General features: G+C 42.6%; 43 protein-coding genes, 1 pseudogene and 1 riboswitch. Of the genes and pseudogenes, 26 read left to right on the top strand and 18 right to left on the bottom strand.

Annotated features, from left to right (window positions below; genetic code table 11):
- Nucleotides 1–38: 38 nt before the first annotated feature.
- Complete coding sequence (locus G4407_RS13515) at nucleotides 39–737, bottom strand: CHASE domain-containing protein (protein ID WP_173689280.1); 699 nt, start codon at nucleotides 735–737, stop codon at nucleotides 39–41.
- Nucleotides 738–918: 181 nt separating this feature from the next.
- Nucleotides 919–994: riboswitch (cyclic di-GMP riboswitch) on the top strand.
- On the opposite strand from G4407_RS13515, the pseudogene G4407_RS17040 reads away from it, so the two are divergent.
- Nucleotides 969–1067: pseudogene (locus tag G4407_RS17040) on the top strand (ATPase); the annotation flags it as partial. It overlaps the preceding riboswitch by 26 nt.
- Before the next feature lie 22 nt (nucleotides 1068–1089).
- Here the strand turns inward: G4407_RS17040 and G4407_RS13505 are convergent.
- Nucleotides 1090–1848, bottom strand: coding sequence for a GntR family transcriptional regulator (locus G4407_RS13505; protein WP_173689279.1), 759 nt, complete (start codon nucleotides 1846–1848; stop codon nucleotides 1090–1092).
- Between the two features lie 417 nt (nucleotides 1849–2265).
- On the opposite strand from G4407_RS13505, the gene G4407_RS13495 reads away from it, so the two are divergent.
- The 5 genes from G4407_RS13495 to G4407_RS13475 all read left to right on the top strand — a co-directional run bounded on the left by G4407_RS13495 (nucleotide 2266) and on the right by G4407_RS13475 (nucleotide 6111).
- Complete coding sequence (locus G4407_RS13495; RefSeq protein ID WP_173689278.1) at nucleotides 2266–3027, top strand: creatininase family protein; 762 nt, start codon at nucleotides 2266–2268, stop codon at nucleotides 3025–3027.
- Nucleotides 3028–3039: 12 nt separating this feature from the next.
- The gene (locus G4407_RS13490) at nucleotides 3040–4116 is read left to right on the top strand and encodes a M42 family metallopeptidase (protein ID WP_008371255.1); all 1077 of its coding nucleotides are present in this window, start codon (nucleotides 3040–3042) and stop codon (nucleotides 4114–4116) included.
- Nucleotides 4117–4359, top strand: coding sequence for a helix-turn-helix domain-containing protein (locus G4407_RS17185; RefSeq protein ID WP_173689285.1), 243 nt, complete (start codon nucleotides 4117–4119; stop codon nucleotides 4357–4359).
- Nucleotides 4360–4595: 236 nt separating this feature from the next.
- Nucleotides 4596–5213: a hypothetical protein gene (locus tag G4407_RS13480; protein ID WP_173689277.1), complete on the top strand. Its 618-nt coding sequence runs from the start codon at nucleotides 4596–4598 to the stop codon at nucleotides 5211–5213.
- Nucleotides 5200–6111 (top strand): nucleotidyl transferase AbiEii/AbiGii toxin family protein, encoded by a 912-nt coding sequence (locus tag G4407_RS13475; protein WP_173689276.1) that lies wholly within the window; start codon nucleotides 5200–5202, stop codon nucleotides 6109–6111. Before G4407_RS13480 ends, G4407_RS13475 begins: the two co-directional genes overlap by 14 nt.
- Before the next feature lie 189 nt (nucleotides 6112–6300).
- On the opposite strand, the gene G4407_RS13470 is transcribed toward G4407_RS13475, so the two are convergent.
- The 3 genes from G4407_RS13470 to G4407_RS13460 are packed head-to-tail and all read right to left on the bottom strand — an operon-like array spanning nucleotide 6301 to nucleotide 8298.
- Complete coding sequence (locus G4407_RS13470) at nucleotides 6301–7245, bottom strand: TlpA disulfide reductase family protein (protein ID WP_173689275.1); 945 nt, start codon at nucleotides 7243–7245, stop codon at nucleotides 6301–6303.
- 32 nt (nucleotides 7246–7277) lie between these two features.
- Nucleotides 7278–8165 (bottom strand): 4Fe-4S binding protein, encoded by an 888-nt coding sequence (locus G4407_RS13465; RefSeq protein WP_173689274.1) that lies wholly within the window; start codon nucleotides 8163–8165, stop codon nucleotides 7278–7280.
- Complete coding sequence (locus G4407_RS13460) at nucleotides 8158–8298, bottom strand: CD1871A family CXXC motif-containing protein (RefSeq protein ID WP_055155946.1); 141 nt, start codon at nucleotides 8296–8298, stop codon at nucleotides 8158–8160. The genes G4407_RS13465 and G4407_RS13460 overlap by 8 nt, the downstream gene beginning before the upstream one ends.
- A 77-nt stretch (nucleotides 8299–8375) precedes the next feature.
- On the opposite strand from G4407_RS13460, the gene G4407_RS13455 reads away from it, so the two are divergent.
- The 3 genes from G4407_RS13455 to G4407_RS13445 all read left to right on the top strand — a co-directional run bounded on the left by G4407_RS13455 (nucleotide 8376) and on the right by G4407_RS13445 (nucleotide 11341).
- Entirely contained in the window at nucleotides 8376–9116 is a 741-nt protein-coding gene (locus G4407_RS13455) for a response regulator transcription factor (protein WP_173689273.1), read from the top strand.
- A complete protein-coding gene (locus G4407_RS13450) occupies nucleotides 9113–10300 on the top strand; it encodes a sensor histidine kinase (RefSeq protein ID WP_173689272.1) in 1188 nt (395 codons plus the stop codon). Before G4407_RS13455 ends, G4407_RS13450 begins: the two co-directional genes overlap by 4 nt.
- Before the next feature lie 162 nt (nucleotides 10301–10462).
- Nucleotides 10463–11341, top strand: coding sequence for a YitT family protein (locus G4407_RS13445; protein WP_173689271.1), 879 nt, complete (start codon nucleotides 10463–10465; stop codon nucleotides 11339–11341).
- A gap of 46 nt (nucleotides 11342–11387) precedes the next feature.
- Here G4407_RS13445 and G4407_RS13440 read toward each other — a convergent pair whose 3' ends face one another.
- Nucleotides 11388–12731 (bottom strand): D-serine ammonia-lyase, encoded by a 1344-nt coding sequence (locus tag G4407_RS13440; protein WP_330586089.1) that lies wholly within the window; start codon nucleotides 12729–12731, stop codon nucleotides 11388–11390.
- Nucleotides 12732–12867: 136 nt separating this feature from the next.
- On the opposite strand from G4407_RS13440, the gene bilS reads away from it, so the two are divergent.
- On the top strand, nucleotides 12868–13371 hold the full coding sequence (gene bilS / locus G4407_RS13435) for a flavodoxin family protein BilS (RefSeq protein ID WP_022220512.1): 504 nt from the start codon (nucleotides 12868–12870) through the stop codon (nucleotides 13369–13371).
- 56 nt (nucleotides 13372–13427) lie between these two features.
- On the opposite strand, the gene glsA is transcribed toward bilS, so the two are convergent.
- Nucleotides 13428–14375: a glutaminase A gene (glsA, locus tag G4407_RS13430; protein WP_243259253.1), complete on the bottom strand. Its 948-nt coding sequence runs from the start codon at nucleotides 14373–14375 to the stop codon at nucleotides 13428–13430.
- Between the two features lie 234 nt (nucleotides 14376–14609).
- Entirely contained in the window at nucleotides 14610–15458 is an 849-nt protein-coding gene (locus G4407_RS13425) for a LysR family transcriptional regulator (protein ID WP_173689270.1), read from the bottom strand.
- A 265-nt stretch (nucleotides 15459–15723) separates the two neighbouring features.
- Here G4407_RS13425 and G4407_RS13420 point away from each other — a divergent pair, with 265 nt between their 5' ends.
- From G4407_RS13420 to G4407_RS13405, 4 genes are all read left to right on the top strand, one after another.
- Nucleotides 15724–17472 (top strand): ABC transporter ATP-binding protein, encoded by a 1749-nt coding sequence (locus tag G4407_RS13420; protein WP_173689269.1) that lies wholly within the window; start codon nucleotides 15724–15726, stop codon nucleotides 17470–17472.
- A 2-nt stretch (nucleotides 17473–17474) separates the two neighbouring features.
- The gene (locus G4407_RS13415) at nucleotides 17475–19205 is read left to right on the top strand and encodes an ABC transporter ATP-binding protein (RefSeq protein WP_243868850.1); all 1731 of its coding nucleotides are present in this window, start codon (nucleotides 17475–17477) and stop codon (nucleotides 19203–19205) included.
- 401 nt (nucleotides 19206–19606) lie between these two features.
- Nucleotides 19607–20245, top strand: a complete 639-nt coding sequence (locus G4407_RS13410; RefSeq protein ID WP_330586088.1) for a type II secretion system protein — start codon at nucleotides 19607–19609, stop codon at nucleotides 20243–20245.
- 196 nt (nucleotides 20246–20441) lie between these two features.
- Nucleotides 20442–21677 (top strand): MFS transporter, encoded by a 1236-nt coding sequence (locus G4407_RS13405; RefSeq protein ID WP_173689267.1) that lies wholly within the window; start codon nucleotides 20442–20444, stop codon nucleotides 21675–21677.
- A gap of 107 nt (nucleotides 21678–21784) precedes the next feature.
- Here G4407_RS13405 and G4407_RS13400 read toward each other — a convergent pair whose 3' ends face one another.
- Nucleotides 21785–22681 (bottom strand): LysR family transcriptional regulator, encoded by an 897-nt coding sequence (locus tag G4407_RS13400; protein WP_173689266.1) that lies wholly within the window; start codon nucleotides 22679–22681, stop codon nucleotides 21785–21787.
- Nucleotides 22682–22924: 243 nt separating this feature from the next.
- Here G4407_RS13400 and speB point away from each other — a divergent pair, with 243 nt between their 5' ends.
- The 5 genes from speB (at nucleotide 22925) to G4407_RS13375 (ending at nucleotide 30248) form a co-directional block, all read left to right on the top strand.
- Complete coding sequence (gene speB / locus G4407_RS13395) at nucleotides 22925–23875, top strand: agmatinase (protein WP_173689265.1); 951 nt, start codon at nucleotides 22925–22927, stop codon at nucleotides 23873–23875.
- Between the two features lie 103 nt (nucleotides 23876–23978).
- On the top strand, nucleotides 23979–25460 hold the full coding sequence (locus G4407_RS13390; RefSeq protein ID WP_243868849.1) for a YjiH family protein: 1482 nt from the start codon (nucleotides 23979–23981) through the stop codon (nucleotides 25458–25460).
- A gap of 76 nt (nucleotides 25461–25536) precedes the next feature.
- Entirely contained in the window at nucleotides 25537–26586 is a 1050-nt protein-coding gene (locus G4407_RS13385) for a LacI family DNA-binding transcriptional regulator (RefSeq protein ID WP_173689264.1), read from the top strand.
- 174 nt (nucleotides 26587–26760) lie between these two features.
- Complete coding sequence (locus tag G4407_RS13380; RefSeq protein ID WP_173689263.1) at nucleotides 26761–28713, top strand: PTS beta-glucoside transporter subunit IIBCA; 1953 nt, start codon at nucleotides 26761–26763, stop codon at nucleotides 28711–28713.
- Between the two features lie 110 nt (nucleotides 28714–28823).
- Nucleotides 28824–30248, top strand: a complete 1425-nt coding sequence (locus G4407_RS13375) for a glycoside hydrolase family 32 protein (RefSeq protein WP_173689262.1) — start codon at nucleotides 28824–28826, stop codon at nucleotides 30246–30248.
- Between the two features lie 141 nt (nucleotides 30249–30389).
- On the opposite strand, the gene G4407_RS13370 is transcribed toward G4407_RS13375, so the two are convergent.
- Nucleotides 30390–31988, bottom strand: coding sequence for an AAA-like domain-containing protein (locus tag G4407_RS13370; protein WP_173689261.1), 1599 nt, complete (start codon nucleotides 31986–31988; stop codon nucleotides 30390–30392).
- A gap of 165 nt (nucleotides 31989–32153) precedes the next feature.
- On the opposite strand from G4407_RS13370, the gene G4407_RS13365 reads away from it, so the two are divergent.
- Entirely contained in the window at nucleotides 32154–32648 is a 495-nt protein-coding gene (locus tag G4407_RS13365; protein WP_173689260.1) for a GNAT family N-acetyltransferase, read from the top strand.
- A gap of 128 nt (nucleotides 32649–32776) precedes the next feature.
- On the opposite strand, the gene G4407_RS13360 is transcribed toward G4407_RS13365, so the two are convergent.
- Nucleotides 32777–32968, bottom strand: a complete 192-nt coding sequence (locus G4407_RS13360) for a hypothetical protein (RefSeq protein ID WP_173689259.1) — start codon at nucleotides 32966–32968, stop codon at nucleotides 32777–32779.
- Nucleotides 32969–33178: 210 nt separating this feature from the next.
- Here G4407_RS13360 and G4407_RS13355 point away from each other — a divergent pair, with 210 nt between their 5' ends.
- The 4 genes from G4407_RS13355 to G4407_RS13340 all read left to right on the top strand — a co-directional run bounded on the left by G4407_RS13355 (nucleotide 33179) and on the right by G4407_RS13340 (nucleotide 36537).
- On the top strand, nucleotides 33179–33961 hold the full coding sequence (locus tag G4407_RS13355) for an HD domain-containing protein (protein WP_173689258.1): 783 nt from the start codon (nucleotides 33179–33181) through the stop codon (nucleotides 33959–33961).
- A 283-nt stretch (nucleotides 33962–34244) separates the two neighbouring features.
- On the top strand, nucleotides 34245–34637 hold the full coding sequence (locus G4407_RS13350) for a GntR family transcriptional regulator (protein WP_055248714.1): 393 nt from the start codon (nucleotides 34245–34247) through the stop codon (nucleotides 34635–34637).
- Nucleotides 34634–36049, top strand: a complete 1416-nt coding sequence (locus G4407_RS13345; protein ID WP_055248716.1) for a hypothetical protein — start codon at nucleotides 34634–34636, stop codon at nucleotides 36047–36049. The genes G4407_RS13350 and G4407_RS13345 overlap by 4 nt, the downstream gene beginning before the upstream one ends.
- Nucleotides 36050–36189: 140 nt before the next feature.
- Nucleotides 36190–36537 carry an Hpt domain-containing protein gene (locus tag G4407_RS13340; RefSeq protein ID WP_055248717.1) on the top strand — a complete coding sequence of 116 codons (348 nt, stop codon included), beginning with the start codon at nucleotides 36190–36192 and terminating at the stop codon, nucleotides 36535–36537.
- 66 nt (nucleotides 36538–36603) lie between these two features.
- On the opposite strand, the gene G4407_RS13335 is transcribed toward G4407_RS13340, so the two are convergent.
- From G4407_RS13335 to G4407_RS13305, 7 genes are read right to left on the bottom strand one after another with little or no spacing between them, the layout of a single operon-like run.
- The gene (locus G4407_RS13335; protein ID WP_055248719.1) at nucleotides 36604–37659 is read right to left on the bottom strand and encodes a type IV pilus twitching motility protein PilT; all 1056 of its coding nucleotides are present in this window, start codon (nucleotides 37657–37659) and stop codon (nucleotides 36604–36606) included.
- A gap of 19 nt (nucleotides 37660–37678) precedes the next feature.
- Nucleotides 37679–38131, bottom strand: coding sequence for a hypothetical protein (locus tag G4407_RS13330; RefSeq protein ID WP_055248721.1), 453 nt, complete (start codon nucleotides 38129–38131; stop codon nucleotides 37679–37681).
- Nucleotides 38132–38135: 4 nt separating this feature from the next.
- Nucleotides 38136–38534 (bottom strand): hypothetical protein, encoded by a 399-nt coding sequence (locus G4407_RS13325; protein ID WP_055248723.1) that lies wholly within the window; start codon nucleotides 38532–38534, stop codon nucleotides 38136–38138.
- Nucleotides 38535–38548: 14 nt separating this feature from the next.
- Nucleotides 38549–39037 (bottom strand): DUF4860 domain-containing protein, encoded by a 489-nt coding sequence (locus G4407_RS13320; RefSeq protein WP_055248725.1) that lies wholly within the window; start codon nucleotides 39035–39037, stop codon nucleotides 38549–38551.
- A 12-nt stretch (nucleotides 39038–39049) separates the two neighbouring features.
- Nucleotides 39050–39388 carry a hypothetical protein gene (locus G4407_RS13315; protein ID WP_055248727.1) on the bottom strand — a complete coding sequence of 113 codons (339 nt, stop codon included), beginning with the start codon at nucleotides 39386–39388 and terminating at the stop codon, nucleotides 39050–39052.
- A 12-nt stretch (nucleotides 39389–39400) separates the two neighbouring features.
- A complete protein-coding gene (locus G4407_RS13310; RefSeq protein WP_055248730.1) occupies nucleotides 39401–40453 on the bottom strand; it encodes a type II secretion system F family protein in 1053 nt (350 codons plus the stop codon).
- Nucleotides 40454–40511: 58 nt separating this feature from the next.
- Nucleotides 40512–41483, bottom strand: a complete 972-nt coding sequence (locus G4407_RS13305) for a transglutaminase-like domain-containing protein (RefSeq protein ID WP_242860819.1) — start codon at nucleotides 41481–41483, stop codon at nucleotides 40512–40514.
- Nucleotides 41484–41672: 189 nt separating this feature from the next.
- Between G4407_RS13305 and G4407_RS13300 the strand changes: the two genes are divergently transcribed.
- Nucleotides 41673–42917, top strand: a complete 1245-nt coding sequence (locus G4407_RS13300; protein WP_055248732.1) for a BTAD domain-containing putative transcriptional regulator — start codon at nucleotides 41673–41675, stop codon at nucleotides 42915–42917.
- 47 nt (nucleotides 42918–42964) lie between these two features.
- Entirely contained in the window at nucleotides 42965–43396 is a 432-nt protein-coding gene (locus G4407_RS13295; RefSeq protein ID WP_055248734.1) for a hypothetical protein, read from the top strand.
- Nucleotides 43397–43693: the final 297 nt, after the last annotated feature.

Below are 43693 nucleotides of genomic sequence, written 5' to 3'. Positions count from 1 at the left end.
TAGTATACAGGTAAATCCACGTTGCTACAAATGTGAGGTCACTTCATATTATCTATTGTAAAAGTATAAGAAACAGGATGGTTTATTTGATCATCCGACTGATAAACCACTTTATAAGTGTCACTCCAGGGAGTAACTGTTTTTAAAATTCTATATTCATATCCAAAATCTGAAAGTGCATGGATCGAGTCTGAAAAAATGTCCGGAATACGCAGGATAACGATAGTAAATCCCCAGAAATACTCTTGATCATTTTTATCTTTCAGGTAGACTGGATTGCGGACGGCAATTCCATATCCGCCCTGTTTCAATTTGAAGGGACCTTGTGTAATGATTGTATGGTTGTCTCTAGCATAACAGGAAATCTTTCCACGGTCTTTATCATGGATCAGATCAATCTTACCTGCCTCATTTCCAGCAGCCGGATAAATATCGGTTACAACACCATTAGGAGCAAGTTGTATGCTTTCAATAGAATCAGATATAAGATTTCCGGCAATCGTTTCAAAATGATAGATGTCACCATCTTCACTTATTAAGATCTGCTTCAAAGCATCCGTAATCTCAATTCCAGCTGTAATTTCATTCTTTATGCGTTCACCATAGGTGACTACATTTAATTGTGCTGTTATGTGTCTCTGCTCTTTTTCATGGGTGTCTGTTTTGTATACAATTAAACTAACAAGGCATATGCCCAGTAAAAAACCGATAAGAGGCACAAGTGTTTTCTTTTTCACCTGGTTCACCTCATTTTATCCATGGGATTTTTTATAATGAAGCATTATATCACAAAAGTTGAAAGACAGAATAAGTTTTCCGAAAAAAACAACAAGTTTTTTACGTTAAAGCGATAATGCTTTTTCTTCTATGCAAAGAAATATGGGCGTAAAATAAAATTAGTTTTCAAATAAAAAATAATAAGTGAAATGGCAAATCAGACGAAAGTCTGAGACGCAAAGCTAAAGGGCCTGTTAAATGGCAGCAAGAAACCTTGGAGAAATGATGAAGGATTTGTCATCATGGGAATGAAGTATTTCCTTTTGAATGCAGATAGTTTAGAGTTCTGACATCTGTTATTAATGAAACAGATCAAAAACCCTGTTCTTTCATGAGTGAAAGTCTGTATACACGTCTGCCGGTTTCTTCATAATGCTGGTCCAGAAGAGCACAGGTTGCCTGGATATCGTTAATCCGGATGGCCTCCAACAGGCATTGGTGTGTCCATACTGCAGTGCCTCCGTTATGAGCGGTACTTGGATCCGGTGTGTTTGGTTCTAAGCATTTGACATTCTGAAGCGTTTCAGCATCTCCGCTTAACAGTCCAAAGCGATTGGCATTCTGAACCGAGAGGAACATGGCACCATTCAGTGGACTCAGCAACTCCCACATTTTGGTCAGTCGGTTAAGCTGGGCTGAGCGAATGATCTGCAGGTGGAATTTCTCATCTGCACGAACAGCCTTCATAGTATTACCTTCGAGAATAGCCTTTCGAAATTCTTCAATGCTGGCTTCCATTATCATGAGACTATAGTCACTGAGGAGGCAGTTGCTTTTCTGGATCGCCAGTTTTTCAAGGCTGCCGCGCAGAAAAAAGACTTCATAAGCGTCTTGTGGAGAAAGCAGTGCGACTGTACATCCTTTATTAGGACAGTAATCGACTAAACCTTCGACAGCAAGCTGTCGGAGCGCTTCGCGCACAGGACCTCGGCTGAGCCCGAATTTCCGGGCAATTTCAGCCTCTACCAGTTTTTCCTGAGGCTGAAGGATCCCATTGATGATCTGCTCCCGCAGAGATTCAAGAACAATTTCTGATGTAGTAGTATTTGATGTTTTTCGTTGTTTCTGCATATTTACCTCATAAATTTTCAGAATAAGTATCCGGTTTCAATAGGTGCGCTTGGTTCGTAGTAGAACATACCGCCAATTTTTCGCATGTTCCATTTCCTTACTAATTTAGTAGAAACGACTACACGGATGTCTTTTGTCCGTTAGCTAAAAACTTATTATAATTATAGTAGATTGTTAACTAAAACGAAAGCATTTTTTATGCTGTTAACATTAAGTTGAAATTGTTGACAATCATATTTGCCTGGACTATACTTGGGTTATCAAGCGTAGCTCAAAAATTCTGCATTGTCATAAAAAAAGTAAATCCTAAAGGGGAATAGGAGGCAACGCAGTAATTGATGGATGTCGGACTGTCTGGTTTCCGAATAGTCCGATTTTCAGCAGAGAAGAATAATTATAGTAGGAAGGAGAGAACTTATGAGACTTACAAATTTGACCTGGCCGAAAGCTCAAGAATATTTTGAAAAAAACGATATGGTACTTATTTCTATCGGAAGTATTGAGTGTCACGGCCGTCACATGCCACTAGGAACCGATACACTGATTCCGGAGCATTTGCTGGAGAAAATTGAGAAGAAGAGTGATGTTTTGATTGCTCCGACCATTCCATATGGTTCCTGCCAGTGTTTAGCTCCATATCCGGGTACAATTGATATTGACAATGAGGTACTCTATCAGTTTTGTCGCCAGATTTTTCTGAGTCTGTATCGTCACGGCGCAAGAAAATTCGTTTTTCTGAACGGACATGGCGGAAACATCAAGATGATTGAACGCCTTGGCATGGAATTCGAAGATAAGGGCTGTCTGGTGGCTATGCTTAACTGGTGGCTGATGGCATGGGATATGAACCCGGCGTGGAAAGGCGGCCACGGCGGTGGTGAGGAAACAGCTGCGATTCTTGGAATTGATCCGTCTTTAGTTGATAAGAGTGAGATAGGTGGTGAACTCCAGTTTAAGCACCTGTCTGATAATCTGAAGACAACCGGTTTCCGTTCTGTTGAGTTCAAGGGAGTTAACGTTGATATTATACGCAATACTCCGCATGTAACAGACAGCGGCTGGATCGGACCGGATCATCCGAGTACCGCTACAGAAGAGTGGGGCAAGGAGATGCTTGAGACCACAGCAAACTATATTGTTGATTTCATGGAAGAATTCAAGAACGTAAAACTTTCATAGAGAGGTGTCAGAATGGATAAAAAAACAACGCTGGAAATGATTGCAGCAATTTCAAATGCAAACGGTACATCCGGTTTCGAAGATGAAGTGGTTGCAGCGATTCGTCCTTACGCAGAAGGACTCGGAGAAATTACTGAAGATCGCATGCGCAACCTGTATATCCGCCGTAAAGAAAATAACGGCAAACGTCCGGTTGTTCAGCTTGACGCACATAGTGATGAGGTTGGGTTTATGGTGCAGGCTATCTGCCCAAACGGAACTCTCCGCATCATTCAGATCGGAGGTTGGGTTAACCACAATATTCCGGCTCATAAAGTCTTGGTTCGCAACCGGTTCGGAGAATATATTCCGGGGCTTACTGCCAGCAAGCCTCCGCATTTCATGACAGAGCAGGAGCGTAAAGCACCTCTGGATATGAAAGATATCACGGTAGATGTTGGCGCTGTTTCTAAAGAAGAGGCGGTTGAAAAGTTCGGCATTCGTATCGGTGAACCCGTAGTGCCGGATGTGACATTTACATATTCAGAAACCACAGATCTGATGGTTGGCAAGAGCTTTGACTGCCGTCTGGGATGTGCGGCAATTCTTAAGACTATGCATACCCTGGCTGGTCAGGAGCTGAATGTGGATATTGTTGGCGCTTGTGCAGCACAGGAAGAAGTTGGTGTACGCGGTGCCACCGTGACAGCACAGGTAATCAAGCCGGATATCGCAATTGTTTTTGAAGGCTGCCCGGCAGATGATACCTGCGTTGAGTCGTATATGGTTCAGACAGCTATCAAGCGAGGACCGATGCTGCGTCACATTGATGCCCGCATGATCACCAATCCGCATTATCAAAGATATGCACTGGATCTGGCAGAAAAGCTTGGTATTCCGGTTCAAGATGCAGTTCGTAGTGCCGGCTCAACCAATGGTGCAGCTATACATCTGACTGAAAAAGCAGTTCCGGTCATCGTTATCGGAGTTCCGGTCCGCTATGCACATACACATTACGGAATTTCAGCTTATAGCGACTTTGATAACGCTGTTAAGCTGGCATGCGAAATTCTTAAAAGACTTGACGAAGAGCAGGTTATGAGTTTTTAAATACAGTATGTAAAAGAAACAGAGCATTTTCGAAACATACTAACAGAGAATTGTATTGCTAAGCTTGAATGTTACCTGAATCATAAACAAAGCATTCGGAAAACTTCAGAGCTAATGGGGGGGCACTCTCGGTCAGTGTCATACCGTTTGCAAAAAATAGTAGAGCTGACGGGGATGGATTTTGAAAATATAGCAGAGATGCTATCCGTTCGAAATAGAATTGTAATATTAAGAATATTGTAATAATTGTAAAAAAACGAATCACGTAATGGATGTGGTTCGTTTTTTATATATTGGCTATAACTGGTACACTTCAAACAAAAATGGAAAAAGCATACAAAAACCATCACTTGCACAGGATATCATTCAGCTGTTTTTATTATAGCTCAGAATAGATGAATGAATCGCATTTGACAAGTGCATAATATATAGTATAATAAAAATGAAATATATAATTTCAAATATGTGAGGTAAAGCGTATGCTATATGACTATATATTAAAAAATTACGAAAAAGATGAGCCAATCTTTTTGTATGAGCTTCCAGGCGATTCCAGAGACTACATTCGTCAGGAAATGAAAAAGCTTGTAGATGACGGAAAATTAGAGCGTTTATTTAATGGTGTCTATTATTTATCGTATACAACGATTCTGGGGACTAAAGGGAAGATGTCGATAGACAAATATGTGGATAAAAAATTTATTAAATCCAATGGCAGAGTGACTGGATATATTACCGGAATTCAGCTTGCAAATATGTATGGATTTACCACTCAAACACCGGCTTGCATAGAGGTGTGCTCAAATGAAGCAACTACAAAACAGAGAAAACTTTGCATTGATGGTAGAAATCTGATCGTTTATAAACCTATTACCGAAATAACAAAGGAAAATCAGGCAGCTCTGCAGTTCTTAGATCTGATGACAACCATCGATAAATACAGTGAGATTTCAGATAATTTATTGAGAATGAAACTAAAAGAATTCGTAAATATCCTGAATGTGGATTTTTCTATTGTAAAAAGATACATTGCGTTATTCCCGGATCGGGTATACCGGAATATTTATCAAGGAGGGCTGATGAGTGAGCTGGTATAGAGAATATAGGAATGAATGGAAAGAAATCATAGAGGCAGTGGCTCGTGAATGTAAAAGAGCTGAACTTATGGTTGAGAAGGACACGGTGCAATCAATGTTTCTATTGGAACTATCGAAGATTAATCTTCCGTTTGTGTTCAAAGGTGGAACCTCTTTGTCAAAAGCATATAATCTGATAGATCGGTTTTCTGAAGATATTGATTTGTCGATGAATCGAAAACCGACGCAGACTGAGAGAAAAGCATCAAAAGAGCATATTATAGAAATTGCAAAATCATTGGGGATGGAACTTACAAATCCAGATCAAATTAAATCAAGACATGATTACAATATGTATGTATTTAGCTATGATTCTCTTTTCTCAGCGAAACCAATGGAAATTATAGTAGAGACCAGTTACTATCAGACAGTATACCCTGTTGATAGACATGAAGTTGGAAGTTTTGTGGGAAAATTCTGTAAAGATAATGGGATATCACTTCCAATTCCGTTTGAAGCAGCGACAGTTATTATGAATGTACAGTCGGTGGAGCGAACTTTTATTGATAAGATATTTGCAATCTGTGATTACCGTATCCAGAATATGCAGGATAGAGATTCACGTCACTTATATGATATTTGTAAATTACTTCCCATAATAAAAATGGATTTGAAACTGGATGAGCTAATTGACACTGTTAGAAATGATAGAATGCATTCAAAGAACAACCCGTCTGCTCAGCTGGAATATAATATTCCAGGAATGTTAAAGGAGATTATTTCCAGCCGATTCTATGAACCAGATTATCGAAATGTGACCCAGAAATTATTATATGAAGATATCGGTTATGATTATGCAATCGAAAATGGTATTGCAGTAGTAGCGGAGTCGGATGTGTTTTTGTACAAGAAAAAATAATGCATTTGTGGTCAATTTATTATCGGCAGTTGGTTGCTACGCTTGAATGTTACCTAAATCATAAACAAAGCATTCGGAAAACTTCAGAGCTAGCAAAAGGTTAAACGTGGAATCCTGATAAATAGGGATACACCAAAAAATAGGGGCTGCCGCACAGCCCCTATTTAGCATACATCTTCAGTAAAAGAATTATTCCTGATCAAGTATGGACTGAATTTGTTTCATTAGTTGCTCGTAGTTTGATTGATCATCGATTCCGCCCATGAAAGGTTCGCCAACGATATTTCCGTCTTTATCTACGAGAACTGTTGTCGGGAATGCCATAATGTTTCCTGCATATTTTCCAACTGTTGAATCGGAATCGAAAGTCAGGTTTTTGTAGGAAGCTCCCTTGGCCTTCAGGATTTCTTTCGCTTCTTTGATACCATCCTGATTATCATCTAATGTATCTGTATTGATACCAACAACTTCACCGCCCATTTTCTTAATTGTATCATTTAATTCATTCAGTTTAGCGAGTTCTTCAACGCAAGGCTTGCATCCACTGAACCAGAAATTTACAACCGTAACTTTATTTTCGGCGAAAAGGCTTTCATCTACATCGTTACCATCCAGGTCTTTCCCTTTGAAACCGTGGAACACACCTGTAGAGTCAGCCGTGTCAGAAGAATTACTGCCGGAAGAATCAGCTGCGGCAATTTCTTTTTCAAGTTTTGCAATTTCTTCTTCAATACCGCGGATCGTTTCAATGTCTTTACTCAGGGTAGCATATTCTTCTTCGGAGAAAGAATCTTTGTTTGATTCTATTGTATTTGCAAGAAAGTCCGCATAATTTTCATTCATGGTATCATCGTCAGTGTTCTTGCTCATAAAGCCAAATGCTTTATCCCATACATCTTTGTGATCTGCAAAGATCTGGTTTTCCTGTTGGTAAAGGTCATTCAGCTTTTCATTCAGATCACCCGAACTGCCTGAATCTGTTGTGGAAGTATCTTCCTGCTTTGAGCTTTCAGTTGTTGCAGAACCGGATGATGTTTTGCAACCTGTGAATGCAAAAAGAATGAAAACGGCAAGAGATGCCGCAATTGCCTTTTTTAATTTCATTGAGTTTGTTCTACTTGTTTTGTTTTTCATGATTTTTAATCTCCTTTGAATATTATTTTAGCTTATTTATTGTCAGCCTGTTTCTTGCCTGAAAATCCGTAATGATAGCAGATTGCATTTGTCGGACAGGCTTTCATACATGCTCCACATCGGATACATTCCGGATGATTTGGTGTATCTACTACATTTACATCCATTTTGCAGGCATGGCTACATTTTTGACAGCTGACACATTTTTCAGGATCCACCTTAATCTTAAGTAATGATATTTTGTTAAACAGCGAGTAGATGGCACCAAGCGGGCAGATCCACTTACAGAATGGACGGTAAAACAAAATGCTTAAGATGATTACAAGTACAAGGATTGTAAACTTAAACGTAAATAAGTGCCCGAGTGCCGCACGGATTCCCGAATTAACAAATGCCAGTGGGATTGCACCTTCAAGTACGCCTTGTGGGCATATGTATTTGCAGAAGAATGGGTCTCCCATCCCCAGCGAATTAGTTACAAATGCCGGAAGCAGTATAACAAAGACGACCAGGACCGCGTATTTCAGATACCGCAGGGGTTTTAGTTTTGCAGTAGACAGTTTCTTACCCGGAATTTTATGCAACAGATCCTGAAACCATCCAAACGGACAGAGAAAACCGCAGATAAATCGTCCTAACAGAACTCCCAGCAAGATAAAAAATCCGGTGATGTAGTAGGTGAACTTGAATTTTGATGAACCGACTACAGCCTGGAAGGCTCCAATCGGACAGGCACCCGTGGCAGCCGGGCAAGAGTAACAGTTCAGTCCGGGTACACAGATTGTTTTTGCCTTTCCCTGATAAATTTTCCCTTTAAACAGATTCGGAATATGAAGATTTGTCAGCAGTGTTGCAGCTGCCTGAAACCATCCGCGGAAACGAACCAGGAAGTTCTTGTTTGATTTTAATTTCTTATCCAATTCCGACACACTCCATACATAATTTTATTGCCTTACTGAGTACAGTTGCAGCTTCTCCACGGTAAATTCCAACAAGGAAAAATACAAGACCGGCTGCAAGTAAAAAAATTTGCGTTGCTTTTTCTGATTTCATTAAGATACCACTTGTTACTGTAAATAGTAACTGCTCCTTTCAATGTTATTGCTCAAAGTCGGCTTATTGACCGTTCAATGGCTATATTATATAATATGGGATGTAAATTCCCTGTTAAGAAAATGGAGAAAAGTAAATTGAGATTATTAGTTGTTGAAGATGAAAAAAAATTATGTGATATGATCGCGAAAAGTCTGCATCTGGCAGGTTATGAGGTGGATACGTGTAATGACGGAGAGCAGGCACTGGAAATGATCTATGCGGAACTGTATGATCTGATCGTGCTTGATCTTAACCTGCCCGGGGTGGATGGGATGGAGATCCTTCGGGAGCTTCGCAAAGAAAATGAAGAGACAAAAGTATTGATCCTGTCTGCGAGAAGTCAGATCGCAGATAAGGTTGAGGGATTGGATTCCGGTGCAAATGATTATATGGAAAAACCATTTCACCTGCAGGAGCTGGAAGCGCGCGTGAGAAGCCTGACAAGAAGAAAATTTGTACAAAAAAATATCTGTCTGGAATGTGGAAAACTTCGATTTGATACGAGAGAAAGGGTTGCATATGCAGACGATAACCCGGTTGTGTTGACGAGAAAAGAAAATGGAATTTTAGAGTATCTCCTTTTAAATCAAGGAAGACCGGTCAGTCAGGAAGAACTGATCGAGCATGTCTGGGATTCTTCTGTGGACAGTTTTAGCGGTTCGATCCGAGTGCATATGTCTTCTTTGAGAAAAAAACTGAAAGCAGGACTCGGATATGATCCAATTGTGAACAAAATCGGTGAGGGCTATAAGATAGGGGGAAATAGCAAAGCATGAAAAAAATATCACTCCAGTGGAAATTAACACTTCTTACAACAGTGTTGATCACCATATTATGCGGATGTCTTACCTTTTTCTTATATAAAAACGGAGTCTATTATTTCGATACACTTCAGGAATCTATCACCGATCAGGGCACAGAGCCGGAATCTGTGTACATTGATATTCCGGATAATGAGTGGGATGACTTTGTGGCACAGTTTTCCATGAAGGTTTATAACTCCAAATCAGATTATAGAAGCAGAAGCCTTCTGATCACTGCTATTGTAGCGCTGTTTGGCGGCGCAGCGACGTATTTTATCAGTGGACGGGCATTGAAACCACTCAGGGAATTTTCAGAGACAGTGGAAAAAGTTCAGGCACAGAATCTGAAAGATTATACGATCGAAGAGAATAAGATTGCAGAGCTGGACAGACTTCGCATATCTTACAATAAAATGCTTATGCGGCTTTCAGAATCATTCGAGACGCAGCGCCGGTTTACGGGAAATGCAGCACATGAGTTACGTACTCCACTGGCTTTAATCCAGGCACAACTGGATCTATACCATACAACAGAACATCCGGAGAGTACAACAGCGGCAGAAGAGACAATTCAGATGGTAACGGAGCAGAATGAACGTCTTAGCAAGTTGGTCCGAACGCTTTTGGATATGAGCGAATTACAGACCGTATCACGAAATGACAGAATTGAGCTCCATAGTCTGATTGAGGAAGTGCTGACAGATCTGGAACCGCTGGCACAGGAAAAGAAGGTTGAACTGATACAGAAGTCACAGGGCGCAGGAGAAAAGGCAGATGAAGAATTATTTTTGACAGGAAGTGATATTCTGATTTACAGAATGCTATATAATCTTGTGGAAAATGCGATTAAATATAATCGGGAGAATGGATCCGTTACGGTATCAGCAATAAGGAAGAAGAACGAAGTTGTTCTGACGGTTTCGGATACAGGAAATGGAATTGATGAAGCATTCAGAGAGCAGATCTTCGAACCGTTCTTCCGGGTAGATAAGTCAAGAAGCCGGGAACTCGGAGGTGTGGGGCTTGGACTTGCGATGGTGCGAGAAGTTGTGCGGGTTCATGGCGGAACGATTGAAGTTTATACAAATAAGCATAACGGGACGACATTTGAAGTGAAAATGAGTATGGGGGCAGAATTTGAAAAGCGTCAGATCTAACCTATCTGATTTTTACTGACTTCTTTTCCATTATTTGATAAAATAAAAATGATGTTGGGGTCAAAAGGTATTTTGACACCTTTGATATCAGATTGCTACGTGCTTTGCACTCTCGCAATCCTCAAAAATTACATTATTAAATAACAAAGGAGTTCTTAACGAATGAAAAACACCCAAAAACCACGTATTACCAATCTTTTGATGCTGACCCTTGCCGGTATCATAAATGCTTTTGGCATTACGCTTTTTATGACTCCGGTCAAATTGTATGACAGCGGTATTTCAGGAACATCTATGCTACTGGAACAGCTCACGCCTGCCTATCTGTCACTGTCATTGTTCCTTTTGGTGTTAAACATCCCCTTGTTTCTGATCGGTCTGAAAAGGCAGGGTATTCTGTTTACTTTTTATGCAATCTACGCAGTCACCATCTATTCCCTGTTTGCCTGGCTGATAACCGATGTTTTTCCGATTGACGTCAGCATTGCTTCCCCTCTTGCCGGAACGGACTTACTGCTTTGTGCACTTTTTGGCGGTGTAATCTCCGGAATCGGGAGCGGGCTTGCTATCCGATATGGTGGTGCTATGGACGGTATTGAAGTTATGGCTGTTATCTTTGCCAAACGTATCGGTCTTACCGTCGGAACCTTCGTTATGATATACAACATCGTTTTATACATCATCTGCGGAATTGCACTTAAGAGCTGGGTACTCCCTCTTTATTCAATCGTTGCTTATTTCGCAGCCTTAAAGACGATCGACTATGTGGTAGAAGGAATCGACCGGGATAAATGTGCCATCATCATTACGGCGCATCCGCAGGAAATCTGCAGCGTATTAACCGAAACTTTCAAAAGCGGTATGACGCGTCTGGAAGCAAAGGGTGGTTATTCTAACCTTGACAAAGGAATGATCTTCTTTGTTATTAACCGTTATCAAGTTGTACGGATGCAAGATCTGGTACACAGCCTCGATCCGACAGCTTACATTATCATCAGCGAAGTAGCTGATATCTTCTCGAATAATATGGGAAATGAATAAAGAAACTCGGTCTTCTTCTGCCACTTCAGAGGAAGACCGCATCTTTTTATTTCTCCAGATACGTGTTTTTGTATTCTTCGCGAATTGCTTCCGGCACGAGACTTCCGCCTGTTGCCCATGCAATGTGTGTTGCATTTTTCATTTTCTCTTCAAGATGATTCTCCTGTAAATATTTGCGTGCAGATTCATTCTTTTCAATCTGTATTGGTCCTTCAAAAGAAGCACAGGCACTTGGCTCAAGGAAAATGTTCTCTGTTCCGAGAAGGTCTCTCATATAATCATATAATTTTCCATCGCGGATAGTAAATTCGCCGCCAAGCAGATTTTTCATTACTCTGCCTACAAATCCAGAAGGACGTCCCACGGCAAGCCCGTCTGCATGGGTAAGTCCAGTAAGCCCAATATCCTGTACGGAAATCTCCTGGTTCAGTCCGGTTGCCATTCCGACTAACATACACGGTGCCTGTGTCGGTTCTATGAAAAAGCAGTGTACATGATCGCCGAACAGCAGCTTAAGTCCAAAGCATACACCACCCGGTGCTCCGCCTACTCCGCAAGGAATATATACAAAGAGCGGATGTTCTTCGTCTACTGCAACATTCTTTTCTTCCAACTGCTTTTGCAGACGTTTTGCCGCTACTGCATAACCAAGAAAGAGTGTTTTTGAATTTTCATCATCCACAAAGTAGCTGTTCGGATCTGCATCAGATAAAGCACGTCCGTTTTTCACCGCTTCACTATAATCTGACTCATATTCCTTTACTGTTACCCCGTGGCTTCTGAGCAAGTCTTTTTTCCACTTTTTCGCATCTGCTGACATGTGTACGATCACCTGATAGCCAACTGCTGCACTCATGATTCCGATACTCAGTCCAAGGTTTCCGGTGGAACCAACCTGAATGGTATACTTTTTGAAAAACTCTCTGCATTCTTCACTCGCCAGTTTCTCATAATTGTCTTCCGGACTCAAAATCCCATGCTCTAATGCAAGTTCTTCTGTATGCTTCAAAATCTCATAAATACCGCCGCGTGCCTTGATCGAACCGGCGATTGCCAGATGGCTGTCCTGCTTTAATAATAAGTTTCCTTCCAGATTGCTGTCGTATTTCTCATTCAGCAAATCCTTCATCTTCGGAACCGGTGTCAGAACAGATTCGATGATTCCGTTTCTCTCCTTTGTTTCCGGAAAACATTTCATAATGAACGGTGCAAAACGCTCCAGTCTGTGCTCCGCATCTTCTACATCTTCCATACCAAGTTCAATCTGTTCCATTGCTTCCCCACAAGCTGTTTTGTCCGAATTTTTCCAGAACACCTCTTTTTCACTGCGGATTTCCTTCAGAATCGGTGTTTTTTCTTCCAGCACTTTCAAATCAACCATTGCTTTCATACATTTCTTTCCAAATGACTTTATTCATACCTATATATTACCTTATTTCTTGTATTATGCCTACCACAAAAAAACTGTCAATCCTAAAAAATAGTGTTATAATTAAAATATGTTTAAAAGAAACGGGGTAATAAACATGGGAAAAGAAAGATATTCTATTTTATTCAGCAGCATGACAGGCAATACAAAGGAACTTGCCGACGCGATCCGCGAAATACTTCCGGAAGAAACTCTCGATTATTTTGGTCTATGTAAAGATGCAGATCCGCAGTCAGAAATACTCTATATCGGCTTCTGGACAGACAAAGGAACTGCTGACGAAGCGACAACCACACTGTTAAAATCACTTAGAAATAAAAAAATCTTCTTATTCGGAACAGCCGGCTTTGGTGGAAGCGAAGAGTATTATCAGAAAGTACTTCACAATGTACGTGAAAATATTGATCCGAGCAATCAGATAGTAGGAGAGTATATGTGCCAGGGCAAGATGCCGATGGCTATGAGAGAACGGTATGTGAAAATGAAAGAAGATCCAAACCACAAACCAAATCTTGATATGTTGATTGAAAACTTTGACAGAGCTTTATCTCATCCGGATAAAGCTGATTTAGAGAAACTTCAAAAATCTGTTTTAAGATAAAAGAAAAACGATACCGCAGAAACTCTTATGAAAGAATTTCTGTAGTATCGTCTTTTTTATTCTTCTACCTTCCACTCTCTGGTATCAAAAATGTGAAGATGCAGTGCTTCTGAGATATATCCCAGCAATTCGCAGCCTGCGATACAGTTTCCTTTTTTATCAAGAGACGGTCCATAAATCCCGATTCCCATTTTCTTTTTCGATACGCTAAGCAGGCCGCCGCCAACTCCGCTCTTGGTCGGAATTCCCGTTCTTAATGCAAATTCGCCCGATCCGTCATACATTCCACAGGTGAGCATAATGGTCTGTACCATCCGCACAGTCTGGGATGAGATCAGACGTTTTCCGGTGGAAAGCTGCACTCCGTCATTTGCAAGCAGAAGGCCGAACATTGCCAGATCTCTTGCATTTACCGACATGGAACACATCTTTGTATAAAAGGTAACACTTTCTTCTACATCGGTATCAATGATATCCTTACTTTTTAAAAGATAGGCGATCGCCTTATTTCTTGAGCAAGTTGCCATCTCGGACTGAAATACGGCTTCGTCTACCGCAATCTCCGGATCTTCGCATACGTCCTGCATATACTTCTGCATATCTTCGATGGAATAGTGGTTTACAAGCAGGCTTGCAACCGTGATTGCTCCGGAATTGATCATCGGATTAAAGGGCCGGTTGCTCCGGTTATCCAACTCTACCAGTGAGTTAAAAGCTTCCCCTGACGGCTCCACGCCCACATGATCAAACACAAACTCTGCTCCAAATGTTTCCAGTGCCAGACACAGTGCCATTACTTTAGAAATGGACTGTATCGTAAATCTGTCCTCTGTATTTCCGGTCTCAAATTGATTGCCGTCTATTGTGTAAAGACAGATCCCCAGTTTGTTCTTATCTGCCTTGGCAAGCTCCGGAATATACGATGCGACATTTCCATACCGGGTCACACCTTTTCCGATACGGATGGCATTTTCCAGTATTGTCATAACCTCTTCTGACTTCATTGTATTCTCCTTTTTTCGCTCAATTGTATTCCCCTTACAATTGCTGGTTTCTAAGTACTAACATACATCATTTTCCTGCTTCAATCAACCATCATTTTCGCAAGAATCATACGCCGACATTTACCTGGAACGTCGTTCTTCTGACAGGAGTCGCGTTCATGCTTCTGGCTGTTATCTTAACGAAAGAGGACAAAAAACGCTATAAAAATCTGTATCGAAGATAGACAAAGCTGCCTATTTCAGACAGACCTTCATAAATTCCTGCACAAGTGCAGACGGTTTACGTTCTTTTTTCCAAATAAGAAGGATCTTTGTCATCAGATCGACCTCATCCAGTACCTGACAGGTAAGTCCTTCGCAGAGAGGCTGCATAGACTGCGGGAAAATTGCTGTGGCAAGCCCTTCTTTTACCCAAAGAGTAGCGCCTCTGGCATCATCGCAAAGACAAAATACCTCCGGCACCAGATTTTGTGTATGAAACGCATCCATGATCAGCTTTTCATAACGTCTGTAAAGAATCAGTGGTTTGTGTAACAAATCGGTAAGTGTAAGCGAGGCTGTTGTATTTTCTGACATTGCAGAATTTGATACAGCAATCATCGGCTCCTCATGCAAAATCGCAAATTCGACCTCATCCAGCCGAAGGGGAGTACGGACAACGGAAATGTCAATAATCCCTTCCTGAAGATAATCGTATAATGTATATGTGATCCCGTCGTGAACCTCAAAATTCACGTCGGGATTTTTCTTTGAAAATTCTGCGATAAACGGCATGACTGTGCCGACCGTCGTCGGCGTGATCCCGATTCTCAGAACCCTCTTTTTACCCGTTTGGGACACCTCAAGCTCTGTCGATCTGGCATAATCCAGAAGGCTCGCCGCACGGTCATACAAGAGCTTACCTGCCGCCGTCAGGATCACCCCTTTATGAGTACGCTCAAACAGCTGCACGTTCAGTTCATTTTCCAGCTGCCTGATCTGATAGCTGAGGGGCGGCTGTGACATATTGAGCTTTCTCGCCGCTTCATTGATGCTTCCCGTATTCGCGATTTCCCGGAAATATTCCAGCTGTCTGAGTTCCATTTTCTTTTTTTCCTCCGTTTAGTTATATGATGATGATACCAGGGTCAAAAGGTCAGAAAGCCGATGCAAGCTTGCTTGCGAGAGGATTTTTGACCTCTTGACCCGCCAAAAACATGAATAAGCAATTTATATTTTTGCCACTCACATTGTTATACTTTTTTTATATTAAACTGTCATAAAAACAATATTATTCATATTGATGGTAGCGCATTATAATAAGTAGGTCAAGAAAAAACTAAGAAGTAAAGAACAGGAGTGAGTGTGTTTGAAGAAACTTTGGGTTTATCTGAAAGAATACAAGATGGAAAGTATTCTTGCACCATTATTCAAACTGCTGGAAGTCGTATTTGACCTTTTGGTTCCGGTGGTTGTCGCCAAGATCATTGATATTGGTATTGCAAACAATGACCACGGCTACATCGTAAAGATGTTCCTGGTGCTGATCCTCATGGCTGCAGTCGGTCTTAGCTGCAGTTTTACCGCACAGTATTTTGCTGCAAGAGCGAGTGTCGGCTGTGCAACCAATTTAAGACAGGCCGTATTTGACCACATTCAGGGCTTTTCATTTACCGAACTTGATACGATCGGTACGGACACCCTGATCACACGAATGACCGATGATATCAACCAGGTCCAGAACGGCATCAACATGGGACTTCGTCTTCTTCTGAGAAGTCCGTTTATCGTAATCGGTTCGATGATCATGGCATTTACGATCAACTTTAAATGTGCGCTGGTATTCGTTGTGGCGATCCCTCTTTTATTTGTCGGCGTCATTTTCATTATGCTGGTCAGCATCCCGCTTTTCAAAAAAGTGCAGGCTGCCCTGGACCGCGTCACAGGACTTACCCGTGAGAATCTGACAGGTGTCCGCGTGATCCGCGCATTTTGCCGTGAAGAAGAGTCGGTAAATGAATTTGAAAAGAGCAACACCGAACTGACCAGGTTAAATGAATTTGTCGGAAGAATTTCCGCCCTGTTAAATCCATTTACCTACGTGCTGATCAACATTGCAACTGTCATCCTGATCGCAAAAGCAGGACTCCAGGTCAATCTCGGAACCATGCATCAGGGGCAGGTTGTCGCGCTTTACAACTACATGGCACAGATGATCGTCGAGCTGATCAAGCTGGCTTCCCTGATCATTACACTGAACAAGGCGATGGCATGTGCTGACCGTGTAGCCGGTGTCCTGGATATCCGGACCACCATGCATTACCCGGAAACTGCTTCTGCAAAAGCAGATCCTTCTGCAAATGAAGTTGATTTCGACAACGTATCTTTCACTTATGCAGGTGCCGGTGCATCGAGCCTTTCCGATATCAGTTTCTCTGTAAAAAAAGGGCAGACAGTCGGCATTATCGGCGGTACCGGATGCGGAAAATCCACTCTGGTCAGCCTGATTTCCCGTTTCTACGATGCAACCAGCGGAACTGTTAAGCTGAACGGAAGAAATGTAAAAGAGCTTACCAATCAGGAAATCCACGACAAGGTGGGAATCGTCCAGCAGCGTTCTGTCCTTTTCAAAGGCAGCATCCGCGACAATATGAAGTGGGGCAATGAAAATGCATCTGACTCCGAGATCTGGGATGCACTGAAAGTTGCACAGGCAAAAGAAGTTGTAGAGGGCAAAGACGGACAGCTTGACTTCATGCTGGAGCAAAACGGAAAGAACCTTTCCGGTGGACAGCGGCAGCGTCTTACCATTGCCCGCGCGCTTGTGAAAAAACCGGAGATCCTGATCCTCGACGACAGCTTAAGCGCACTTGATTTTGCAACTGACGCAGCACTTCGGAAAGCCCTCGCAGGACTGGAAGGAGAGACAACAACCTTCCTGGTATCCCAGAGAGTTGCCGGCATCCGTCAGGCAGATAAGATTTTAGTATTAGATAACGGGGAACTCGCCGGACAGGGCACACATGAAGAACTCATGAAATCCTGCGAAGTTTACCGTGAGATCTATTTCTCACAGTTCCCGGAAGACCGTGCAAAATATGAAAGAGGGGAGATGTAGGTATGAAAAAAGACAGTGTAATGAAAAAGCTTTTTAAATATATCGGAAAATACTGGATCCTCCTGATCCTCAGCATCATCCTTGCCGGAATATCAGTGGTTCTTCAGCTTTATGTGCCGGTTCTCTTCGGTAATGCGATCGATGAGATCGTAGCAGCGCACAATGTAGACTTTACCCAGATGTGGATCTATCTGAAGCAGATTCTTCTGTTCGTAGTGATCGCTGCAGCCGCAATCTGGATCATGAACCTTGTCAATAACCGCATGACCTATCATATTGTACAGGATATCAGATCCCAGGCAATCAGCCACATCCAGAAGCTTCCGCTTTCTTATCTGGATCAGCACAGCACCGGCGATATTGTGAGCCGTATCATTGCCGATACCGATATCCTTTCTGACGGATTACTGCTCGGATTTACCCAGTTATTTTCCGGCGTTGTGACCGTTGTTGTAACCTTGATCTTCATGTTTTCCAAGAACGTGTGGATCACTTTGATGGTCATCCTTCTGACACCACTCAGCTTCCTGGTGGCAAAATTTATTTCCTCACGCTCTTTTACCATGTTTAAAAAGCAGAGTGAAACCCGTGGAAAACAGACTGCTCTGATCGAAGAAATGATCGGAAATCAGAAGGTTGTCAAGGCATTCGGATATGAGGACAAAGCTTCAAAGCGTTTTGATGAGATCAATAAAGAACTCAAAGAATACAGTCAGAAAGCCGTATTTTACAGCAGCCTTACCAATCCGTCCACCCGTTTCGTAAATAACATCATTTACGCTGCGGTAGCACTTGTGGGCGCATTCCTGATCCCGCTTGGAACCCTGACGGTCGGCGGTCTTTCCGTACTGCTTTCTTACGCGAACCAGTACATGAAGCCATTCAACGACATTACATCCGTAATCACGGAAATGCAGAACGCCCTTGCATGTGCGACACGTATCTTTGACCTCTTAGAAGAACCGGAAGAAGTAAAAGATTCTTCTGAAGTACTTGAGAAGGTGGATGGAAATGTGGATATCGACCACGTAGATTTCAGCTATGACAAGAGTAAATCTCTGATTGAAGACTTTAACCTTCAGGTTGAACCTGGTATGCGTATTGCGATCGTAGGTCCTACCGGATGCGGAAAAACAACATTTATCAATCTCCTGATGCGCTTCTATGACGTGGATTCCGGAAAGATCTGTATCGATGGTAAACCGATCGACGAGATTTCCCGACATTCGCTCAGAAAGAGCTTCGGTATGGTGCTTCAGGATACCTGGATCAAATCCGGTACTGTCCGTGAAAATATCAGCTTCGGAAAACCGGATTCCACGGATGAAGAAATCATCCGGGCGGCAAAAGAGGCAAAAAGCTGGGATTTCATCCGCAGACTTCCGCAGGGACTTGATACCGTCCTGCATGAGGACAGCATCAGCCAGGGACAGAAACAGCTCCTGTGTATCACAAGAGTTATGCTCTGTCTGCCACCAATGCTGATCCTGGACGAAGCGACTTCAAGTATCGATACCCGTACCGAACTGCAGGTACAGGAAGCATTTGATAACCTGATGAAAGGTCGTACAAGCTTTGTCGTTGCACACCGCCTGTCTACGATCCGCAACGCTTCCCTGATCCTCGTCATGAAAGACGGTAAGATCATTGAGCAGGGAACCCATGAAGAACTGCTGAAAGAAGGTGGCTTCTACAGTCATCTGTATAACAGCCAGTTCCAGGCAGTGTCATAAAAGGATAACGGTGCTGGAGCGGATTCGTCGGAAACATCCAAAACAGTTAAGGATGGATTCATGGAAGCACCAGATGGTGAGATTCCATTTGATTAATTCAGAATAAATGGTTGGAGAGGCTGCCCTTTGCCGGGGCATCCTCTTTTCCATTTTACAGAAGAAATCAAAAATTACAGGTATTCAACCTAACGAAATCGTGATATAACGAGTGCAAGAGAGCCAACATGCTTGCATGATTGGCGAACGGCGAATTGGATCATATGACTTGATTCATATCTATATATTACCTTATTTCTTGTATTCTTCCTACCATATTCTTCTTGATTATTCTTCAATCAGAATGTATTATATCATTATAGAAATTTGCATCTGTACACATTTTTAATATACTTTTAATGGGAGTGGTTTTCATAAAAACAATTCATAAAAAACACGGCTTTACACTTGTAGAACTCATTGTTGTACTATCTATTCTTGCAATACTGGCAACACTGCTTATTCCGTCTTTGACAGGATATATTGAAAAAGCAAAAAAGCAGGCTGTTTTATCTGAAGCAAAAGAAGTCTGGACTGCTGCTCAGGCTGCTTTGTCCGAATGTTATGCTATGTACCCGGAAAGCTTTGAAGAATCTTGCAAGTTTACCTCCACAATCGGCGGCGAAAAGATGACAAAACTCGGAAGAATATCAAACGGTGCATTAAATGCTCTTCAAAAAAATCCCAAAGATCAGACCGAGGTCAATACATCCAGCCGGCGAGTTGCAAGACAAGTACTTATTTATCTGGAAAGTGCAGATAAAAATGCAAAACCGCGCTATACATTCGGCAATGGTGCGATTCCTACCGGGAACAGCAGACCAAGCAACTATTTTAAAACCAAACCGACTTCAAAAGATATCCTTATTCAGATTTTCCATACGAAAAAAGGGAAAGTCGTTGCACTCAATTTTGGAAAAAATGGATACATGGTAACCATGATCGCAGGAAAAGAACCAACCATTGTTAAAGATGGAAATTGTCTTCCATCCTCTGAAAAATAAGCGGATAAAAGAAAAGCGACACTGCAAAACTACATGCTATGGGAGTTCTGCAGTATCGTCTTTTTTTATTCTTCCACCTTCTATCAACTACCATTTTTTGCTGAAACCCGACGCAATAAGATAGACAAAAAAGTGCCCGCATTGTATATTATTAGTAGTTTAAAAATGGGGAATATGCAAAGGGGAAAAAAGTATCATGAATCTAATTTCGCAATACAAAGGGCTTAGAAAAGAAAACTATGTCTTATGCTTCGGACGCTTTGTGACGGCCATGGGGGCAATGGTCCGTCCGATGCTGACGATGATCCTGAGCCAGAAGCTTGGGATGAATGCCGTGCAGGTTGCCTGGATCACGGCGCTGATGGGAATCCTGACGATCCCGGCAAATCTGATCGGCGGAAAGATGGCCGACCGTTTTAATAAGAAAATGAATATCGTCTATCTGGATATGATTTCCGTCATTTCTTATATCATCTGCGGACTGATCCCGCTGACGACAAAATCCATTGTGCTGATGTTTATCGCATCGACCTGCCAGAACATGGAGAATCCGTCCTACAATTCGCTTACTGCGGATATCACCCTCAGCAAGGACAGGGAGAGAGGGTATTCCCTCCAGTATCTGACAGCAAATCTCGGCGGCGTGATGGCTTCTGCCGTAGCCGGATTTATGTTTCGCAATTACTTATGGCTTGCATTTTTGCTCAGTGGAATTTCCATCGGCACTTCTTCTGTGATGATCTATTTCTTTGTACAGAATATCACACCGGAAAAAGAAGAAAGTGATGGTAACGCCATTTATCAGGCCGAACGCCACGGGGAAAGCCTGCTGACGATTCTTAAAGAAAACCGGCTTGTTCTGCTGTTCATTCTGATCACCAGCGGGTACACAGCACTTTACCAGATGTATAATTATCTCTTTCCTATGGATCTGATCCGTCTGCACGGGGATACCGGTGCGGTGATATTCGGAACAGTTACAAGCATCAACTGCTTTATCGTTGTTCTCTTCACACCACTTATCACCCAGATTCTGAAGCGATCCTCCGAACCGAAAAAGACAATCTACGGATTTTTACTGACACTGGTCGGCTACGTGATGTTCATCCTCTTTTCCGGGCACATCCCGTTCTATTATGCGGCAATGGTTGTACTGACATGGGGTGAGATTTCTTACATGCTGGCGGAAAGCCCGTACATGACCAGGCGTATTCCATCCAGCCACCGTGGAAGAATCCACGGGCTGATGGAGATCATTCGTATCGGATTTATGAGTCTGTACCAGCTTTTGATCGGATTTATTTACAAAAATCATACGCCGACCTTTACCTGGATCGTCGTTCTTCTGACAGGAGTCGCGTTCATGCTTCTGGCTGTTATCTTAACGAAAGAGGACAAAAAACGCTATAAAAATCTGTATCGCAGATTATAATAGAATACGTCACGGCACGCAGTGCCTTTTATTTAACATCCAAAATTTACGGGGATACAGATCAGTTATATAATCTGCATCCCCATTTTATTTGTTCGCGCATATTTTCAGTCGTTAAACAGTGCCTTTAACTGCCGGATAAAGATTTTCTCTCGCGGATTCGGTACATATGCCGAATGGTACATCAGGTACGCGCTCATCCCACACGGTGCATTCACAACAGGAATTTCCACACACTCTGAACTATACGACATATCCGAAAAACGCTTCATCATAACGGTAGAATAATTGCTTTGCTTGATTGCATCCAGAAGGCCGCCACGATCAAATACATAAAGAATCTTATTATCATCTTCAAAGCCCAGAATCCCCAGCCATTCTTCAAATTTGAAGTTCTCGTACATAATGCAGCGGAGCTCCCGGATCCGTTCAAATTCAATCTCCCTGCGCAGAGCAAGCGGATTCTTCTTCGATGTCAGAAGGATCAGCGGTTTGCTTTTCGCGATCGGGATCAGCTTCATACTATATTTTTCCGCCATCTCAAAATAGCTTTCTTTGATCGAGTCAAAACAGTAAAACAATCCCATCCGGTATCTTTTATCCACAACGTCCCGGATCACCTGGATCAGTCCCGTCTCTTTAAACGAATCTTCTATATTCCGCGCCGGATTTTTCTTCTTAAACTGCATAAAAAGGTTCATAAAATCAAAAGAATACGTGCTCGAAACTGAAATATTCCCCTTATTCACAAAAAGAGAAGGGATATTTCCGATCGCATCCAGTTCCGTGACGATTTTATGGGCGGATTTTAAAAACAGTTCTCCCTCACTCGTTAATTGTATTCGGTTATTGTTTCTCGAAAATACGGAAAATCCCAGTTCTTTTTCCGCATTTTTAATACAAACACTTAAGTTTGGCTGTGACAAACCCAGATGTTTGGCTGCTTTGTTAATTGATCCACATTCATAAACTTCAATAAAATATCGAAAACATTTGCTATCCATTTTCACTCACTACCTACCTGTTTTTTCATACTCCGGATCTATTGACTTTATTGATATTTTTTATATGTTAACACAAAAAAACTCCATTATCTATATCTTTTTTATTATTTCTTATATGATTTCTCATATAACTTATTAAGGATCGATATAACACAACTCCCTGTCGAAATGCTATCATACATTCAACGAAACAAATAACGAACGTTCGCAATGATTACATATGATTTTAAGGAGGATACAGATATGTCAGAAATCAAACAGCCAGCAAGTGCTTTATCATCACCAAGATTTTGTAACATGGGAACTTTTATGAGAATGCAGAAGGTAGACACCGCAGAAGGTCTTGACTTTGCGATTGCAGGTGCGCCATTTGATACAGGAAGTTCTTTCCGTTCTGGTTCAAGATTTGGTCCGAACGCAATCCGTAATATCTCTGCAATGATGAAACCAAACAACGTAATCATGCAGGTTAATATCATGGAAAGCCTGAAGGGCGGAGATATTGGTGATTTCAACATTACTCCTGGTTACATCCATCCAAGCTACGATGCAATCGAAAAAGGTGTGGCAGGAATCCTTGAGAAAAATGCCTGTCCGATCGTTCTCGGTGGTGACCACGCAATTACACTTGCAGAACTCCGGGCAGTAGCGAAAAAATATGGTCCTGTAGCTCTTGTTCATTTTGATTCTCATTCAGATCTGTGTGACGAAGTATTTGGACAGAAATACAATCACGGAACACCTTTCAGAAGAGCGATTGAAGAAGGACTTATCGATCCATCTCATTCTATTCAGATTGGTATGAGAGGATCCCTCTACGATCCAAATGAACACAAGATGGCTGCTGAGCTTGGCATGAAGCTGATCCCGGCACACAAGGTGCGTGAAATGGGACTTCCGGCTTTGATTGAAACAGCAATTGAAAGAGTAGGTGATAAACCTTGTTTCCTCACTTTCGACATTGACTTTATTGATCCTGCTTATGCTCCAGGTACAGGAACTCCGGAAGTTGGCGGATTTACTTCTCTCGAAGGACTGGAACTCGTAAGAGCACTGAAAGATCTGAATTTTGTAGGATTTGATATTGTTGAAGTTCTTCCAGCTTATGATCATGGTGAAATTACCGCATATCTTGCAGCTAATATCGTATTTGAATATCTTTCTATTCTTGCACTCAAGAAAAAAGGAAAATAATTTATCTTAGATTATATTTTTAAGATAAATGGCAGCACCAGTTTCTACTGGAACTGGTGCTGTTGTTCTTAAAATACGCATTTTTCAGGAAAGGAGACTCTTTATGGTTAAATCTAAGACTATGACCACGGAAAGTACCATAGCTACTACCGAACAAGTTACTTATGACAGCGATATGATGTCCGCCGAACTTGATAAAATCCAGTTGAACAAAAGCCAGACTATAAAGGGCATTCTCAGATTAGTCATCTGTTCAGCTATCGGTATCGCAGCTTTTTTTGTTTCTGTACCACACAACGGTAAGAGCGAAATTATCTTTAGTATTATTTATAATGCCTTTGTAAATATGTTCGGCAATTTTGCCTACTGGATCTTGACACTCATCGTTGCCGGAAATTTTGTCTGTCATATTTATTTTAAGTATGTGAAAAAAGGTACTCTTGAATCACCTTTTGCCAAAATTTATGATAACGACACGATTATCCATACATTTTTGTACGCTCTCGGCTTCATCTATGTGGTCTTATATGCCTGTCATATAAATATCACAGGATTCCAGGGACCGGAAATCATCATTGGCGATTCTACCGGTGGAAGCGTTATTCCTCCGATCGTTCTTGGTGTTTTTGGAATCATCATCGTAGGTGCCATTTTCATGCCATTCCTTTTAAATTATGGAATCTTGGAAATTATCGGTGCCATTTTGGAACCACTGATGCGTCCGTTATTCAAAGTTCCTGGAAAGGCTGCTCTGGATGCCGTATCTTCTTTCGTAAGCTCTTCTTCACTTGGTGTCTTAATCACAAACAGATTGTGGAAAAGAAATGTTTACACAGAAAAAGAAATGGTCGCTATCATGACCGGATTCAGTGCTGTAAGTATTGGTTTTGCATACATGGTAATCAATACAGCCAAACTAGGTGATCATTTCGTAAAAGTTTACGCGATCAGCTTTGTTCTCGTATTCATTATCGAAATGATAACCGTAAGAATTCCTCCGATCAGCAAGAAAAAAGATGTATACTATTCTGGACATGTGCAGACAGAGGCGGAACGTAAAAATGATACCAAATTCAGTTTCAGCCTTCTTCCCCTCGGTATAAACCGTGCAGTCAAGCGTGCTTATATTGCAAAGAATGTATCCGTAGAAGTTAAGAACAGCTTAAAAGACAGCTTACTGGTTCTCCCACAGGTTCTGACTATGTTATCGGCCATCGGTGTAAGTGGTCTGATCCTTGCAGAATACACTCCTGTATTCAAATGGTTAGGTTACATTTTCCAGCCGCTCCTTGTTTTATTCCGGATTCCTGACGTATCAGCGATTGCTCCGTCAATCCCGGTTGGAATCGCAGAAATGTTCCTTCCTGTATTAGTCATGATGGGAAGTGGCATTACCGTATGTGTAAAAGCAAGAGCATTCGTTGTTCTGGTATCCATGGTACAGATTATTTTCTTCTCAGAAACAGCAACAGTAATGTTAGCAACCAAATCCCCAATTAAATTCTGGGAAATCGTTGTATGTTTCCTGGAGCGTACTATTATCGCAATCCCACTTGCGTCCTTAGTAGTCCACATTTTATTCTGATTACAATGAATTTTTCTGTTTGACATCCTGAAATCTCCTTTTTATACTTGTTGTATAAGAAGGAGATTTTTATATTATGACCATCAAAGAAATCGCACAACTCGCCGGTGTCTCCAGCGCAGCTGTATCCAGATACTTAAACGGCGGCTATGTCAGTGAAGGAAAAAAGGAACAGATCCGTAAAGTCATCGAAGAGACCGGATACCAGCCATCCGCACAGGCGCGTATGCTTCGTACCAAAAAGGCAAGCCTGGTGGGCGTAGTCGTCCCGAAGATCAATTCCGAATCCATCAGCCGGATCACTGCCGGAATTGAAAGTGTTCTCGCCGAAAGAGGCTATCAGATGCTTCTTGCCGGAACCGACAACACCCCTGCAAAGGAAGTAGAATACCTCCGGTTATTTGAAAATTATCCGGTAGACGGAATCATCCTGGTCGGTACGATGTTCACCGCCGGTCACCGGAAATTTTTAAAAGAGACAAAGGTTCCGGTTGTTGTGATCGGACAGCACACCAACCTTGCCAACTGCATTTACCATGACGATTACGGTGCAGGAAAGGCAATGGGACAGGCCGTTGCCGGATTCAGTAAAAAAGGAGTTGCTTACATCGGCGTTACCCGTGATGACAAAGCTGCAGGTGCCGCAAGAGAGGACGGATTTATTGCCGGACTGAAAAATGCGGGCATCACACTTTTAGAAGAAAATAAGCGGACTTCGGCATTTACCCTGGAATCCGGATATGAGGCTGCACTGGATCTTTTGGAAAGCAAATGTGATATCGATGTCATATCGTGTGCAACCGATACCATAGCAGCGGGAGCAATTGAAGCCATTCAGACCTACTTAAAAAAGCAGGTTCCGGCAAATGCAGCCGATGCAGGTGCAAGAATGCGCTATATCCTTGAAAATACGTCCATCCGGGTAACCGGATTTGGTGACAACCAGATGTTAAAAGCCGTCACCGGTGGAATCCCGACCATACATTTTGGCTACAAAACCAGTGGAATCCGCGGTGCAGAGCTGCTTCTTGACAGTATTGAAAGAGGAGAACAGATTCCAATCGAGATGAAGCTCGGCTTTCGCCTTGTTGGAACAGACCTTTCGGACTCTGAAAATCAGACCTGATTTTCCTGCTTTCCCGGAGTTTCAAAAGGAAACGAAAGTTTCTTTCAACACTTTTCACAAAAATGAATATGAATTATCAGTAAAAATGCCATCTTTACAAATGGCATTTTTTTCATATTATTTAAGCATAAGATATGAAATCGATTACACATTATATCTAAAGGAGGAGAGAACATGGATTACAGAAAAACCGCACAGGAAATTCTGAATCATGTGGGTGGAAGCAAGAACATCGTATCTGCTGCCCATTGTGCTACCAGACTTCGCCTTGTCATTGCAAACAACACGAAAGCGGATAAGACAGCACTTGAGAATGTAGACGGGGTAAAGGGTGTATTTGAAGCATCCGGACAGCTCCAGATCATTCTCGGAACAGGAACCGTCAACAAAGTATTTGATGAATTTATTGCAATCGCAGGCATCACAGCCAGCACAAAAGCTGAAGCAAAAGAAGCTGCTGCTGAAAAGCAGAACTGGTTTATGAAAGCCATCAAGCTTCTGGGAGACATCTTCGTACCGATCATCCCGGCGATCGTAGCCAGCGGTTTCCTTATGGGAATCATGAACGCACTGGATTTCATGAACAGCAACGGGTTCTTACATATCAGCACAACCAGCTCGATCTATGTATTTGCAACCCTTTTCAGTAACATTGCTTACACATTCCTGCAGATCCTGATCGCCTTCTCAGCTGCAAAAGCATTTGGCGCAAACCCTTACCTTGGCGCAGTTATCGGTATGATCATGATTCATCCGTCCCTGCAGAACGCCTACACCGTTGCAACAGAAGGTGTACAGCAGACACAGAGCGTGTTCTTCGGACTGTATCACATTGACATGGTCGGCTATCAAGGACACGTCATTCCGGTTGTCATCGCTGTATGGATCTTATCCGTACTTGAAAAGAAGCTTCACAAGATCGTACCGGAAGTTTTAGACCTTTTTGTCACACCACTTGTCAGCGTATTCGTAACCGGATACCTTACACTTTCCATCGTCGGACCAATCTTCGTATGGGCTGAAAATGCAATCCTCGGAGCAATCCAGTGGATGCTTACACTTCCGCTCGGACTTGGAAGCCTGATCATGGGTGGTTTATATGCACCGACCGTTGTTACCGGTATCCATCAGATGTACACAGCCATCGATATCGGACAGCTTGCAAAATACGGTGTAACCTACTGGCTGCCACTCGCAAGTGCGGCAAACGTGGCACAGGGTGCAGCAGCACTTGCCGTTGCTGTAAAATCAAAAGACCAGAAAATCAAATCCCTTGCACTTCCATCATCACTCAGTGCATTTATGGGAATTACAGAACCTGCAATCTTTGGTGTAAACTTAAGATTCTTCAAACCATTTATCGCCGGATGTATCGGTGGCGGATGCGGAACCCTTTATGCTTCCCTTGTTCACCTCGGTGCAAAAGGAACAGGCGTAACCGGTATCTTCGGAATCCTGCTCTGCCTGAACCAGCCACTTCAGTACGTCATTGAAATGGCAATCGCAGTCGGTGTTGCATTTGCAGTTTCCTTCGTACTTTACAAAGACGAGAAAAAGAACCCGAACACTGATACGACAGCTTCTGTTCCAGTTTCCGTAGAGGAAGCTGACAGCGAAGAACCTGCTGCTCCTGAAACCGAAACAGCCTCAGATAATACAGAAACAGCTTCTTCCGAAGAAATTTTAAATGCTCCGGTAAACGGAACAGTTATTCCAAATGACCAGATTGTTGATAGCACCTTTGCTGCCGAAGTTCTTGGAAAAACAGTAGCCATTGAACCTTCTGACGGCGTGATCAAAGCACCTTGCGACGGCGAAGTTGTAAGCATTTTTGAGACCGGTCATGCCGTATGCATTCTGACAGACGGCGGTGCAGAGCTTCTGATCCACGTCGGAATCGACACTGTAAAAATGGATGGAAACGGATTTACAAAGAAAGTATCTGACGGCGCAAAAGTACACGCCGGGGATGTACTGATCGAAGCAGATTTAAATGTAATAAAAGAAGCCGGACATCCGGCAACAACCATGATGATCATTACCAATACAGATCTGTATGATTCTGTAGAATGTGCCGCACCTGGCACTGTAACCGGTAAATCATCTGTTATGAAACTTACAAAATAAAATAACTCATGACAAATAATCAGATTTGTCTCCCGCGGCGGGTGCCGGATATCCGTATCACTACGGTTTCCGGACCGTTGCCTGCGGAACTATTTTCAGGAGAGAATCATATGAACGCATTAACCAGAGACCTTGTAAAATTGGTAAATATAACAGAAGAGAATCAGGCAGCAAAAGAACAGACATCCGGCGCGCAGTTCCGTGAGAAGCTGCACCTGATGCCTCCGGTTGGCTGGCTCAACGATCCGAACGGACTTTGTCAGATGGATGGTGTGTTCCACGCATTTTTCCAGTACTCCCCATTTAATGCCGAAGGCGGTGTGAAAATGTGGGGTCATTACACCAGCACTAATCTGATCGACTGGGAATACAAAGGTGTATCCCTCTACCCGGATCAGCCATTTGACTGCCACGGTGTATATTCCGGATCTGCCTTCCTTGAAGACGGTACGATGTATCTTTACTACACCGGAAATGTCAAGCTGGAAGATGGAGATTTTGATTATATCAACACCGGCCGCGAGGCAAATACCGTACTTGTCACAACCAAAGATGGAATCCATTTTGGCAGCAAAAAAGAACTGCTCCGCAACAGCGATTATCCTTCTGATCTGACCTGCCATGTGCGCGATCCGAAGGTCTGGAAAAAGGGCGATACCTACTACATGATCCAGGGCGCACGTACTAAAAATGATGTCGGTCAGGCATTGATTTTTGAGTCTTCTGACAAGGTAAACTGGAAGTTCCGCAGCCGTGTAGAATCTGAAAAGCCTTTCGGTTACATGTGGGAATGCCCGGATTACTTTGAAACAGATGGCACAAAAATTCTTTCCGCATCTGTCCAGGGTCTGGAAGGCGGAGAGTGGGATGACCGAAATGTATACCAGTCCGGTTACTTCCTTGTGGACGGCGACATTTTAGGTTCCTACAAGTTATCCCCATATCATCTGTGGGATTATGGTTTTGACTATTACGCTCCGCAGAGCTTCGAAGCAGAAGATGGAAGACGCATCCATATCAGCTGGATGGGAATGCCGGATTGCGAAGAATATACCAATCCGACCATCAAAGACGGATGGCAGCACTGCTTTACATTTCCAAGAGAAGTCTTTGTAAAAGATGGCAAGGTCTGCCAGAAACCGGTCCGCGAGCTTGATGCAAAAAAACAGCAGCTTCAGGATGTTCAGAACGAACTTACCCAGAGCGGCTGCCCGGTATATGAAGTAAATGTAGATGGAATCAAGGAGAATCATTTCCAGGCTGTCCTTTCAGATGAACTGATTCTTGACTATGAGAATGGACGGTTCCAGATGCATTTCACAAACAAAAGTAAAACTTCCGTATCCGCAGGCAGAAGCCTTCGATACGCCGAAGTCGGCACTCTGGAAAATGTAAAAATCCTTGCAGATACTTCTTCCGTTGAAGTATTTGTAAATGACGGAGAATTCGTATTCTCTACAAGATATTATCCAAATGATTATAAGATTGTGGTGCATTCCCCAAATGCCCACATTACATTCGATAAAATTCAGTAAATCGTATATGGGAAATCCCCCCAAGCTTCCCATATACGAAAACGCCAGACAGGGTACAGCAATCCCTTTTCCTCCTTTGCATGCTGTATCCTGCCTGGCATTTTTTAATTCTGATTGTTACACAATTTTTAATTCTGACTGTTACACAATTGCTTCTATAATTGTCTTTCCGTCAATTGTAATTTCTTTGACACCAGTTTCTTTTTTCCTGTTAAAATTAAAGCTGATCATATATCCTTTCTTCACATGATAATCATCAAGATATTCTATCAACTGATTTTCCCCACGATTATTATATTCCTTTCCATGCCAGATCTTCATTTCGATAATATACTGTTCACCCAAATAGTCTACAATAATATCGGTCCGTTTCTGCTCTCTGGTTTGAGTCTCTATATAATAATTGCCTGTTCCATTGATGATCGGTCTTAAATACAAAAGAAAATATTTTCTACCTTCATCTTCAAGAAATGTCTCATCACTGTCACCATATAAATCCTGAAAATGCTGTACAAATTTTTCAAGAACCAATCGCATATTCAAATACCCATTTGTGATAAACTGATTCTTGTCAATCAACGATGCCGCATAGATTTCCTTCTTCTGCATCTCCGCAGATGACAAATACAGATTATATAACCATGTTTCAAAAATACGGTTGGAAACTGCAAGCACTCCATTTTCATTTTTCACAAAGCCGAACATGGTCGCAATATTGATTGATGTCTCATAATAATTATACACAATCGCTTTTCCCGTAAATAAAAGTGAATAGAGCATACTGTTCAGTTCCTGATAGCTTTCCAATTTTTCACGCAACGACTCAAACAGCATATTTTTTTCTGAAAGCAAAATCCTTACCGCTTCCAGAAATCCCTTCTTCGTCCACGCACTTTTCTTATCGCCATACTCCTTCTTCACACTGATTTCCTCATCCAGAAGCTGACATATTCTCGACACCAGGAATGGATATCCGGATGTATACTCTCTGATCAGTCCGGCGAGTAATTCCACATCCATTCCTGTATGATAATCTTTTTCATACTCATCGAGCATTCCTGCAATTTCTTCTCTTAAAAAGCTCATATCTACTTTAAAATCCGCTGCAATATTCCACGGACTGTTATATTTATGAACTTCATCCGGACGGATTTTCCGCCTTAAATTCTTTACGTCATATACACCCGCCAAAATAACAGATCGGAATGTCGGCTGTATATCCCTTTCGATATACTGAGCACGAAGCTGCGCAAGAAAATCCAGAAACACCTGGTTATTCGATGCACTGTCAACCTCATCAATCATCAGTACAATCTTTTTTTCTGCTGCCGCACAGAGATCACTCAACTGTTCAAACAGCTCTTTTAACGAAAAATATTTATCTGTATAATCCGTACTATGCAAAATATTTTTTATCGTATCTTCCAGTTCTGGTGAAAGAGTATTTCTTTTTAACGACCGCAAAAATGAATTGATAAATGCTGCCGAAAAAACATTTCCATTTTCAAATTTATCATTATCAAAAGTCTGAAAATCCAGAAGAACAACATAATATTCTTTTTGCAGATAGCGATACAATGCACGAAGTGTTGTTGTCTTTCCATATTGTCGCGCACGGTTGATCGTAAAATATTTGCCGGCATCTACGAGGCTTTTGATCTCCTCCAGCCGTCTGGATATATCGACCATATAATGTTCTTCCGGTATGCATACTGCTGTTGTATTGAATACTTTTGGCATCGTCTTCTCAACTCCTTTTCGCACCACTGTTTCTTAGATTTTATCATTGCGGTGGGGGAATGGCAAGGGATTCTATCTTTCAGTTTTCTTCTCCACCTTTTCTTTTTTTATTTCAAATGTTATACTTCATATACAGCAAAAAACAGATAAAGGTAACGAATCACTATGTTAATCAGAAAAACACTTCCAGAAGATATAGACACGATTTTAAATATTTTTAACACCGCACGCCAGTTCATGCACGCAACCGGAAACCCGACACAGTGGAATGCAAATTATCCGGCTCTCGAAGATCTCGAACTGGATATCCAGAATGGTAACAGTTATATCTGCGTAGAAAATGATAAGGTCGTTGCCACCTTCACACTTATCATCGGAGACGAGCCGAACTATCAACTCATTGAAAATGGAAGCTGGCGTTCCGAGGCTCCATACGGAACCGTTCACCGCCTTGCATCTGACGGAACAACCAAAGGGATTGCACGGGCTTGCTTTGATTTTTGCAAGACACAGATCTCACATCTGCGTGTAGATACCCACAAGGATAATAAACCAATGCAGGCTTGCTTTAAGCAGAATGGATTTGAAGAATGTGGGATTATTTACGTCAGTGACGGGACTCCGCGGATCGCTTATGAATTTATTGGGATTTCTGAATAGAGGGGTATTTTTATGACAATCAATAGTATTTTGAAGAAATCCGCAATTATAAAAAAGAAAATTCCCGTGTCCGGCGCAGGAGAAAGTAACTTGCACTTTATCCTGCGAGCAGACACGGGATTCTTATTTTACTCTATTCCATATTCTTTCAGGAGTTTTTCCTGATACTCAGGATCTTTTGTTGAGCGTTCTAAATCACTGTATCTTTTATCTGCTAACAGATACCCGTTCAGTCGATTGATATTTTGTATCCCTTCATCACGCCCTTCTCTTCTTAATGTCTTCTCATGCAATTTTTTATTATATGTTGTCAAAATCATTTCCAACACCTCCGCTCGATGTTTCTTGAGAAAATCTGCCAACACGTCCTGATTGATACAGGCATCATATGATTTGATTTTCTACATTCGCCTTATTTCAAATAATACTGGTTTCTTCTGGCAGAAGCAATTAAAAAAGAATAAAATTTGTGTTATCATATTCATAAAGCTTTTAATCACTAACCATACATTTTCAGGAGGCTTAACTTCATGTACTATCCACTCGCACAACAAGAATTTGAATCTTACCTTAACGGATACGACCGCGAAAATGACCGCATCAAATTAAAGATCATCCACACCTACGGCGTTGTAAAGCAGGCAGAAGAGCTTGCCGGAAGGATGCATCTTTCAGCCGAAGACACCGACCTTACAAGACTCATTGCACTACTTCACGACATCGGACGTTTTGAACAGTTAAAGCGCTACGACAGCTTTGAGCCGGGCACAATGGATCACGCTGCTTACGGTGTAAAGGTGCTCTTTGATGAAGGCATGATCCGCCGCTTTCTTCCGGAGGATAAATGGGACTCCATCATTTACACTGCAATCGCCCACCACAGCGATTATGAACTCCCTGAGATCTCAGATCCGCAGACACTTTTACACGCAAAGCTGATCCGTGATGAGGACAAATTGGACAACTGCCGTGTAAAGCTCGTAGACTCCACAAGCACCTTTATTAACGTTTCTGAAGAAGAACTCGGTACACAGAATATAACCCAAAAGGTATACGAAACAGTGTTTGAAAATAAATGTATCCTTTCCGCAGACCGCGTCACACAGATGGATTACTGGGTATCTTATATCGTCTATTTCTTCGATATTAACTTCAAAGAAAGCTTTGATATTATAGCAGAGAATGACTATTTAAACCGAATTATCGACCGGATTTCATACAGCAATCCGGTTACAAAAGAGCAGATGGAGGAAATCCGTGTCTATATGCAGAATTTTATTAATTTACACCATACAAACAGCCAATCCTTTTAACCCATTTAGCTCGCAAAATTACCAGGCTGTAAAAAATGTTTTTAAACTTTTACAATTTTAGTCAGGCGAATATTTGCCCGCTATTTGTTTAACTTAATCAAAACACAAATCACATAAAAAATTAGGAAACTGACATACGCGCTTTCATAGGAGCAAATTCTAAGATCTATTTGCACCTTGAAAGCGCGTATATATTTTTCCTGATTTTTTTCATCCTCCTATTGTATTATTTGTATTATATGATATAATACAAATAAATCTCACAGAAAGGAGATGCTGATATATGATTATCAAGATCAACATGCAGTCCGAAGTCCCAATCTACCTTCAGCTGCGCAACGAGATTGTCAAAGGAATCGGACGTGGTGAATTCGAGCCGGGGGAATCACTTCCGACTGTCCGCCAGATGGCAACCGATCTCGGAATCAATACCATGACCGCCAGCAAAGCTTACCAGCTTTTGAAGGCAGAAGGCTTTCTCGAGACAGACCGACGCAAGGGAACAACCATCTGTTATCCCACTTGCTCTGCTCCACAAGATAACCGCTTTGACGAAAAGCTGGCAGACGAACTGGAACTTTTAAGCGCAGAAGCAAAGTTCCACGGCATGAATCTGACAGACTTCCTGGAACTCTGCCAGAGAGCATTTAACGAAATGGAGGTAACAGCGAAATGATGATGCTGATTATATTTTTAATTACAGACATTTCCATGGTCGGCATCTTTGCCGGAGTCTATGGAAATATTGCAAAATACCGGGAAGGAATGCTGATGGGAGTCCATATTCCCAAATCCGAGCTTGAACATCCCGACATAAAAGAGCTTCTCCAGCTTTATAAAAAGCGTAACCGCCAGTTTTATTTGTGGAACATGCTGGCAGGAATTGCGGTATGCCTGCTTTGCTTTACTTACTTTTCTATTTTTATTACCGTATGGACACTGTGGTTAGTAGAATTCTGCCTTCTTACCATCCTCCGTGTCTATCATTATCACCAGAAAGTATACGACATTAAGCAGAAAAATGGATGGATCAGCTCAGCAAATGCAGATGTGTCCGCTGCAGTGGATACCCGCACTTCCTCACAAATTGCGAAAAAGATACTGCCGGCAAAGCTTCATCTGATCCCGGCTGCAGTGATCCTGATCCCGCTGTTTTTCCCTCAAATCCGTACTTATCTTCTGAACGAAAGTGATGGCAGAATCATGTTCCTCTGCACAATTCTTGTTTCGACAGCTTACATGGGTGTCGGCTATTTCTTCGCCCATATGCCAAACAAAATTTACAGTGAAAATTCACAGATCAACCTGCAGATCAACGCACTGGAAAAGCGTTTATACACCGTATTCCTTTTCCTCTCCAACATTTGCAATACCGGCGCCTATCTCGGGATCATCCGGGATATTGCATCCAGCAACTGGATTGGCGGAGTTGGAATGGGAATCTACATTTTCCTCGAACTGATACCAACTGCCATCATATTGATCGTGTTTTTCTGGCTACGTAAAGAAAAAGAGCGGATCCTCGCCCAGGACAGCACACCATTTTATATTGATGACGACTATTACTGGCGAAAAGGCTGGTACAACAATCCAAATGACAAACGGTATTTTGTACAGGACCGTGTGAACAGCATGAATTATTCTCTGAACTACGGACACCCTTCTGCGAAATATGTCACCGGAGGAATGCTCGTCGGCACTGGGCTTCTTCTCCTCTGGATGTGTATCCTCTGTATCCGGATTGATTTTACACCGATCCGCCTGACGGAAAATGCTGCCCAGTATTCTATTACATCCGGCTATAAAACAGCAACCTTTGCTCTTGCCGATGTGGAATCAGTAACTCTTCTGGATAATCTGCCGGATGAAAAATTCTACCGGTCTGATGGCTCCGAAGATAACAGCAAACTTCTCGGTAATTTCCGCGGCAGCAAAACAGGGCATTGCCAGATGTACATCTGGATCGAACACGCTCCGATCCTCCAGATCAAAACAAAAAATACCACCATTTTTCTGAACAGCAGCAACGAAGCACAGACTAAAGAATGGTACGATCAGTTAAAGGATGAAATTTCTTCGAAGGAATAAGCCTTTTTCATTACCATAATAATCCATAATACGAAATTCCTTGTAAAGTGTAACACGTCATGCTACAATCATGTTAAGATGTTGGGTCAAAAATATACGGATTTCACAAAGATAAAAAAGTTCAGAAAGGACTGTAGACAATGACACTTCAAGAATGTTATGTAAAAATTGGTGGCGATTATAATGATATTCTTCACCGGTTTATGAATGAAAATATGGTACGCAAATTTGTCCTCAAATTTCCGCAGGACAACAATATGGCTTTATTTGAAGAATCCTGGACTAAAAAGAACTACGAAACTGCATTTCGTGCAATGCACACCTTAAAAGGTGTTGCCATAAACCTTGGATTTACTACACTTTACAATGCCAGCAGCGCTCTGACCGAAAAGCTCCGCAGCCAGGAATATGACAACCTTGACGGTATGATCGCCGATGTCAAAAAACAATATGATATCGTGATCGAAGCAATTGCAGCCCTTGACTAAATCTTAAAACACTGACGATAAACAGGAAGAGACTGCTTCACCGCAGCCCCTTCCTGTTATGCTTTTCTATAGCTTTTTCTTCAACATTTCCGGATTTGATGCATAGGAGAGAGCCGTCTCCGCCGTGATCCTTCCCTCTTTATACAGATTCAGAAGACCAAAATCCATCGAATGCATTTCTTCTTTATTAGATGAATACACGATCCCATCAATCTGCGGAACCTTATTATCGCGGATCATATTGCGGATCGCCGGAGTGATCGTCATGACCTCAAATACCGGGACCTGTTTTCCATCCACTGTCGGCACAAGCTGCTGTGAAATTACAGCCTGCAATACCATGGACAGCTGAACTGCAATCTGCCTCTGCTGGTTTGCCGGAAATACATCAATGATACGGTCAACCGTATTTGCTGCTCCGATCGTATGCAGGGTAGAAAATACCAGATGCCCGGTTTCCGCTGCTGTCATTGCCACATCGATCGTCTCATAATCACGCATTTCACCAAGCAGGATCACATCCGGACTCTGCCGGAGCGAAGCACGTAGCGCATTAACGTAGCTTTCCGTATCCACGTTGATTTCCCTCTGGCTTACAATACTTTTATCATGCCGGTGCAGATACTCGATCGGATCTTCCAGCGTAATGATATGCTTTTCCATTGAATGATTGATCTTATCCACCAGACAGGCAAGCGTAGTGGATTTTCCACTTCCCGCCGGTCCCGTCACAAGCACCAGACCTTTTGACAGGTTATAAAAGCTCATCACCGGGTCCGGAATCCCGATCTCATTCGGCTCCGGCAGTTCAAATGTGATCACACGGATAACGGCAGAGAGCGCGCCCCTCTGTTTGTACGCACTGACACGGAATCTTGAAAGTCCCGGAATAGCAAAAGAAAAATCATCATCTCCTTTTTCTTCAAGAACCCGGATGTCCCGTCCTCCTGCCAGCTTATATAATTCCTCAACGCATTCTTTCGTCTGCGGTGGCATCAGCTTTTCTTCCTTCTCCCTGCAGATTCTTCCATTTGCCCGATAAGAAACCGGAAGACCTGCTACAACAAATATATCCGATGCATGATTTGAAACTGCCTGCTGAAGCAGTACAATGATATCCATAGCCCAAACTCCTTTCGCGTCAGTCGCTTCCAAGGACCGGAAGTGTTGACTTTTCTTCCCATTTCTCAGATGCTGACTCTTTCCATTTTACAACCTTCTGCGTTCCCTTTACCGGATCTGCCAGGATCTCGACTTCCAGATTCTGACTGTCCGTGACCGGAACCACAAAGAAAATATCCAGATTCTCTCCGTCTTCTTCAGCTGTCACGCCCTCAATCTGCCGAATCGCAAATACAGGATCTTCTTTTGCAAATGCATCATCAATCTGCGCCATGATCTGCGCCGCTTTTGCATTTGCCTCACAATACGCCGTTTCCCGGCTGGCAAGCTGCTGGCTATAACTCTGATCCCTTTTTGCACTTGACAGCGAGAGTGTGGCAAATGTCACCAGACACAGGATCACAAAGATCACAAGCAGGTACGACGTTCCGATCTGAATCCCCGGGTACGATCCCCGTTTCTTTTTCTTCATCCCGTCACTCCCTTTCCGTGCCTGTCATCCGGTCTGTTTCCACCGAATAGATTTCTTCCGGCTGTTCTCCGGACAGGCGTTGCACCGTAAATGTTCCATGCAAAAGCTTTCCATCCGGCTCCACCCGGATCACGATCTCATACGAAGCCTCATCCTTACTACATTCCTGCCAGTCTGCGTCATAGAAGACCTCTGTGTCCTCCGTCAGCTCATCCGCAAGAAAAAGCTCTGTATACCCGGAAACCTTCTCAAGCGCCGTATTCAGTTCCTGTGTCTCGCGGCTGATCGTGTGCGCCTTCACAAAAATCTGCACACACACCGCAGAAGCAAGGCAGAAAAATAAAATTGCAATCATCAGTTCCAGCAAAAACAGGCTGGAACGCTTTGCCGGTGTCCGTTCCATAACTCTTCTCCAATCTATCTTGCAGCACTCTTCACACTGACAAATGTATCTGTCTTTTTCCCATCTTCATTTTCACAATACAGATGAAAAATCCCATTTGAAGTTTCCTTCGCCTCGAAGTCCTTTGTTTCCAGGATCTTCCGTCCATCGGATGCCTTTGCTTCCGTTCCATCCTGGATAAAAAGCTCTCTTAAGTATCCATCATACGCATACAGATATGTCACATATTCCTTCTCACCATAACGCTGCCGGATCACGAGAGCATTTTCCCCATCAAAAGTTCCGTCTGCTATCGCACCATTTTCATCATTCTGGTGCATTTTCTCCGTCACATAGGCAAGTGCTGTCCGTCCCGAATAGGAATCCGACGAGGTCTTCACCTGCCGGCTGTAAAATCCCGATGCAAGAACCACAATGGCGACCGATGATGCCGCCAGCACGAAGAAGACTGCTAGAGGAAAAAGGAAATCAATCACATGCTTTTTTTCATTTCTACGCTTCATGTCCATTTCCTCCTATCGTTCGATCACCGTAATGTCCGGAAGAATATTGGCACCGGCAATCTGATAATCAATAAAAAACTGCTTCTTGTCATACTGGATCCCACAGTTTTCTGTCAGATCATCAAGCGTCTCCGGATAGTGTCCCTCCAGCGCATAGTACTGCGTCACACCACGCCAGAGTGCATTTTCCAGACTTTCCTTCTGCCTGCGTCTCGTTGTGTCCGAAAGCCTTTCAAAACCACTGAAAAAAGCACTGCAGATACATACAAACAGCAGAAGGGACAGACAGAAATTCCGAAGTGGTCGCTGCCGTTTTCCGTGATAAAACCGTTCCCGTTCTTTTCTCCACATAGCATACGCCTCCTAAAGTCCTGACATAATTCCAAGAAGCGGAAGCATAACCGACAGAAGGATCGTTCCGACGATCACCGACAGGATGATCACCAGCGTCGGTTCCAGAACTGCGATCATCGAAGAAAGCTTTTCATCCACTTCCTCCTCACACTCATCGGCAATCCTTCCCATCACCTCATCCATCATTCCGGCTTTCCCGGCAATGGATGTCATCCGCGCATAAACACCCGTGAAAATTCCGGCCTTCACCAGCGCCTCTGCGATATCCGTTCCATTTTCCATATCCGCTTTGCATCCTGCTACTTTCTTCCGGAAATCATCATCCTCGATCAGGTTCTCCGAAAATTCCATTCCCTGTTCCGGCGTCAGTCCGCTTTTCAGTGCCAGTGACATTCCACCTGCAAACCGGCATGCCGACAGCTTATCCTTCAGCTCCCTTGAAAATGCAAACCCGGATCCGATGTGATACATTTTCTTTCTGCCGCTCTCTGTCTTTGTAAAATAAATACCCGCACAGACGATCACCGCCAAAAGTACCGCAAACACCGCCGAATATCTGGAAAGAGCATTGCCTGCAAGCAGGATCCCTCTTGAAAATCCGGTCATTTCCTGGCCAAGCTGGCGGAACACCTGATCAAATACCGGCATAACCTTTGTCATCAAAATGATAATGATCACCAGCATCATTCCGATCATCAGAAGAGGGTAGGAGATGGCACTCCGGATACTTCTCCTGATTGCTTCCTCACGTTCATAATGCTCTGCCAGAGATTCCATTACTTCATCTAAAGCTCCTGTCTCTTCTCCGATCTGCGTCATACGGATCAGATACTCCGGAAATACTTTCGTCTCTTCCAGTGCCTGATCCAGCCTGCCCGTATCCATCACCGACTGATAAATCTCATCCAGCAGCTCTTTTTCTGCCTTCGTCTGCGCATCCTCCCGGAGAAGATCAACTCCCTCCAGGGAAGAAATCCCGGACTTCAGGATCATTGCCATTTCACTGCAGAACGAAGCAATTTCCAGATTCGTAAGCTTCCCCTGCTGTGTCCGCTTTTCCATATATGCCATCCTCCTTTTCACATTCCTGCCACATTCTTCTTATCCGGCTTCCTTTTATCTAATAGGTATACTTTGTGACATAATTCTTTCCATTTCCCACATACTTCTTCACATCCGAAGCACTGTTGTTTGCAGCAAGTGTCGGATCCATGATCGACCAGTTCTTTCCATCAAATTCAATGATGTTATCCACCCAGCCGATCTCATCAACATAACAGCTGATCCATGCATGATACACATCACCGGAATAGCCGACCTCCAGCTTCGTCGGAATCCGCTGCGACCGGAGCATTGCCGACATCAGCGCCGCATAATCAAAACAGATTCCTTTCCCGGTATCCAGTGTCTCATCCGGATCCGGTGTGTACCCATACGGAACATTCTCCGCTTTCTTTTTATCATAGGAAATATTTTTAATTACAAAATTATAAATCTGCGTTACCACATCCAGATCAGAATAGCAATCCTTTCCGGCAAGGCTCTCGCCCTTTTTTACACACTTGGAATCTGCCGTGAAATTCACATAATAATTCGGATGCAGAAACGGGGCAAATTCATCTGTGATCTGTACGTCCAGATCCTGGGTAAAGCTTACCGCATACAGATTGTCATCTACAGACACACTCTCCAGAAGTGTTACCTTATAAGAACCATTCCCGCCCGGAAGCGGATAAACCGCATAATCACCAACAACCGTAACCGGATAGGTATACTCTGTGCCATCCGGGGATGTCACCTGGATCTTGACTTTTTCATTACTTCCATTATAACAGATCATCACATAGCCATCTGCCGTATGGGATGCATCCAGTACAACCAGGTCATTTCCATATGTCACTTCACTGGAAGCCTCCGTCTGAAGCACCTGCGCCGACGGATCTCTCAGATCTCCCTTTTTCCCGGACTGGCTTTTTTTCCCACCCGATGCACATCCGCCAGGTATCAGTACACCTGTCAGAAATAGCAGAAAAAAGAAAAGAAAAATCCTCTGCCAGCGTCGTTTTTGTTCATATAAGCCTTTCTGCTGCACAGAATTCCTCCCTTCTTTTTCACACTAAAACAGTCCCAAAAACTCAACTAGAAAAATTATAGCATAACAAAAACATTAAAAGAAGTTATTTGGTCTAAAATGCTTTAATTTATTTGACAAAGAAATCAAAGACCATTACAATAGAAGTCAGTTATAAACCATCACAATAGTAAAATTGGGGGTTAATTTATGAGTGATCATTTACCTGTCTTAAAGGTTCGTTTATTCGGAGGATTCTCAGCAAGCTACGGAGAGATTCCCGTATCATTCGGACGCAACACAACGACAAAAGCAATGAAATTGTTGCAGATATTACTCTACCATGGCGATACCGGTATCTCCAGAGATAAGCTTCTTGATGAACTGTACGGAAGAGAAGAACTTGCCGATGCTGCCAACAACCTTCGGGTAACCGCACACCGTCTTAAAAAGATCATCGTAGACGCCGGACTTCCGAGCCATGATTATATCAACATCAAAAAAGGTATTTACCGATGGGATGCTCCGATGCCGACTGAAGTTGATGCACATCAGTTTAAGGTTCTGTCAAAAGACGTGCAGGCGTGTACCGATAAGGTAAAAAAGCTGGCACTTCTTAAGAAGATCTGTCTGATGTACCGTGGGGAATTTCTTCCGGAACTCTCGGGCGATGAATGGGTTCTTGTTGAAAGCGTACAATATAAGAATATTTATTCCGAATCCCTTCAGGAGCTCTGTAAGCTTCTGAATCGAACCGGAGATTATGAAGAGACGCTTCGTTTCTGTGAGCCGGCATGTCAGTTATATCCGTTCGATGAATGGCAATCCATCCGCATCGACTGCTATATGGCACTGAACCGCTATAAGGATGCTGTGCAGGAATATGAGAACACTGCCAAATTATTTTTCGAAGAGCTTGGAATCCGCCCTTCTGAACATATGATGCAGCAGTTCGAGCAGATGAGCAGCCGTCTTAACTACAAACCACAGGAACTCGGCGACATCAAAGAACGTCTGAAAGAGGACGATGTACGCGGCGGTGCTTTTTACTGCAGCCTGCCAAGTTTCCGTGACAGTTACCGCCTTGTTTCCCGAATCATTGAGAGGAACGGACAGTCTGTATACTTAATGTTATGTAGCATCACCAACGGAAAAGGAATGCCGATGGACAAGCCGGACAAGCTTGAAGTTCTTTCAGGCGAGCTTCAGAATACGATCCAGCAGTGTCTGCGTAAAGGAGACTCCTTTACCAAATACAGCCCATCACAGTTTCTGATACTTCTCGTTGGTACGAATAAAGAGAACTGCAGCATGATTTTCGACAGAATCCAGAGATACTTCTCCAGAGAGCATAAAAGCTGGAAGCAGTACCTGGACTACTTCGTGTCCTCTGTAGCCGAAGTAGACCGGCAAGATTCACCGATTCAGTTCAATACTGAGAATAAAACCTGGTAAGCTGCAATCATGTTATCTTCGCAGCAGGGCAGAAATGGGGATAATTTATGGAACAGAGCTATCAAATCAGTTGGTATGCACCAAACTTTATTAACATGTGTATTGATAATATTAATGATGGAGAGCTGTCCGGTCGCATTTATCACTGCTACAGCAAAGAACCCTGGAAATTCACCAATATCCTTCAGCTGATCGAATTAGCTGATGATTTCTTCGACAAACTCGAATTTCCACAGGCCTCCACCAGCGCACGTTCTTTCACTTCAACCCAGTTTTCATGTGTTGACCAGCTTGATAAAGTACGGTCACCGGAAGATTTCATCGAGAATCGTGGACAAAAAGGGACTTTCTTTCTCAATGTCAGATACCGCCAGAATTCATCCTGGCAGGGCATCGTCCGCTGGATTGAAGGTAACTCTACACAGCAGTTTGTAAGCGTACTTGAACTGCTTAAAATTCTCAGCAATGCATTAACTTAAATGAATGGCATTATGAGAGATATCATTACATGAATGAATAAGAATTATACAGGCATTGTCTGATCACGGAATATGATCGGACGGTGCCTTTTAATTATCTTAAAATTTTATTCTTTTTTAATTGCTTTTCGCAAAAGACTCCAGTACCATCTGAATAGGCGTATGTAGAAAATCGAATCATATATCATATATGAATTCTTTGATTGTAGAAAAAATTATATATCTACATGAAACATGAGATATGGCGAATTTACTTATGAACTGTTTTCTATTATAATGGAGGTAAGCAATGGAAAA

The sequence above is a fragment of the Allocoprococcus comes genome, assembly GCF_013300725.1.
GTDB classification, from domain to species: Bacteria; Bacillota; Clostridia; order Lachnospirales; family Lachnospiraceae; genus Allocoprococcus; species Allocoprococcus comes_A.
The sequence above is the reverse complement of the archived record's forward strand: the minus strand, read 5'-3'. Positions and strand labels throughout refer to the sequence as shown.

Bases quoted from the DNA above. Each gene is read 5' to 3' on its own strand.
- G4407_RS13445 (WP_173689271.1), top strand. From the start codon at position 10,463: ATGAAAAACACCCAAAAACCACGTATTACCAATCTTTTGATGCTGACC.
- G4407_RS13440 (WP_330586089.1), bottom strand. From the start codon at position 12,731: ATGAAAGCAATGGTTGATTTGAAAGTGCTGGAAGAAAAAACACCGATT.
- G4407_RS13425 (WP_173689270.1), bottom strand. From the start codon at position 15,458: ATGGAACTCAGACAGCTGGAATATTTCCGGGAAATCGCGAATACGGGA.
- G4407_RS13345 (WP_055248716.1), top strand. From the start codon at position 34,634: ATGATGATGCTGATTATATTTTTAATTACAGACATTTCCATGGTCGGC.
- G4407_RS13370 (WP_173689261.1), bottom strand. From the start codon at position 31,988: ATGCCAAAAGTATTCAATACAACAGCAGTATGCATACCGGAAGAACAT.
- G4407_RS13480 (WP_173689277.1), top strand. From the start codon at position 4,596: ATGCTATATGACTATATATTAAAAAATTACGAAAAAGATGAGCCAATC.
- G4407_RS13365 (WP_173689260.1), top strand. From the start codon at position 32,154: ATGTTAATCAGAAAAACACTTCCAGAAGATATAGACACGATTTTAAAT.
- bilS (WP_022220512.1), top strand. From the start codon at position 12,868: ATGGGAAAAGAAAGATATTCTATTTTATTCAGCAGCATGACAGGCAAT.
- G4407_RS13415 (WP_243868850.1), top strand. From the start codon at position 17,475: ATGAAAAAAGACAGTGTAATGAAAAAGCTTTTTAAATATATCGGAAAA.
- G4407_RS13320 (WP_055248725.1), bottom strand. From the start codon at position 39,037: ATGAAGCGTAGAAATGAAAAAAAGCATGTGATTGATTTCCTTTTTCCT.
- G4407_RS13380 (WP_173689263.1), top strand. From the start codon at position 26,761: ATGGATTACAGAAAAACCGCACAGGAAATTCTGAATCATGTGGGTGGA.
- G4407_RS13385 (WP_173689264.1), top strand. From the start codon at position 25,537: ATGACCATCAAAGAAATCGCACAACTCGCCGGTGTCTCCAGCGCAGCT.
- G4407_RS13405 (WP_173689267.1), top strand. From the start codon at position 20,442: ATGAATCTAATTTCGCAATACAAAGGGCTTAGAAAAGAAAACTATGTC.
- G4407_RS13350 (WP_055248714.1), top strand. From the start codon at position 34,245: ATGATTATCAAGATCAACATGCAGTCCGAAGTCCCAATCTACCTTCAG.
- G4407_RS13450 (WP_173689272.1), top strand. From the start codon at position 9,113: ATGAAAAAAATATCACTCCAGTGGAAATTAACACTTCTTACAACAGTG.
- G4407_RS13390 (WP_243868849.1), top strand. From the start codon at position 23,979: ATGGTTAAATCTAAGACTATGACCACGGAAAGTACCATAGCTACTACC.
- G4407_RS13300 (WP_055248732.1), top strand. From the start codon at position 41,673: ATGAGTGATCATTTACCTGTCTTAAAGGTTCGTTTATTCGGAGGATTC.
- G4407_RS13335 (WP_055248719.1), bottom strand. From the start codon at position 37,659: ATGGATATCATTGTACTGCTTCAGCAGGCAGTTTCAAATCATGCATCG.
- glsA (WP_243259253.1), bottom strand. From the start codon at position 14,375: ATGAAGTCAGAAGAGGTTATGACAATACTGGAAAATGCCATCCGTATC.
- G4407_RS13490 (WP_008371255.1), top strand. From the start codon at position 3,040: ATGGATAAAAAAACAACGCTGGAAATGATTGCAGCAATTTCAAATGCA.
- G4407_RS13455 (WP_173689273.1), top strand. From the start codon at position 8,376: ATGGCTATATTATATAATATGGGATGTAAATTCCCTGTTAAGAAAATG.
- G4407_RS13340 (WP_055248717.1), top strand. From the start codon at position 36,190: ATGACACTTCAAGAATGTTATGTAAAAATTGGTGGCGATTATAATGAT.
- G4407_RS13360 (WP_173689259.1), bottom strand. From the start codon at position 32,968: ATGATTTTGACAACATATAATAAAAAATTGCATGAGAAGACATTAAGA.
- G4407_RS13460 (WP_055155946.1), bottom strand. From the start codon at position 8,298: ATGAAATCAGAAAAAGCAACGCAAATTTTTTTACTTGCAGCCGGTCTT.
- G4407_RS13315 (WP_055248727.1), bottom strand. From the start codon at position 39,388: ATGTGGAGAAAAGAACGGGAACGGTTTTATCACGGAAAACGGCAGCGA.
- G4407_RS13325 (WP_055248723.1), bottom strand. From the start codon at position 38,534: ATGGAACGGACACCGGCAAAGCGTTCCAGCCTGTTTTTGCTGGAACTG.
- G4407_RS13470 (WP_173689275.1), bottom strand. From the start codon at position 7,245: ATGAAAAACAAAACAAGTAGAACAAACTCAATGAAATTAAAAAAGGCA.
- G4407_RS13495 (WP_173689278.1), top strand. From the start codon at position 2,266: ATGAGACTTACAAATTTGACCTGGCCGAAAGCTCAAGAATATTTTGAA.
- G4407_RS13295 (WP_055248734.1), top strand. From the start codon at position 42,965: ATGGAACAGAGCTATCAAATCAGTTGGTATGCACCAAACTTTATTAAC.
- G4407_RS13310 (WP_055248730.1), bottom strand. From the start codon at position 40,453: ATGGAAAAGCGGACACAGCAGGGGAAGCTTACGAATCTGGAAATTGCT.
- speB (WP_173689265.1), top strand. From the start codon at position 22,925: ATGTCAGAAATCAAACAGCCAGCAAGTGCTTTATCATCACCAAGATTT.
- G4407_RS13375 (WP_173689262.1), top strand. From the start codon at position 28,824: ATGAACGCATTAACCAGAGACCTTGTAAAATTGGTAAATATAACAGAA.
- G4407_RS13330 (WP_055248721.1), bottom strand. From the start codon at position 38,131: ATGAAGAAAAAGAAACGGGGATCGTACCCGGGGATTCAGATCGGAACG.
- G4407_RS13505 (WP_173689279.1), bottom strand. From the start codon at position 1,848: ATGCAGAAACAACGAAAAACATCAAATACTACTACATCAGAAATTGTT.
- G4407_RS13355 (WP_173689258.1), top strand. From the start codon at position 33,179: ATGTACTATCCACTCGCACAACAAGAATTTGAATCTTACCTTAACGGA.
- G4407_RS13400 (WP_173689266.1), bottom strand. From the start codon at position 22,681: ATGGATAGCAAATGTTTTCGATATTTTATTGAAGTTTATGAATGTGGA.